The organism is Claveliimonas monacensis (genome assembly GCF_014982975.1).
Classification (GTDB): Bacteria; Bacillota; Clostridia; order Lachnospirales; family Lachnospiraceae; genus Claveliimonas; species Claveliimonas monacensis.
The window spans coordinates 1-57671 of record NZ_JADCKL010000003.1; the positions used below are offsets into that span (position 1 = coordinate 1).

General features: G+C 48.0%; 50 protein-coding genes (1 of these 50 running past the window's edge). 38 read left to right on the forward strand and 12 right to left on the reverse strand.

Annotated features, from left to right (window positions below; translation table 11 throughout):
- Positions 1–355: 355 nt before the first annotated feature.
- The 12 genes from INF30_RS05660 (at position 356) to INF30_RS05715 (ending at position 14544) form a co-directional block, all read left to right on the forward strand.
- Positions 356–1387, forward strand: coding sequence for a nucleoid-associated protein (locus INF30_RS05660; protein WP_226394502.1), 1032 nt, complete (start codon positions 356–358; stop codon positions 1385–1387).
- 21 nt (positions 1388–1408) lie between these two features.
- Positions 1409–2884, forward strand: coding sequence for a hypothetical protein (locus INF30_RS05665; RefSeq protein ID WP_226394503.1), 1476 nt, complete (start codon positions 1409–1411; stop codon positions 2882–2884).
- 141 nt (positions 2885–3025) lie between these two features.
- On the forward strand, positions 3026–3670 hold the full coding sequence (locus INF30_RS05670) for a hypothetical protein (protein ID WP_226394504.1): 645 nt from the start codon (positions 3026–3028) through the stop codon (positions 3668–3670).
- A gap of 377 nt (positions 3671–4047) precedes the next feature.
- Positions 4048–4746: a hypothetical protein gene (locus tag INF30_RS05675; RefSeq protein WP_226394505.1), complete on the forward strand. Its 699-nt coding sequence runs from the start codon at positions 4048–4050 to the stop codon at positions 4744–4746.
- 290 nt (positions 4747–5036) lie between these two features.
- Positions 5037–8030, forward strand: coding sequence for an SNF2-related protein (locus INF30_RS05680; RefSeq protein ID WP_226394506.1), 2994 nt, complete (start codon positions 5037–5039; stop codon positions 8028–8030).
- A gap of 157 nt (positions 8031–8187) precedes the next feature.
- Positions 8188–8421: a hypothetical protein gene (locus INF30_RS05685; RefSeq protein WP_226394507.1), complete on the forward strand. Its 234-nt coding sequence runs from the start codon at positions 8188–8190 to the stop codon at positions 8419–8421.
- A 521-nt stretch (positions 8422–8942) separates the two neighbouring features.
- Complete coding sequence (locus INF30_RS05690) at positions 8943–9230, forward strand: hypothetical protein (RefSeq protein WP_226394508.1); 288 nt, start codon at positions 8943–8945, stop codon at positions 9228–9230.
- A 211-nt stretch (positions 9231–9441) separates the two neighbouring features.
- Positions 9442–10362 carry a tyrosine-type recombinase/integrase gene (locus INF30_RS05695; protein WP_226394509.1) on the forward strand — a complete coding sequence of 307 codons (921 nt, stop codon included), beginning with the start codon at positions 9442–9444 and terminating at the stop codon, positions 10360–10362.
- 15 nt (positions 10363–10377) lie between these two features.
- A complete protein-coding gene (locus tag INF30_RS05700; protein WP_226394510.1) occupies positions 10378–12348 on the forward strand; it encodes a tyrosine-type recombinase/integrase in 1971 nt (656 codons plus the stop codon).
- The gene (locus tag INF30_RS05705; RefSeq protein WP_226394511.1) at positions 12329–13852 is read left to right on the forward strand and encodes a tyrosine-type recombinase/integrase; all 1524 of its coding nucleotides are present in this window, start codon (positions 12329–12331) and stop codon (positions 13850–13852) included. Before INF30_RS05700 ends, INF30_RS05705 begins: the two co-directional genes overlap by 20 nt.
- Entirely contained in the window at positions 13827–14216 is a 390-nt protein-coding gene (locus INF30_RS05710) for a DUF6262 family protein (RefSeq protein ID WP_226394512.1), read from the forward strand. Before INF30_RS05705 ends, INF30_RS05710 begins: the two co-directional genes overlap by 26 nt.
- Before the next feature lie 154 nt (positions 14217–14370).
- Complete coding sequence (locus INF30_RS05715; RefSeq protein ID WP_226394513.1) at positions 14371–14544, forward strand: hypothetical protein; 174 nt, start codon at positions 14371–14373, stop codon at positions 14542–14544.
- On the opposite strand, the gene INF30_RS05720 is transcribed toward INF30_RS05715, so the two are convergent.
- Genes INF30_RS05720 through INF30_RS05730 form a run of 3 tightly spaced genes read right to left on the reverse strand, consistent with a single transcriptional unit; the run spans position 14541 to position 15800 of the window.
- Positions 14541–15026, reverse strand: coding sequence for a hypothetical protein (locus INF30_RS05720; protein ID WP_226394514.1), 486 nt, complete (start codon positions 15024–15026; stop codon positions 14541–14543). The two genes, INF30_RS05715 and INF30_RS05720, sit on opposite strands and share 4 nt — an antisense overlap.
- The gene (locus tag INF30_RS05725) at positions 15023–15421 is read right to left on the reverse strand and encodes a DUF6120 family protein (protein ID WP_226394515.1); all 399 of its coding nucleotides are present in this window, start codon (positions 15419–15421) and stop codon (positions 15023–15025) included. Before INF30_RS05725 ends, INF30_RS05720 begins: the two co-directional genes overlap by 4 nt.
- Complete coding sequence (locus INF30_RS05730) at positions 15411–15800, reverse strand: PadR family transcriptional regulator (RefSeq protein ID WP_226394516.1); 390 nt, start codon at positions 15798–15800, stop codon at positions 15411–15413. Before INF30_RS05730 ends, INF30_RS05725 begins: the two co-directional genes overlap by 11 nt.
- Positions 15801–16343: 543 nt before the next feature.
- On the opposite strand from INF30_RS05730, the gene INF30_RS05735 reads away from it, so the two are divergent.
- From INF30_RS05735 to hemW, 8 genes are all read left to right on the forward strand, one after another.
- A complete protein-coding gene (locus tag INF30_RS05735; protein ID WP_226394517.1) occupies positions 16344–16991 on the forward strand; it encodes a YiiX/YebB-like N1pC/P60 family cysteine hydrolase in 648 nt (215 codons plus the stop codon).
- 133 nt (positions 16992–17124) lie between these two features.
- Entirely contained in the window at positions 17125–18207 is a 1083-nt protein-coding gene (locus INF30_RS05740; RefSeq protein WP_226394518.1) for an LVIVD repeat-containing protein, read from the forward strand.
- 426 nt (positions 18208–18633) lie between these two features.
- Entirely contained in the window at positions 18634–19125 is a 492-nt protein-coding gene (locus INF30_RS05745) for a hypothetical protein (RefSeq protein ID WP_226394519.1), read from the forward strand.
- Positions 19126–19140: 15 nt separating this feature from the next.
- Positions 19141–19272 carry a hypothetical protein gene (locus INF30_RS14625; RefSeq protein WP_264176865.1) on the forward strand — a complete coding sequence of 44 codons (132 nt, stop codon included), beginning with the start codon at positions 19141–19143 and terminating at the stop codon, positions 19270–19272.
- Between the two features lie 517 nt (positions 19273–19789).
- The gene (locus tag INF30_RS05750; protein WP_226394520.1) at positions 19790–21388 is read left to right on the forward strand and encodes a DNA internalization-related competence protein ComEC/Rec2; all 1599 of its coding nucleotides are present in this window, start codon (positions 19790–19792) and stop codon (positions 21386–21388) included.
- A 64-nt stretch (positions 21389–21452) separates the two neighbouring features.
- The gene (gene holA, locus INF30_RS05755; protein ID WP_076776578.1) at positions 21453–22442 is read left to right on the forward strand and encodes a DNA polymerase III subunit delta; all 990 of its coding nucleotides are present in this window, start codon (positions 21453–21455) and stop codon (positions 22440–22442) included.
- A gap of 79 nt (positions 22443–22521) precedes the next feature.
- On the forward strand, positions 22522–24336 hold the full coding sequence (gene lepA, locus INF30_RS05760) for a translation elongation factor 4 (protein ID WP_157888481.1): 1815 nt from the start codon (positions 22522–22524) through the stop codon (positions 24334–24336).
- 12 nt (positions 24337–24348) lie between these two features.
- Positions 24349–25479, forward strand: coding sequence for a radical SAM family heme chaperone HemW (gene hemW, locus INF30_RS05765; protein WP_226394521.1), 1131 nt, complete (start codon positions 24349–24351; stop codon positions 25477–25479).
- Between the two features lie 59 nt (positions 25480–25538).
- On the opposite strand, the gene INF30_RS05770 is transcribed toward hemW, so the two are convergent.
- Positions 25539–27149 (reverse strand): CTP synthase, encoded by a 1611-nt coding sequence (locus INF30_RS05770; RefSeq protein ID WP_226394522.1) that lies wholly within the window; start codon positions 27147–27149, stop codon positions 25539–25541.
- Between the two features lie 56 nt (positions 27150–27205).
- The gene (locus INF30_RS05775) at positions 27206–28699 is read right to left on the reverse strand and encodes a DUF1846 domain-containing protein (protein ID WP_226394523.1); all 1494 of its coding nucleotides are present in this window, start codon (positions 28697–28699) and stop codon (positions 27206–27208) included.
- Between the two features lie 194 nt (positions 28700–28893).
- On the opposite strand from INF30_RS05775, the gene ftsH reads away from it, so the two are divergent.
- The 4 genes from ftsH (at position 28894) to INF30_RS05795 (ending at position 34784) form a co-directional block, all read left to right on the forward strand.
- Positions 28894–30909 carry an ATP-dependent zinc metalloprotease FtsH gene (gene ftsH, locus INF30_RS05780; RefSeq protein ID WP_226394524.1) on the forward strand — a complete coding sequence of 672 codons (2016 nt, stop codon included), beginning with the start codon at positions 28894–28896 and terminating at the stop codon, positions 30907–30909.
- 95 nt (positions 30910–31004) lie between these two features.
- Positions 31005–32855, forward strand: a complete 1851-nt coding sequence (uvrC, locus tag INF30_RS05785) for an excinuclease ABC subunit UvrC (protein ID WP_226394525.1) — start codon at positions 31005–31007, stop codon at positions 32853–32855.
- Between the two features lie 47 nt (positions 32856–32902).
- Positions 32903–33826, forward strand: a complete 924-nt coding sequence (gene hprK / locus INF30_RS05790; protein ID WP_076776589.1) for an HPr(Ser) kinase/phosphatase — start codon at positions 32903–32905, stop codon at positions 33824–33826.
- A gap of 25 nt (positions 33827–33851) precedes the next feature.
- The gene (locus INF30_RS05795; RefSeq protein WP_226394526.1) at positions 33852–34784 is read left to right on the forward strand and encodes an ROK family glucokinase; all 933 of its coding nucleotides are present in this window, start codon (positions 33852–33854) and stop codon (positions 34782–34784) included.
- A gap of 86 nt (positions 34785–34870) precedes the next feature.
- On the opposite strand, the gene INF30_RS05800 is transcribed toward INF30_RS05795, so the two are convergent.
- Entirely contained in the window at positions 34871–37429 is a 2559-nt protein-coding gene (locus INF30_RS05800; protein ID WP_226394527.1) for a transglycosylase domain-containing protein, read from the reverse strand.
- Between the two features lie 161 nt (positions 37430–37590).
- On the opposite strand from INF30_RS05800, the gene INF30_RS05805 reads away from it, so the two are divergent.
- Positions 37591–38226 carry a YigZ family protein gene (locus INF30_RS05805; protein ID WP_076776595.1) on the forward strand — a complete coding sequence of 212 codons (636 nt, stop codon included), beginning with the start codon at positions 37591–37593 and terminating at the stop codon, positions 38224–38226.
- Positions 38227–38262: 36 nt separating this feature from the next.
- Here INF30_RS05805 and hpf read toward each other — a convergent pair whose 3' ends face one another.
- From hpf to typA, 4 genes are all read right to left on the reverse strand, one after another.
- Positions 38263–38799, reverse strand: coding sequence for a ribosome hibernation-promoting factor, HPF/YfiA family (hpf, locus tag INF30_RS05810; RefSeq protein ID WP_076776598.1), 537 nt, complete (start codon positions 38797–38799; stop codon positions 38263–38265).
- A 104-nt stretch (positions 38800–38903) separates the two neighbouring features.
- Positions 38904–39518: a transporter gene (locus INF30_RS05815; RefSeq protein WP_226394528.1), complete on the reverse strand. Its 615-nt coding sequence runs from the start codon at positions 39516–39518 to the stop codon at positions 38904–38906.
- Between the two features lie 18 nt (positions 39519–39536).
- Positions 39537–40436: a phosphatase PAP2 family protein gene (locus tag INF30_RS05820; protein ID WP_226394529.1), complete on the reverse strand. Its 900-nt coding sequence runs from the start codon at positions 40434–40436 to the stop codon at positions 39537–39539.
- 24 nt (positions 40437–40460) lie between these two features.
- Positions 40461–42287 carry a translational GTPase TypA gene (gene typA, locus INF30_RS05825; protein ID WP_076776603.1) on the reverse strand — a complete coding sequence of 609 codons (1827 nt, stop codon included), beginning with the start codon at positions 42285–42287 and terminating at the stop codon, positions 40461–40463.
- A gap of 177 nt (positions 42288–42464) precedes the next feature.
- Here typA and INF30_RS05830 point away from each other — a divergent pair, with 177 nt between their 5' ends.
- The 11 genes from INF30_RS05830 (at position 42465) to INF30_RS05880 (ending at position 55732) form a co-directional block, all read left to right on the forward strand.
- Positions 42465–43094: a single-stranded DNA-binding protein gene (locus tag INF30_RS05830; RefSeq protein WP_076776607.1), complete on the forward strand. Its 630-nt coding sequence runs from the start codon at positions 42465–42467 to the stop codon at positions 43092–43094.
- Positions 43095–43170: 76 nt separating this feature from the next.
- Positions 43171–44061: a 4-hydroxy-tetrahydrodipicolinate synthase gene (gene dapA / locus INF30_RS05835; protein WP_076776609.1), complete on the forward strand. Its 891-nt coding sequence runs from the start codon at positions 43171–43173 to the stop codon at positions 44059–44061.
- 122 nt (positions 44062–44183) lie between these two features.
- The gene (gene dapB, locus INF30_RS05840; RefSeq protein WP_076776611.1) at positions 44184–44942 is read left to right on the forward strand and encodes a 4-hydroxy-tetrahydrodipicolinate reductase; all 759 of its coding nucleotides are present in this window, start codon (positions 44184–44186) and stop codon (positions 44940–44942) included.
- Between the two features lie 40 nt (positions 44943–44982).
- Positions 44983–46935: a fructose-1,6-bisphosphatase gene (locus tag INF30_RS05845; RefSeq protein ID WP_226394530.1), complete on the forward strand. Its 1953-nt coding sequence runs from the start codon at positions 44983–44985 to the stop codon at positions 46933–46935.
- A 90-nt stretch (positions 46936–47025) separates the two neighbouring features.
- The gene (locus tag INF30_RS05850; protein WP_076776616.1) at positions 47026–47310 is read left to right on the forward strand and encodes a hypothetical protein; all 285 of its coding nucleotides are present in this window, start codon (positions 47026–47028) and stop codon (positions 47308–47310) included.
- A gap of 88 nt (positions 47311–47398) precedes the next feature.
- Positions 47399–48184: a phosphoribosylformimino-5-aminoimidazole carboxamide ribotide isomerase gene (gene hisA, locus INF30_RS05855; RefSeq protein WP_226394531.1), complete on the forward strand. Its 786-nt coding sequence runs from the start codon at positions 47399–47401 to the stop codon at positions 48182–48184.
- Positions 48185–48300: 116 nt separating this feature from the next.
- The gene (gene secA, locus INF30_RS05860) at positions 48301–50877 is read left to right on the forward strand and encodes a preprotein translocase subunit SecA (protein ID WP_226394532.1); all 2577 of its coding nucleotides are present in this window, start codon (positions 48301–48303) and stop codon (positions 50875–50877) included.
- Positions 50878–50918: 41 nt separating this feature from the next.
- A protein-coding gene (prfB, locus tag INF30_RS05865; protein WP_157888387.1) for a peptide chain release factor 2 occupies positions 50919–52023 on the forward strand; the annotation gives its coding sequence in 2 pieces (ribosomal slippage) (positions 50919–50993 and positions 50995–52023; 1104 coding nt in all).
- Positions 52024–52035: 12 nt separating this feature from the next.
- Positions 52036–53256 (forward strand): homoserine dehydrogenase, encoded by a 1221-nt coding sequence (locus INF30_RS05870; RefSeq protein WP_226394533.1) that lies wholly within the window; start codon positions 52036–52038, stop codon positions 53254–53256.
- A 27-nt stretch (positions 53257–53283) separates the two neighbouring features.
- Positions 53284–54498: a cofactor-independent phosphoglycerate mutase gene (locus INF30_RS05875; protein ID WP_076776626.1), complete on the forward strand. Its 1215-nt coding sequence runs from the start codon at positions 53284–53286 to the stop codon at positions 54496–54498.
- Positions 54499–54517: 19 nt separating this feature from the next.
- The gene (locus INF30_RS05880; protein ID WP_226394534.1) at positions 54518–55732 is read left to right on the forward strand and encodes an aspartate kinase; all 1215 of its coding nucleotides are present in this window, start codon (positions 54518–54520) and stop codon (positions 55730–55732) included.
- A gap of 18 nt (positions 55733–55750) precedes the next feature.
- Here the strand turns inward: INF30_RS05880 and INF30_RS05885 are convergent, their stop codons facing one another.
- Positions 55751–56164, reverse strand: a complete 414-nt coding sequence (locus INF30_RS05885; RefSeq protein WP_076776628.1) for a helix-turn-helix transcriptional regulator — start codon at positions 56162–56164, stop codon at positions 55751–55753.
- A gap of 119 nt (positions 56165–56283) precedes the next feature.
- Positions 56284–56727, reverse strand: a complete 444-nt coding sequence (locus INF30_RS05890) for a CYTH domain-containing protein (protein WP_226394535.1) — start codon at positions 56725–56727, stop codon at positions 56284–56286.
- A gap of 140 nt (positions 56728–56867) precedes the next feature.
- Between INF30_RS05890 and INF30_RS05895 the strand changes: the two genes are divergently transcribed.
- Entirely contained in the window at positions 56868–57419 is a 552-nt protein-coding gene (locus INF30_RS05895; RefSeq protein ID WP_076776632.1) for a DJ-1 family glyoxalase III, read from the forward strand.
- 131 nt (positions 57420–57550) lie between these two features.
- Positions 57551–57671, forward strand: the 5' end (the start) of a protein-coding gene (gene tig, locus INF30_RS05900; RefSeq protein WP_226394536.1) for a trigger factor. Its footprint extends 1166 nt past the window's final position; only the first 121 of its 1287 coding nucleotides appear in the window; the start codon lies at positions 57551–57553; its stop codon lies off the right edge, out of view.

Genomic DNA, 57671 nt, shown 5'->3' on the forward strand with positions numbered 1-57671 from the left:
TCCCAATTATTAGTTTTCTTATTATTTCTTTTTTTATTGTTCATAATAATATCCTTTAAATATCTGAAAATTCCTTGATGAAAAAATACTGCAAATACGATTTAATATAATGGATAACTGCTAATTATCCGTAATTTCTGCAGATGAATGTAGGAGGACAGAAGAGGAGAACGAGAAGATAGAACTAAACTTGACTGTATATGCAGGTAAGAAAGTTTAAATTTTTTATGCTGTATGATATACTTGAATAAAAAGTTTTAAAACCGGCACACAGATATACTGAGGATGAGGCCTGATAAAAATGCAGCTGTAGCTATGTGTTCAGGAAAAGGATTAAACACAAAGGAGAAGTCAGATGAGAGTAATTACGCAGGCTATAAGGGTGATTGATTATGAGAATAATGAGGTTTTGACAAGGGATATCATGCCGAATTTCAGCGAATATATTGAACAATTGATAGCCTATATCAATAATAATACATCAGTCCGTGAATACAGGACACAGTCTGCAAATACAGAGGTTATAACTGCCATATTAGAGATCGTGAGACAACAGGAAGATTTGGATTTGATTACACGAAATGTAGATATGATAGCTGATCGCCTGCTTCGAAAAGAGAAAGAAGCAAATGAGAGGATTGCGCAGCTGGATACTAATGTACAGAAGGGTAGTCTAATATTAGCATTGATTGAGAATGAAGAAAATATTTCATTTCTTCTTGCGAAAGTTGAACATACGGATTTCTTTGATGATACAGATTATAGTATAAAATCGGGATTTTCCAAGGATACAAAGAAAATTTGGAAAACTTGTCTGTTTGATATTGATGATACCGAGGCGTCAACGTTTAGCGCAAGAATCTATTCTAATACGGTGGCAAAATATTGGTGGCATGACTTTTTAGAGTTAGTAGAACTTCAAAGCGATGAGTATAATACGAAAAGGGCATTTCAGTCAGTAGATTCAGCATTGACTCGGACTCTAAAAAAAGTGGCGCCGCATGACCATATGATAATTAGAAATGCAATGTATCTTTATTTTAACAGTGTGGAACACTTTGATTATAGTGAGATGCTTGATCAAACGATTAGAAATTATGTCCCAAATGACATGACGGAAGAGACAAAAGGAATTTTATTGGAGAAATTAGAAACTTTGCCACAGGAGAAAGGATTTGACCGTCAGTTCAGTACGGTTCCTACCGTTATTAAATCCTCCATGAGGAAAACCTATGAGGTGTATAATGGCATTCAAATTCGGATACCAGGTGGAATAGAGGAATTGAAAGATATTATATGGTCGCAGCAGGATAGTGACGGAAAACAATATCTTAAGATTCGAGTGAATGATGAAAATACATATCGGATATTTAAGCGGCAAGAGTGATCTGTGTAGGAGGAATAGAGTGTGTTTGAAGAAATTAAAAATAAAATTTCAGACTTAGTTGAAAAAGAGAGCAGAAAGATTTACGAAGTTTCTTTTTCATTTCCGGCAGCAGTACCACTGGAATTCCAAGAATTATTCGATATGATACAAAGTGTTCCATCAAGAGACGATATAAGGATATATCTTTTTACAGAAAACGACGAGAGATTTACGTTTAATAAGAGTACTGCGGAAGCGGAATACAACAGTTTCATAGGCGAGCTGTTGGAAGATGAACAAATATTTGTAAAACTTGAAATAAATAAAGAAATCCAGAACAGGCATTTCTCGGTGTATTGTTTTGAACAATTTGCAGAAGATTTGATTCGGCTGCCGATTGAGCAGGCTTTGAATGCATTTTCCTTAATTCTAAATGAGTCAGAAGGTTATATTGTTTTCGATCTATTTGATAATAGAAATATTTTTTTTACGAAAACGATGTTTTTTATTGGGGCGAATAATCAGGAAGTCAATATAGACTTTGACAGAGAGCAACGACTGCAGGAGTGCCGTGAAACATCATATTTCTATAACCAAGACCACTATGAGTTGCTGCCGGACGATTTCAAGATAATTGTTGGATATGAAGGAAATCCTTTCGTTGAACTGTTTCAAAAATTCGAAACTATTTTATCCTTGTGTATGTTAGCATCTAATTCTTCAATTTTGAGAGGAAACCTAAAGCTACAGATTTTGGGGCAACGTTCTGTGGAATATACATATGATTTAAAAGATATAGAGGGGAATCCTATTTTATATAAAGTTTATGATTGGATTTATTCTGGTGGAAGTTCTATTGATAAGGCTCTTATTGCCAGAAATATTATTTGTTTACATTGTAAGTATGAGCCTTTACTGCGTCTGGATTCGAAGGTCTTAGCAGCGATTCTATCGAATTATAATTTATATTTGAAGGAAAATGTGACGCAATATCTGGAATTGAAAAATAAAGTGGCAGAATTTATCAGTGGCATTGTTTCAAAGACGGGTGAATATGCAACAGAACTTTTGGATAAATTCAAGACAAATTTAATCGCTATTTTTGGTTTTCTGTTTACTGTTATAATTGCAAACATTGTTTCAGATCAACCTCTGGATAATATATTTACGAGGGATATAACTGCAATCCTTGAACTGGTTTTAGCAGGTTCAGTTGTCTATTTGATTATTAGCTTTAAACAATCACAGTACCAGATGAAAAAAGTATACGATAGTTATGAGGAACTAAAACAATCATATGATCAGATATTAACTGATGATGATATAAAAGAAAGTTTTCAGGATGACAAAATAATTATGGACATGAAGAAAACAGTCAGTAAGTCACAGAAGATGTATTTATCGATATGGATATGCTTTCTTGTCATACTTCTAGTTTGTCTTGAGCGTATTAGTGACAACCCGATTATTTTTCCTTTTATAGGAAAAGTTGTTAATGGTGTGAAGTCTGTTCTTTGAAAGGGGCGGAAATATGCACAGTGATCTTTGGGGCAGGTGCTTTAATGATGAACATACAATATTGCTTACAGGACTGGAGCCTTTTTCTTTGAACAATCAGCAATAGAGCCAGTATATTCATAGTGATTTTTAAGGAGTTTTATGTTTCAGTACATACAGAAAAAAGACAGGATAGTGGTTAACCCAGGTACGGAATCAAAGGTGATCATTCCGTCTAGAATGTATCCTTTGGAGACAAAGCCATGCCAGATTTTTACTTCAGATAATACATTGCCGTTAGAAAGGGATGATGTGACTCGAATTTTTGATTCGATTGTTCCTCAGGTGGGGAGGTGCTTTACAAATTCGGAAAAGTTGGTAAATGCACTCAGAAAAGCAGGATACCCGGCAAAACAGTATGTGGGATGGCTTTTTATTCGAGGTGTTACTTATCCAGTACATCATAGTTTTGTTGTGTTAGAAAAGCATATTATGGATCTTTCTATTGAGATATTATCCAAGGATATTGACACTTATAAAGAGAGTGTTCTTATAAAGCGTATGAACAGGTATGAAGCACGTAAACAGATTGTACAGATGTATCATGAAAAAAAGGATCTGACCAATCATGAAAAGTGTATTTTTGGTAAATGTGATCCGTATTATATGTACATAGCAGCTGAAGGAAATGCCATGCAGGGAAAAGAGCGGAATGCTCTTTTGCAGAGAGAATATCCTCAACATCCGGCTTTTAAAAATCTTGATCTTAATGGCATGACAGAAATTCAGCGTATGTTGTATAGGTAGCGTGAGTATAAGAGGCTGACGATAGCTGACTATGCGTAGCAGTCAAGAAAAGATGTACTTTATGATTGCGAAGAGGAGAGGGGGATATATGCCTCTGAATTGTTGACAGTTTTAAACCAACATGCTATCCTATAAATGGTTTTGATTTTTGTGCTGAGAAGTCCTCAGCCATCAAGGTTTTATTTCAGAGCTAATCTGAAATGGCGCGTTTTAGGCGCAGATTTTGTGAGTTTAATAAAAATATCAAAAGAATGACATCAGAAACTTTGACGGTTTTTGGTGTCTTTTTTGTGCTTATCGGACTTTTTAGAATGAGCATGGAGATTAAAGACCAGAGAGAATAAACACTCAAGATTAAGAGGGAAAGGAGTGGATAAATGAATCAGTTGTTAAAAAAATTTGAGAAAATAGAAATTGATAATACCAGTTGTCTTGATAGGGAGGATCAAAGGTTTTGCCAAACACAACAGCATATGTATGAAAGTGTACTTCGACATTATAGAGCGATGTTTCGTGGAATGAAGATGCTACATGATAAGGAAACAGAGTTTCATAGCAAATTGGATGAAAAGAATGTATCTTCGCATAATATTTACCACAAGAATCTAATCATTGCAGATACAAATACACAGATGGATCTTATTACATCTATACACCAGGAACTGGTAGAGCGTATTTTTACTTATTTCCGTTCCCGATACGGATTGGATCTGAGTGCAGGTACATATGAAAAGTATATTTCGATTCAGGAACCGGAAAAGCCTGTCTTTTCTTTTGAAAGCTCTGCTTCTTACTTTTCGGAAGCAGGACGCAGGGGACGTAAAGAAAAGAGCGAACAATATGAAGCAGAATATCAGGCATATCAAGAGGAAATGCTATTACGCTCAAAACTTGATTATCATGTGATTATAGACGACATTTTTCAGTATTTGGATGGATTTGATTTTAAAGAAAAATTACAACAGGAAATCAGGCAGGAGGTTAAAAATGCGATGGAGCATAGAGATTATAACCTTACAAATGCCAAAATTTCTTTTACAGGCTTAACATATGCCAGACGGGACTATAAAAAATAGTATGAAATTCTCTTGGGCTTAGATCAATATAGGACCATATTGCGGGTATTAACCTATTATGATTCGGAACAACAGGAAAAGAATATCTACCCGGACTGGGAAAAGCGTTTCTTTACAAACAACGACCTGTATACATCAGAAAAAACGGGAATCTTTGACGAACATGAAGTGGGAGGCAGCAAGGTTATAAAATTTAAATACTTTAAAAACGGACGCTGGGATGTAATCTTTAAGAGCGGTACATATGCCAGGGAATTTGCTGCAGAATATCTGCAGAACAGAAAGGCGGCATGATGCAGAAATACATAGTAAATCGTGATGTCCATATACCGCATGAAATGCGCAGGGAGATCAATGAAAAGATCCTTTATCTGATCAATACCCACACAGTAGAAGAAAGTGGAATCACAAAAGAGGATATCTTTAACTGCTATACGGGAAACGGCGGGCTGCATGGCCTGGATCGGAAAGACTATGCTTCTTTTCATGAGTATACACAAGCTAAAAAGGAAAAAGAATCCGGTCAGTTTTTTACCCCACCGAAGGTTTGTCAATTCCTTGTGGAATGTATCCGGCCGGAGGAACACGATATAATATATGATCTGACATACGGGAAAGGCGATTTTTATAATTATCTGCCAGTAGAAGAGAATATCTATGGAACAGAACTGGATATCAATGCGGTGAAATTTGCACGGTATCTTTACCCAAAAGCAAACTTAGAATATGGCGATATCCGAGAATATACTCCTTACGTTCCGGCGGATGTAGTCTTTGGAAATCCGCCATTTCATCTGGAATGGGGGACCAGTGAAAATCCCATATCCTCGCAAATGTACTACTGTAAGAAAGCTTATCAGATATTGAAGCCTGCCGGTCTTTTGGCTGTGATCGTGCCGGCAAGCTTTCTGGCTGATCCATTTACCTGCGGGACGGATATATCTATGATTAACCAATGGTTCAATTTGATCCTGCAGTTTGATCTGCCGGCAGATACCTTTCGTACTAGCGGAGTTGAAACTTTCCGTACAAAGGTCATGATCCTCCAGAAAAGGAGCTGTTATGTTACGACACGTCCCTATCAGACAGGTAAGACAGTATGTGGATCTTCGGAAGAATTATATGAAAAGTATATTAAACCGCTGCTGTGCGAGAAAAGGGGAAATGCGCCAAAGATTTATTTAGAAGGGAAAAGCCTGAATCTCAATTCCTGTGAGGATAGAAAATTTCTGGAAAGAACGACAAAACTGCTTTTCGATATCAAGCGCAATAAAAATTTAAGGCACCGGGCAGGAAGATGTGAAGCATTGCTTCAGAAATACTATACCCAGAAGCAACCACCGGATATGTCCTGGACAGAATGGCAGAAAACAAAAATAAAAGAAAGCGATGTCCTACGCTATCTAAAAGGAACATTATCCAGTGCAAACCGGCGATATGAGAACCGGATTTGCCTGGTTAAGACAAATTACGGGTTTAAGAGAAAAGATTATAGGGAAGATGGCGAAGAATGGCTGATTTCTTCCATTAATGACTGTATTCTGCAGCAAAAAAAGATTCCTGGATATGAAAAACTGCTGCGACGGAAACGCCGGGAATATGAGAATCAGAATCGCCCCTTTATGGAGATGGAAATGGATCCGGAAATTGAGGTTTACCTGGAAAATTGGACAGTGACCAGTGAGATGAGCGGAGAACAGATCTACTTAAATCCGGTTCAAAAAAGAGAGGTAAACCGGTTTTTGCAAAAGCGCTATGGAGCAATACAGTTTGCCATGGGAACCGGGAAAACACTTTGCATGTTGGCAATGGCCCAGTACCGGCTAAAATATTCGAATATACGCAATGTCCTCGTGGTCGGCACAGCCCTAGCAATCAACAATACATGGGAAGAGGTCCTGCAGGATTATCACGTGAAGTATCTGAGGGTCACCAATAGAAAAGATATCGGAAAAATAGGAAGAGGACAGATTATCCTGCTGACAATCAATCAGCTTACTGCACTGAAAAGAGAAATGAAACACTATATACGAACACAGAGCCAGAAAGTGATGCTGGTGTTTGATGAAAGTGATACGATCAGCAATCCATATTCAAGGCGTACAAAAGCGATGCTTGCAGTATTTCGAAAATGCAGATATAAAATATTGGCGACAGGTACTTTGACCAGGAACCATGTATCAGAAGCTGCGCCTCAGCTAGAATTGCTCTATAATAATTCTATCAATTACCTCTCCTTGAATCCGGAAATATACCGGATAAAAAACGAAGTGCTGAAAAAGGAGCCTAATTTTTTCTATATGCGTCCATTCCCTGCATACCGCAGGGGATATCAATTGTTTTCCCGATCTCATCTGCCCAAAAGGATTACGGTATTCGGCGTTAAAAAAGAGAACCAAGATATTTATAATGCCTCCTATTTAAGCGACTTGCTAGATAAAACGGTGATCACCAGAAGCTTTGAAGAGGTGGCCGGCCGGAAAATATACCGTATTCATCAGATTACCTGCTCGTTTAGTGAGACAGAGAAACAAATATACCAGAAGGCGCTTGATAAATTTGAGGACATACGCAGGAATTATTTTGCCCAATTGGATAACCCAAGAAAGGATGCCGTGTTCCGTATCCTTCAGCAATTGCTTCTGCTCCTGAGAGTGTGTGCAGATCCTTCGTTGATGTTTGAGTATACATCAGATGATGCACCGATAAAGCTCCTGCGGCTGATTCAAATGATACAGATGTGGGAGAAAGAGCGTGTAGCGGTAGGGGTCCGGCATATTGAGGTGGTCCAATCCTATCAAAAGTATTTACGTGAAGCGTTTCCCGACCGTCCGCTGTTTATCCTTACGGGGAAAGTATCTTGTAAAAAAAGAAAAAAGGTGATTGATATACTGGAAAAGACGGAGAACGGAATCCTTTTATCTACACAGCAGAGCTTGTCAGAATCCATGAATATTGATTTTGTTGACAAGATTGTTCTTCCAGAATTGTATTACAATAATGCGGCTATGGCTCAATATTATTTTCGGTTTATCCGATATACTTCTAAGCATTTTAAAAATGTATATTTCTTGACATACGAAAAATCTATTGAGATGAACCTTTTAAAGATGGTTTTATCAAAAGAAAAGATTAATCGATTTATGAAAAAACAGGAGGCGGATGAGGAAGAACTATATGAATATTTTGGCGTAGATCCAGAGATGTTCCGGCTTATGATGGTTATGGGAGAGGATGAAAAGGGACAACTCCGCGTGCGCTGGGGTGAGCAGAAGATTAGCTGATGACGGAGATGTCATATTAAGGTAAAGGTGAAGACATCAACTGCCCCTGAGTGTATTAAACAGGATATTAGTTTTACATATGCGCTTGATGCCAAAGAGGCTTCAGAGAGAAAAGATAAAGAGTTATGAATATAAAACAATTTATAAAGAAATATGGATGGCAGATGGAATGTATTTCAAAACCGGGCAGGCTATGTGTGTTGATGTTGGTTTTGCAGATAATGAAGGGAGAGAAGACGAAACTCAGATGGATATAAATGCGTTTGACGAGCAGGAATTAAGTAGGCTGTTTGCTGATTTATGTAAGGAGAATAAGTTTCCTATAAATACGGTGACATATGTTACGATTGTCCAAATAGCAGATGTGAAGGAGGAATTGTTATATGGTTAAGTTTCAGGATAAATACTCTTGAATGTATTGAGTTGGATCTTTAATGCATATATACGTTCGATGCCAAGAATGCAAAATAAATTGCAAGTGAAAATCAAAGTCTGAAAAATTTCAGGATTACAGGAACGGAGCTGTCAGAGGCTTATAAAATCACCCTGAAGCATTTTGCAATAGGAAATAGGAATACGAAGATATTGCGAAAAAATGCTTGCTTTGTAAGAAGTTACATGATAAATTTAAGATGATAGTTGATTTTAATGTGGTTAGACCTCATAAGCGTATTTGGTTCTGGTATTTGCCGGAAGTTATTTTTTAGCAGATATTGTGAAGGTGAAGAAGGTACAAAGAAAGGCATTCTTTTGTATCTTTTTTTATTTTGGTAAAAGGACAGTTGGCTGAAAGAAGCATAAAAAGAAAGGCACTGAAAATCTCCCGGGTTTTTGGTGTCTTTTGCTATTTTCAGGAGAAAAACTACAGATTTAACCTATTTTTAGGCGAAAGAAACAGGAGGTATGATCAGAATGCGTGATATGACTTTTCAGTATGGAGGGAAGCATTTTATGCCGGTAAGAAAATTTGAACAAAAGGATGGAGATTTCTATCAGATCACTCGCAGGCTCCGTCTGGACATTGAATTAGGGATTTTTAGAGAAGGCTATTGCCTTACAGAGGACGAGGGAATTGTCCCTTACAGTCCTGAAGCGTTTTATCAGAAATCCACGGATAAAACCTGCGATATTTTCCGATGTATGGAAAATGGAAAGCTGTATGTTCCATGCGAATATGGGCTACAGGAGTATGTAATATAAAAGGAGGAGTGCTATGAAGCATTACGAGGTGGGAAGTGTGCAGTTTGACGGCAAGACATATTTCCTGGTTCGGAGAACAGAAGATGCAAGTATCTGTTTGATCCCGACAAAATATTTAAAGCATAAAACGAAAGCAAACTGCTCTCCTAATACAGTAGAGCGGAGTGCCAGGACGCTATCCTATTTTATGGAATATATGCGGGAGCGGAATATGCAGTTTGAAGATGTCTACGACTTAGCATACAGCAGGCAGATGGAACTATTCCAGCAGTTTTTGTTCTGGATCAAGAGCGGAAAACATCTGGAGACACCTTCAGCAAAAACCTGCTTAAATGCAACTTGTAACAGCTATTTGCGTGAAGTATTCGGGCTTTATCAGTTCATGGAGCTGGAGTATGAACAGTTCGGCAGCCTGAAGGTATTGTCGGATCGGACGATTACTTATACTACATCCGTAGGTATTAGAAAAACAATGGTTTGCAAATCGTTTACAGGCTACCTTAAAGAGACTAAGACGAAAGGACGCAGCATCGAACGGGAAAAAATTATACAGCTTTTGGAAGCATGTACCAATTGCCGGGATCAGCTTTTGCTCCTGCTGTTAGCGGAAACAGGATTTCGGATCGGAGAACTTCTGGGAGTGCGCTATATAGAAGATATCGACTATCAAGGCTACCGGATTCGGGTACAGCCAAGAGAAGACAATGAGAATGAGGCAAGAGCAAAATATGCAGAGGACCGCTGGGCGAAGGTCAGTAAAGAAACTTTCGATATCCTGCTGTTTTACTATGCTACATATCATGATCTTATGAAGGAATCCCAATATCTGTTTATTGTGATCAAAGGGGAGACGGCCGGCAGCGCACTGACAGCAAATGCGGTCAGCGCACTTCTACGCAGGCTTACAAGGAAAACAGGGATTAAGGTAACGCCTCATATGCTTCGGCACTATTTCGCAAACGAAAGAAGGAAAAATGGCTGGGCATTGGAAGTAATCAGTAAGGCACTGGGGCATAAAAAATTGGAAACGACAATGGACTATATCAATATTGGAAATGAGGAACTGGCCGATGCGACAGATGAGCTGTTCCGGAAAAATAAGGCTTTATATATGGCAGACAAATTGCTGTAAGGGATGGTGAAATGCATGGCAGTAGTAAAGCAATACTTCGAAGAAAAAGAGAATGCGAAGGAAGCATATCTGAGAAAGCAAATAGAAGATTGCAAACCAAGGAATAGAAGTTATTTAAACCACGGATTTGAATATCTTTGTTTCTGCGGGATCTACGAGCTTAAGGAAATAACAGATCAGGCCGTGGATCAATACCCTTTATGGCTCAGACAGCACGGCGTTACATATGAACCGTTGTTGACGGCCTATCAGGGATCGTTAAAAAAGTGGAAACGGCACTATCAGCTCCTTGATTATGCAGATCTTCTGGAAGAACTGAAGGAATGTAAGGAAGTAAAACCTACTCTATTAAACAAAGTAAAGTATTTTTTGATACAGGAAGGAGTCCATCACTTAAAGGAGATGGATTATGAATTGCGGGAAAAATATGCGGAATTTCTTTCAGAGGAAATAAACGGGAAAGTGAATCAGTCTGCATACTTAAAAGAATTTGACCGTATCAAATTACATCAGATCAGAGAAGCCGCTTATGGGCCGTTTGTGGGAAAAGTCAGGCTACGTCTGGAAGAAAAGAAAATTTATTTAGCCTATCACCCAGATTATATGATAGCAAAAAAAATGTTCAATGTGCAGAACAAAGAAAAGTTGGTCTGGGACTTTTCCCTGCCGGCTGAGAAAAAACTGAAGCAACAGACTTTAGATGTGATTAATTATGCACTGGAGCATACGGATACACTGAAGGAATTGGATGTATATATCCGTCCTTTAAAAGAACTGTACTTATTTTGCGTCCGGGAAAAGATACCGGCGCTTGATCTTTTGGAGTTAGAGCAGAAAGAGAAATTTCTTACACAGATGCATGTCAATAAAAAACTTATGGTGCAATGCCGACAGATTCCTGAGAGGGTATTTAAGGTATTATTCCTCATGGCACCGGAAATAAACTGGGAGGCAAATGTTTGGTATCTGGAACGATTCCGTGCAGACGAAACGCGGTACAATCCTTCAAGAATTGTCAACCGCATTTCTTTTCTGGAAATAAAAAAGGGAAGGAATCGGGATATTGCAAAGGAGTATCTGAAATATCAGTTAGGGGTCAGTAGCTGTTCCATTCAGAACATTTTTCAGGGATCTTATATTATCAAGGCGTTTCTGATTTATTTGGATGGGAAAGGAAAGAATGTGGATGCATTAAGCGGGACAGATATTGATGCGTATTTCCGACTTTTAGGAGAAGAAAAAAATAAAGTGGGAACTTTTAACGATAAGGTGGAACGGATTTATGCGTTTTTCCGCTTCCTGACAGCACGAGGATATTATAAGAAGATTCCTTTTTACCAAGAGTATTATAGGAAAAAGGCCGTCTATGAGCACCATAACCGGACGGTACCAGAAAACACGGTGACACAGATTCTACATTCCTTAGTGGTCTGCTCGGAAGATTTAAGATTGATGTATCTACATTTATGGTGTTTGGGATTGAGAATCAATGAGGTTTGTATGATCCGTAAAAATGGGTACTATATCCGGGAAGATACGGCTTGGCTGCGAATATATCAAAGCAAGCTGCGAATGGAGAAGGTCATCCCAATTCCGATGATGCTTTATAAGTTGATGATGTTTTACATACAGAAAAAGGGAATTGAAGGTAATCAGTATGTGTTTCAAAATAAACAGGGAGGCCCATACTCAGCTAATGGGTACTGGCATCAGATGGTGGACTTCTGTAACGCACATCAGATTCGTTGCAAAGATCATGTATTCCAAACCCATGACTACCGGCACAGCATAGCAACGATGTTGTACAAGTATGGGGCATCGATCCAGGTGATTCGGGACTTTTTAGGACACAAACATGAGAATATGACAAAACAATATATAGATTGCATACAGGAATGTATTGATCAATCTAGCCAGGAATATTATGAATCGAGAGAAAGCCTGGCAGGAGAATGGAAAAGGAGGTATGGCGCATCTGAAGAATAGACTCTATGTAAAAGAACTTCCATGCTGTGAAAGAGTGGGAAAGGTATCAGAACATAAACAGGAGATTATGAAGCAGCACTATTTTGATTTTGACCTTCTGCCGACACAAGGACAAAGGGAAGAGATGCGTACATTCATTGTAGATTGTGCAGAGCGGTTAAGTCTGTCGTCAATAGATGGAGCTACGCTCCAATATAAAATTGTGGCACGCTTTATGAAAGAAAGGTTTCCCCATACAGAAAGCTTTCTCCAGGTGCAGGAGACAGAATTACTGATACGATTAAAAGCATGGATGATAAAAAACGGTTATAAAATCACCTGCCATCATCGAACAAAAGAGCGGGAAAATGGGTCAATAGAAGAGGCTCAGCCAATTAAATTTTTGAAACATCTGCTCCGTTTTCTTTATCCGGAAGTGGATCTGCCAGAGGAAGAAAAGGATATATGGGTTCTGGATCATTTTGATTTCCCAATCCGTCAAAATCCGATAGGTCCAATTCGAACATTGAAGTTTGGAGAAATTCGCCAGGAAGGAATTAGGAAAGAAGTGAAGCAAGCTTGTTATATTTTCCTAAAATATCAGTCTGCAGGAACCATTGTATCTGACATCCGTGCAGCTAGGCGTTTTGCTGATTATCTGTTGGATAAGTATCCAAAGGTGCAAAGTTTTGGTGAAGTAGGGCGTAAGGTAATAGAAGGCTATCTGATCCATATGAAAACAGAACCTTCAAATCGTAAGAATAAAAAAACAGAGCTGGCCCATTTAAAGAGGATATTAACACAGGTAGGAAAGAACATTGAAAAGCCTTATTTGGGAAAACTGTTTATAAAGAATGATATGCCGAAAATGCCGGAAACAGTCTTTAGGTATTATTCAGATGCAGAGATTGAAAGGCTGAACCGCCACATCGTGAATTTGGATGAACAGGTAGCAAGGGCACTGATTCTGCACCAGATGCTTGGCGGGAGAATATCGGATACCTTAACATTAAGAACAGACTGTTTATATAAGGAACATGGGCAGTACATTTTGAGAATGTATCAGGTGAAGACTTCCTATTATGAAAAGCCAATTCCGGATTATGCTGCGGCTCTTATAAAAAAGAGCATGGAATATACTTTTGAAAAATATGGAGAAACAGAGTATATTTTTGTAAATGAACAGAATCCTAAAATGCCATTTCAGTATTCCATGTTAAAACATCAAGTATATGTGATGATCTATGAAAATGATATCCGAAATGATGAAGGTGGATTAATGGGGTTTGGAACGCATCTGTTCCGGCATACCTATGGTGTGAAATTGACAGAACTTCATTTGGACGATGCTGCCATAGCGCATTTACTAGGGCATAGAGGAGTTTCTACGGTATATCGTTATCGTAGGACAAGCGGTCAGCTTTTGAAAAATGAGACAAAGGAGTTAAGAAAGACGTTAGATGAGATTCTCAAAGATATTGTGAAGGAGTGGGACGGATATGAGCAAATATTCGAAAATGGTTGAGAAGAATAAGCAGGAGAGCAAGGAGAGAGTCGCGCGTGCAATCCGTGTGATCCGGGAAATGTCAGAGAATGGAGAGCAATTAGTTGTATGTGATTTGGTTAAGAAAACAGGCTATTCCCGAACTTTTTTCTATAAGAATCAGGAAGTAAGGGATTTCTTGGAAGAAGCAAGAAAACAGCAGGATGGGATGGTCTTTTACCATAAAAAGAAAATGGTGCTTGATCATGCAATTTTGCGTCAGAACGAAATCTTGAAAATTCAGATTGCAAAGATGAAAAAGGAAAATGAAGATCTGAAGAAGGAAAACGAAAGATTGAAGAAGGCATTAAATCGTAAGGATGTAAATTTTATAAAAGGACTGTAACAGTATTTAGAGAAAAGAGGGGGCTCGGCTAGGAAGCTGGGTTCCCTTTTTCCAGTTTAAGTGCTAAAACTAAAGATGAAAGTGAGGAAAGGGATGGGCTTATTGAAGAGTCAAATTATATTCGGCGACACAGAAGCAACGGGGGGCGACAGATTTGAAACAGAGAAGATACTGCGCTGTTAGATATGAGAATGTGGAGCCGCTGTTGCAAACAATTGGGAAGAAGGGCGTATTGGAAATCAAAAAACAACCTATCTCCATACTCGTTATAAACAATGGAAAATGGAGACAGGTTGTTTTTGGGGCTAAAGATAAAAATATTTTTTAGGACAAGTTACCATTTGAGTCACAATGGAGCACTACTGATTCATTAACAGTTGCGGCAGGCAAGGGGCCATAATATAATTTAGCGGTAGCCTTACCTGTGGCAGTATTTCCGCTGTAACTGCTGCTCTTATTACTGATTTTCCAGTATTGATTGTATGATTCGGCTTTTACCTTTGCGGAAGTACATTTGCTGGAACTACCTGTGTATGAAAAAGTACCGGTAACGGAAACATACCATAAATCTTTACCATCAGCACTGTAAGTGGTCTTTTTTGTTCCAGTTTTAGTTTTGCTGGCTCTCGTGCTTGGCCCGTCATTTTCATAGATGATTGTCTCGAAGTAAGTTCCATCATCAAGATAAGTCACTTCTTTAGACAGTACCTGCATTTGAGTAGAGGCATGTGTAATGGTGGGAGAAGAAAAACTACAAAATAGAACTGCGCTTACGATCCACAAAACAGTCTTCTTTAGATTCGTTTTCAATCGTATTCCTCCTTATCATCTATTATTGTCGTGTTAACTTTGTCAGGAATAGCCTTTTCAACTTTTTGGTTCAGTCCGTATAGAAAAGTAGTATAAATTAATAATCCCAAAAACAAAAATAATGCACAGGATAGAAGAATATATTTTCTTGTATTCTGTTTTTTGATTGCAGCTGAAGTTTCGGTAGAATCTTGTGCATCCATATATTCAAGTAGCACTTCTTGTGGAGAACCAAATTCTGCCACTAAATCATCAAAAGTACAGTGATTTTTATGGTTGGAAAATTCAATGAGGCTATTTTTATATTCCTTTAAGAACTTTGCTTCATAGTACGATTTCAGTGGGAAAATGGCTTTTAAAATACGATAATACTCTTTTACACAATCACTTTGCATATGTTAGACCATCCTCTAAGCACTTATAGTTTAATATAGCTGTGATTCCTTCATGCACTTGGGTATAAGATGAAATTAATTTCTCAAGTTCTTTGCGACCTTCTGTTTCGATGTGATAATATACACGTTCCATCCGACCATTTCCGTTTTGCTTGTAAGAAGAAATGAGATTCCTTTCTTGTAACCTGTATAAAATCGGATACATAGAAGGCTCCCTTACAATGATGTTTCCGTGGGAGATTTCTTTAATAATCTGAGTAATTTGATATCCATAACAGTCTTCTTCAGAAAGAACTTTAAGCAGAAGCATTTCAACGGAACCCTTTTTAAATCTGTCTTTATAATCCATAATCTTCCGGGCAAACATTGCCAGGATCATCAACCACCTTTCAATAATATTTTCTGGGAAGTTGGGTAAGTAAGTTCTATTGGCTATGTAGTCAATGATTATTCTCAGATACTTCCTATAAATACTATAACATAAAATACAATAATTTAAAATGCATTTTATAGAAATATATAGTAGACAAATATATTTTAATATGATATTTTAAAGTTAAGAAAATTGAACGGAGAATATCAGGGATCAGCAAAAGGCTGGTTAAAAAGGAGGGATTCCGATGGACAGTACAAGATATTAATAAATTTGTAGCAAGTATAGTTTATGTCTTTGGTACAAATGGTCATAACCTTGTTTCGCTATAGCTACCGAAAGTAGGATGCTATAATCTTTCTTTCTGTAATATTTTTGCAGTAAACTGATTTGTAGCTGTTCAGGGAACAGTAAGGGAAATAGGATCAAAGTGAAAGAAAAGATTCGTATATATAGCGATTCCGCTAGTAATTCTTTGGTGTCCGAAAATGATTATGATAACCTATGAATTACAGTTTTGCGGATAGCTAGTATGGAGAGGAGAAGTTTATGATGAGAAAAATCAAAATGTTAATTTCCTTATGTTTGGTTTTTTCGTTTTGTTTACTTGGGAGTTTGTCAGTGTATGCGGCAGATGTTACTCCTTCTGTAGATGAGGTTTTTCCGGAGGAACAGGTTGAAGCTCTCCAGGAGAAAGTCTCCAATCTTCCCGTATATAGTGATAAAGACGAAAATGGAGAATTTCATAATATTGTGACTAGAGCAACAGGGCGCTATCCCACTAGAAAAGGTGTAATTTTAGTTACAGATGATAAATATAAAGGAGTTGTTCCTACTGGGCATGCTGCTATTGTTTACTCAAGCAATAGAGTTGTAGAGTCTTTAGAAAATGGGGTCGTTACTGGGGCAAATAATTGGAATACGTCAAAAAGCACATGCTATGGCGTAACCGTAAAAGGCACCACAACCTCTGAAGATGCGGCTGCGGCTGACTGGTGCTATAACCAGTTGAATAAGCCATATAATTGGATCTGGATGGATAAGGAGAGGCGTGATGCATTTTATTGCTCTCACTTAGTATATGCGGCATTTATTGACAAGTATGGTATTAACATAGATACGGATGCATTTTTTTCAGCTATTCATCCATCCGAGATTGTGGATTCATCCAATACGACGATTATTTATAAGAAATAAAGAATGTATGGACGTATAGTTATCATTTGATATAATTAAACAGATATGCCCCAAAGGTATTTGTTATTACCGGAACAAGAATTACCTTTGGGGCGGTTTTCTATTGGGTAAGTATTATGGAGGAGTGATGGCAATGAAGAAATGCAGAAATGTCTTATTGATTATTATATCATTATATTGCATGACTGTAATCGGGTGCGATAAAGAGCAAGAAATAAAAGTATCAACTGACGATATTGAAGTGGGTGTAATTGAAACAAAAGGTAACAAAGAAGAAAGTCGGATTATATTTTATGATAATAAGTTGAATGAAATAGGTGTACTTCCTTTAGAATTTGCTACTGTCGGAGATATTTTTTATACACCACTGGTATTGAGAGATGAGTTGTATATTATACCGCAGGGGTATGCCAATAAAAAGGACGAAGAAAAAGTATTAGAGATAAATTTAACGGATTTAGATATAGAGGAATATTCCATTGAGCAAATAGCGATGAATAGTATTGCAGTGGCTGATAATTATATTTTTACTTGTAATAATCTAAATGGGGTATCGTATATTAATAGATGTAATATGAATAATGAGTCTACAAAAACAGTAGAAATTCCCGATGTTTACGTTAGTAATTTGATATGTGAAAACGATACGCTCTATGCCTTTGTAACTAAAACTCCAGAAAACGGTATTACCCCGGCCTTTTTATATCAATATGATGAGGAGTTAAAATTACTTGGTTCCATTGATATTAGTGAGTGCGGAACAAATCAATATAAAGCGGTAGGGTATAAGGATTATATTTTTTTTACAAGCCTAAGCGATTCTACGGACAATCCCACCAATACAGTTGGTAAATTTAATACTGTTACGAACTCTTTGGAGATTATATATTTAGAACAAAAACATGCACTGGATTTGGCTATATATGATGGGTGTTTGTATGTGTCCCATTATGATCTTGTCCAAAAGGTAGGGGGCGGGATGAGTGTTTATGATTTGGAAACAAAGAAAATAGAAAATTACCATTTCGAACATGGTATGGAACAGATGGCAATAATGAATGAGAAAATTTATATATTATCTGATTGGAAAATATATGTATATGATATAAATAATATAAGCGATATGACTCCCATACGTAGCATAGAAGTGAGCAGTATGGATAAAGAGTTTAGTTATTTGTCAGGGATGTTTACGGTTGATAACCGATTAGATTAATGGATATCATGGGGGAGACAGCAGTAGATGAGTGATTAGCTATAAAGCGATGGCCTTTTTGTCTTTTGACGTATAGAAGAATGGCAATATTCAATGAAAAGTGGAAATAGGTCATAAGTGACAGAATGTATATTATAAAAATATATTGTTGACATTTATAAATGGTTGATTTATACTAAAATCATAGAAATAAATGTAATAAAATACACATAATGCATAAAAGGGTTGATATCCTGTAAGGTGATAGGACATTCGCAATAAGTGCATTATGAAAGGAGTGCATACCATTGGATAGAGTTAATAAATACTGCATAAGTAAAAAATAGATAGCAGGCAAATAAGCACTGTATTTCCAAGGGGTTAGAAAAAATTATAAATATGAAGATGGTTAATAATTGAGTTCAATTTAAATATGGAGAAGAAATTATGAGAAAAAAATTTAAAAGATTATTTTCGACATTATTAATTGGTATCCTCACGATTAGCTCATCAACAATAGCTTTTGCCGCTGATCATGATGGCGCAACGGAAAGTAAAATTGAAGCGGCAATGGAAAACGAGAAAAATTTACCCACTAATTTTTCTTCTGAACTTTCAGTTCAGGAAATTTCAAATATTCTTATCGAAGCTTACAGTACAAGTGAAGCATGGGGAGAATCCGAACGAGTGTATGACGGCACTGGGGGATACTATATAACTCATAGGACCTGGGTAGACGGAGATGACATTGACGGACTTGTATTAAATATTATCCTTCGGGCTCAGAAAAAGGCTGTAGAGACAAAATATGGATCTGTAAGTAAAAATTATGAATATAAGCTTAAAACTACCCAGCATATTGTAATGTCAGGAATTCAGACTCAGGGGTATATAACAGCTTCAGCTGAAAGTACTTGCTATGGTCGACGCGCAAAATAGGCAGAAGGTGATTGGATGGAAGAGATAATTGTTGGTGTGCTTGTTATTGGGTGCTTGGCTGTAATTATAGTCGCTATAAGCTTGAAAGGAAAAGCATGGCAGGATTTTGTTGATAGAGTGACAAAAGATAATGAAAGCGACGAATAAATTTGTACGATTCTCTTATGAAAAAGTTGTAATTTTATTAAATGAAACGGTGTTGTATATTAATAATCAATATCGTTTCATTTAATTATTTAACACTAAAAACACCGCTACTTTATATATGGGAAGGACAGATCTTTAGGTTTAAGTGAGAACTCCTCATCTAGAATAAATGTGGGGCTGTAAACCACAAATAAAATAGCACAGATCCTAAAAGGGACATTGACAGTTTAACCCATAGTACGAAAAGAAAAATTAAAGAAAGCATTAAATCGTAAGAAGGCACATTTCATAAGAGGACTGTATTAATTTACAGATAAAGAAGGGGCTCAGAAAACGAGCTCCCTTTTTATGGGGAAATTGACGGGAGAAAATATACAGTTTAGAATCTGCGACTCAAATGCAATAAGAGTGAGACAGAATAGAAACAGTTAAGATACAGCGCTCCTAACAGCTTCAATTTTGTTCACTCTGTAACTATATTGTAGAAAACCCCAATACGTAAATTAAGGTACGAATTATGGCCATTTCTGGGCTCCATCTGTCTTTTATCGGCATTGGCTCCTACCAGTTTTTGAGACGCCGGACAGGCTCCTATCTTGCGGGGGGTCTCCTTGGCATCGGTTTTTTGCTTCTCTATATTCTTATGATCGGGACGGGCGTGGCGGTGCTGCGCTCCCTTGTCATGTTCCTGATACGGGTGGGAGCGGACATGACGGGCAGGGTCTATGACATGGTCACAGCCCTGGCCGCGGCCGCGGTGGTGGTCATCCTGTGGCAGCCTCTGTCCTTTTATGACGGAGGATTTCAGATGTCTTTTGGTGCTCTTCTGGGTATGTGGATCCTGGGAGAGCTTGCCGGTATGTCAGAGAAAGGCCCTTGCCGGATACAGACGAAAACGAGTCTAAGGCAGGCGCTGAGGGCAAGTGTGGGCGTGCAGATGATCCTTTTCCCAGTCACTTTATACCATTATTTTGAATTTCCAGTGTATTCTTTTTTGCTGAATCTTCTGGTGATCCCGCTTATGTCTGTCCTGCTCTTTGCCGGGATGGCAGGCAGCCTTCTCTACATGGCGGCAGAACCTGCCGGACAGGCGGTGATCTGGCTGTGCGGGCGGGTGCTGGATATTTATGAGAGCAGCTGCCGCGTTGCTTTGTCCCTGCCGGGAAGCCGTCTCGTGACAGGACGCCCGGATATGGCCGTGATCTGCTTTTATTACGGCGCTCTCGGGCTCACCATAGTCCTGTGGATCTTATATAAAAAGCGAAAGGCCTTTGTCCCGGTGCTGGCTGGTATCGCTGCCCTGATCCTGGCAAAGCCCGTGTCCGGAATGGGCCGGGTGGAGATCACTGTGCTGGACGTGGGCCAGGGGGACAGCATATTTATCCGGGCCGCTGATGGGACCTGCATCCTGGTGGACGGTGGAAGCAGTGATGTGAGCCAGGCTGGCAGATACAGAATTGAGTCTTTCCTGAAAGCCCGGGGCGTGAAAAAACTGGATTATGTGTTTGTGACCCACGGGGACGGCGATCATATGAACGGTGTGGAGGAACTGCTGGACAGGCAGAAGACGGGGGTGCAGATGGAGTGTCTTGTGCTTCCAGCCACCGGATTCTGGGACGAGGAGCTCAGGGCGCTGGCCGGGAAGGCAGAAAGCCAGGGCGTTTCCCTTGCGGTCATGGAGAGGGGGCAGGCCCTGTTCCGGGGCGGTATGACCGTGACCTGCCTCCAGCCCGGGGAAGGAGATGAGCTGGAACCGGGAAACGGCGCTTCCCTTGTGCTGGATCTATCCTGCGGGGATTTTGACATGCTACTTGCAGGGGATGTGGAAGGAGAGGGAGAGAGTCTTCTTATGGAGAGGCTGGAAAAAACATATGATGTGCTGAAGGCAGCCCATCATGGATCTAGGAATTCCACTTGCGAGGATTTCCTTGAGAGGGCAGGGCCGCAGGCTGCGCTGATCTCGGCCGGGAGGGACAACCGTTACGGGCATCCCCACCAGGAGACCCTGGACCGGCTTGACAGGGCCGGCTGCTCGGTCTGGCAGACAGCCCAAAGAGGGGCTGTGACTATTGTGACAGATGGAAGGACGGTGAGCATCCGCGGATTTCTGCCATGATTTCGTCATGGCAGCAGTCATCTTCCCTTGTCAAGAGCGGCTCCCATCGCTTATAATAGTCTTCATGAAGAATTTGAATGAAGATATCAAGACAGGACAATTTAAACAGGTCTATCTCCTTTACGGGGAGGAGGCCTATCTGAAGAAGCAGTATAAAACCCGTCTCACAAAGGCCATCATCCCCGAGGGGGACACCATGAACTATTCTTATTATGAAGGGAAAAATATCAGTGTCCCGGAGATCATAGATCTGGCGGAGACCATGCCCTTTTTTGCAGCTCACAGGCTGATCGTGGTGGAGAACTCGGGATTTTTCAAGACAGCGTCCCCGGAGCTGGCAGATTATATCAAGGCCATGCCGGACACAGTGATCTTCCTTTTTGTCGAGACTGAGGTGGACAAGCGGGGGAAACTGTACAAAGCAGTCAAGGAAAAAGGGCGCATCGTGGAGATGGGCATGCAGGACGAAAAGACTCTCCTTTTGTGGATCGCCTCGGCTGTGAAGAGGGAGAACAAGAAGATCCAGGAGTCCACCGTGCGCTATCTGATCTCAAAAGCGGGAACCGATATGGAGAACCTGGAAAAGGAGCTGGAAAAGCTGTTTTCCTACACTGTTTTTAAGGATGAGATCACCATACAGGATGTGGAGGATATCTGTACCACACAGATCACCAACCGGATCTTTGACATGGTGGATGCTGTGGCCAAGAAGCAGCAGAAAAAAGCGCTGGATTACTACTATGACCTGGTGGCGCTGAAGGAGCCGCCTCTTCGTATACTGGCTCTTCTGACCAGGCAGTTCCGCATCCTGCTGGAGGTGAAGGAGCTCATGCGAAAGGGGCTTGGCAGACAGCAGATCGCCCAGAGCGCGGGGCTTCACCCCTATGTGGCCGGAAAATGCATGGACCAGAGCAAAGGATTTTCCGGGTGGCAGATCCGGAACATACTGGAGGATGCCGCGGACATGGAAGAGGCTGCCAAGACAGGAAGGCTGGACAGCACCATGTGCGTGGAGATCTTTATTGTAAAATACAGCACAGACGGGAGTTCTTAGCGCTTGCAAAAGAGTGCCCGGACATGCTATGATATTGTGCTGAACAGGAACATTACTTACTATGGAAGGAACGATAGAAGTGGGAGCAATAGAACAGAGCAGAATTCGTAATTTTTGTATTATCGCCCATATTGACCACGGTAAATCCACCCTGGCGGACCGGATCATCGAGATGACCGGACTGCTCACCAGCCGTGAGATGCAGTCCCAGGTGCTGGACAATATGGATCTGGAAAGGGAGAGAGGGATCACCATCAAATCCCAGGCTGTCCGTACCGTCTACAAAGCAAAGGATGGCCACGAATACATTTTTAACCTTATCGATACCCCGGGGCATGTGGATTTTAACTACGAGGTATCCCGGAGTCTGGCTGCCTGTGACGGAGCCATCCTTGTAGTGGATGCGGCCCAGGGCGTGGAGGCCCAGACGCTGGCCAATGTGTACCTGGCCCTGGATCACGATCTGGACGTGATGCCTGTCATCAACAAGGTGGACCTGCCAAGTGCAGAGCCGGAGAGAGTCATTGAGGAGATCGAGGACGTCATCGGCATAGAGGCACAGGATGCGCCTCTCATCTCTGCAAAAACAGGGCTGAATGTGGACCAGGTGCTGGAGCAGATCGTGGAGAAGATCCCGGCTCCGTCGGGGGATGCAAAAGCGCCCCTGCAGGCGCTGATCTTTGACTCCCTGTACGACTCCTACAAAGGCGTCATTGTCTTCTGCCGAATCATGGAAGGAACCATCCGCAAGGGAACACCTATCCTTATGATGGCGACAGGCGCCAAGGCAGAAGTGGTGGAAGTGGGCTATTTCGGAGCAGGGCAGTTCATCCCCTGCGAGGAACTGGAAGCCGGCATGGTGGGCTATTTTACAGCCAGCCTTAAGAATGTAAAGGATACCCGGGTGGGTGACACGGTGACAAATGCGGAACATCCCTGCAGCGAGCCTCTTCCCGGCTACAAAAAAGTGCAGCCCATGGTATATTGCGGCATGTACCCCGCTGACGGGGCGAAATACCCGGACCTTAGGGACGCGCTGGAAAAACTCCAGCTTAATGATGCATCTTTGCAGTTTGAGCCGGAGACGTCGATTGCCCTTGGCTTTGGTTTCCGCTGCGGTTTCCTTGGGCTTCTTCACCTGGAGATCATCCAGGAGAGACTGGAGAGAGAGTACAACCTGGACCTTGTGACCACAGCTCCGGGCGTTGTCTATAAAGTGCATAAGACAAGCGGCGAAGTCATTGAACTGACCAATCCGTCCAACCTGCCGGATCCCTCTGAGATCGAGTACATGGAGGAACCCATGGTGAAGGCGGAGATCATGGTCACGTCCGAGTATATCGGCTCCATCATGGAGCTCTGCCAGGAGAGAAGAGGCGAGTACCAGGGCATGGAGTACATTGAGGAGAAGCGTGCGGTGCTTCATTACCACCTGCCGCTGAACGAGATCATCTACGACTTTTTCGACGCCCTCAAATCCCGGTCAAGGGGATACGCCTCCTTTGACTATGAGATGCTGGGATACCAGCAGTCCGAGCTTGTGAAGCTGGATATCCTGATCAACAGGGAAGAGGTGGACGCCCTGTCCTTTATCGTCCATGCGGGAACTGCCTACGAGAGGGGACGGAGGATGTGCGAGAAGCTCAAAGAAGAGATTCCGCGACAGCTCTTTGAGATCCCTATCCAGGCTGCCATCGGAAGCAAGATCATTGCCAGGGAGACTGTCAAGGCTCTGCGCAAGGACGTGCTTGCCAAGTGCTACGGCGGAGATATCAGCCGTAAGAGAAAGCTGCTGGAGAAGCAGAAAGAAGGAAAGAAGCGGATGCGCCAGGTAGGCAATGTGGAGATCCCCCAGAAAGCCTTTATGAGCGTGCTGAAGCTGGATGACAAATAAAAGGAGAAACAGATGAAAGAACTGGAATTATATATCCATATTCCGTTCTGCGTCAGAAAATGTAAATACTGCGACTTCCTGTCCGCCCCTGCCTCGCAGCGGGAGCGGCAGGCGTATGTGGACAGCCTTTGCGGAAAGATCCGTTCCTATGCGGACTCTGCAAAGGCTTATCACGTTGTCAGCATTTTCCTTGGCGGCGGAACGCCATCGATCCTGGAGGGGGAGCAGATCCTACAGATTTTTGCAGCCATCCGTGAAGTCTTTCTGGTGGACGAAGATGCGGAGATCACCCTGGAGGCCAACCCGGGGACGGTGACAGGAGGAGGACCTGCCTCTGTCACGAAAGAAAAGCTGGCAGCCTGGAGGCAGGCGGGGATCAACCGCCTGAGCATAGGTCTTCAGTCGGCGGAGGACCGGGAGCTGAAAGCTCTGGGGCGGATCCACACCTTTGCAGAATTTAAAGAAACGTACCAGGCGGCTGTGGCGGCAGGGTTTTCCAATATGAATGTGGATCTCATGTCCGCCATCCCTTTCCAGACAGAGGAGAGCTGGGAGAGGACCCTGCGCACGGTGGCCGGACTGACCCCGCCGCCAGCCCACATTTCTGCCTACAGCCTTATCATCGAGGAGGGGACGCCCTTCTATGAGAGATACGGGAGCGGGGAGCACGCGGAGGAGCTGCCGGATGAGGATACAGAGCGGCGCATGTATGAGAGGACGGAGGAAATCCTGTCAGAGTACGGCTACCACCGCTACGAGATCTCCAATTATGCCCTGCCCGGATATGAGTGCAGGCACAATCTGGGTTACTGGGACCGCCGGGAGTATCTTGGCATCGGGGACGGCGCTGCCTCCTTCTTTGAAGGAAAACGCTGGTCCGGCAAAGAGGAGCCGGTGATCCTTACCAGAAAGGATGCCATGGAGGAATTCATGTTCCTGGGACTGCGGAAGATGGAGGGGGTATCCCGCTGCCGTTTCCGGGAAGAATTCCAGACAGAGATGGAGGAGATCTACGGGACGGTCATAGAGGAGCTGTGCCGCCAGGGGCTGCTGGAGACTGCCGGAGACAGGCTGCGCCTGACCAGGAAAGGTATTGATGTCAGCAACTATGTGATGAGTGAGTTTCTGCTGGATGGGGAGTGAAAGACAGAGAGATGTACTGGTAGAAGAAGAGGCCGGAATTTCCGGCCTCTTCTTCAGTATTAGTGTTCGTCCTGGTATTTCAGAGCAGCCTCCACGAAGCCCTTGAAAAGCGGGTGAGGCCTGTTGGGCCTTGATTTCAGCTCCGGGTGGGCCTGGGTGGCGATGAACCAGGGGTGGGAGGGAATCTCCACCATCTCCACGATGCGCCCGTCCGGCGACAGGCCGGAGAGCAGCATGCCGTGTGAGGTAAGGTCATCCCGGTAGTCATTGTTCACCTCGTAGCGATGGCGGTGGCGCTCGTGTATCTCCTCCTTGCCGTAGAGGGCGTAGGCCTTGGAGCTCTTATCCAGCACGCACGGATAGGAGCCAAGCCGCAGGGTACCGCCGATATCCTCGATGCCGATCTGGTCCGGCATGATGTGGATTACCGGGTGAGTGGTGTCCGGGTTGAGCTCAGCGCTGTGGGCGTCCCGGAAGCCCACCACATCTCTTGCAAACTCCACAATGGCAAGCTGCATGCCAAGACAAAGGCCCAGGAAAGGAACGCCGTGCTCACGGGCGTAGCGGATGGCCAGTATTTTGCCGTCGATACCCCGGCTTCCAAAGCCGCCGGGCACGAGAACGCCGCTGACATCTCCCAGGAGATCCTCCACATTGTCGGCAGTGACAGTCTCTGAGTCGATCCATTTTATATTGACTGTGGCGCGGGAGAAGATGCCTCCGTGTTTCAGAGCCTCCACCACGCTGATGTAGGCGTCGTGGAGCTGGATATATTTTCCTACAAGAGCCACAGTGACATCCGTGTTGGGGCTCTTTAAGTAATCCACCATCTCTGTCCAGTCCTTCAGGTCGGGGGCGGGACAGTCCAGATGGAGGGACTCGCAGACAACCTCCGCAAGATGCTCTTTTTCCATGGCCAGGGGAGCCTCGTAGAGGTATTCCACGTCCAGATTCTGGAGTACATGGTCTGCAGGCACGTTGCAGAAGAGGGCGATCTTATCCTTGATGCCCTGATCCAGAGGATGCTCGGACCGGCACACAATGATGTCCGGCTGGATTCCCATACCCTGCAGGTCTTTTACGCTGGCCTGGGTGGGTTTTGTCTTCATCTCCTGTGAAGCACGCAGATAGGGGATGAGGGTGACGTGGATGAGGATGACATTTTCCCGGCCCTTCTCGTGCTGGAACTGCCGGATGGCCTCCAGGAAAGGCTGGCTCTCAATGTCGCCCACTGTGCCGCCGACTTCGATAATGGCAATTTCCGTATTCTTTGCCACAGGGTTCCGGTAGAAACGGCTTTTGATCTCGTTTGTGATGTGGGGGATCACCTGCACGGTGCCTCCGCCGAAATCGCCCCGCCTTTCCTTCTGAAGGACAGACCAGTAAATCTTGCCTGTGGTCACATTGGAATTCTTTGTGAGGCTCTCATCGATAAAGCGCTCATAGTGACCCAGATCCAGGTCTGTCTCCGCCCCGTCGTCTGTGACAAAGACTTCTCCGTGCTGCACCGGATTCATGGTGCCCGGGTCAATGTTGATATAAGGATCAAACTTCTGCATGGTCACTGTATATCCTCTGGCTTTCAGAAGCCTTCCAAGGGATGCCGCCGTGATACCTTTTCCCAGTCCTGATACTACACCGCCTGTTACAAATACATACTTTACTGCCATAGTCTCCTCCTTTTGTCGTCATATGTTTTTTGTTCCATTACTTTTTAAAAAACATATTATATACCCTTTTCCTCCTGAAAAACAGTCTTTTTTTCATATTTTGGCTCAAAAGTTGCCTGTATAAACAGTTTTTTGAAGACGTTGATGTCTACGGAGCTGAGCATGACAGAGGTGTGGAGCTGGCAGCCGTTCAGTTTCGGAAGCTGTTCCAGGGCGAGCTGGGCGTTCTTGTCCGTAGCTGCGCTGACAGACAGGGCGATCAGCACCTCGTCCGTGTGAAGGCGGGGATTGCGGCTTCCCAGGTAGTTCACCTTCAGCTTCTGGATAGGCTCGATGGCTTCCGGGGAGATGACATGGCAGGCGTGGTCGATGCCGGCCAGCTCCTTCAGGGCGTTCAGAAGAAGAGCAGCGGAGGCGCCCAGAAGATCACTTGTCTTTCCGGTGACGATCTTTCCGTCCGGAAGCTCCAGGGCAGCGGCGGGAGCGCCGGTCTGTTCCGCGCGGCTGAGGGCTGCATCCACTACAGGGCGGTCGTGGACCGTGATGCCGGCCTGGTTCATGAGCATCTCGATCTTGAACACTTCCTCCTCGGAGCATGAGCCGGATATGAAGCGGTCCATGGTGTCGTAGTAGCGGCGGATGATCTCCTGGAGGGAGGCCTGGCGGCACACTTCATCATCGCATATACAGTTTCCGGCCATATTGACGCCCATGTCTGTGGGAGACTTGTACGGATTTTCCCCGTAAATGCGTTCAAAGGTGGCGCGAAGGACAGGGAAGATCTCGATATCACGGTTATAGTTTACGGTTGTCTCCCCGTAGGCCTCCAGATGGAACGGGTCGATCATATTCACATCGTTGAGGTCCGCTGTGGCGGCCTCGTAAGCCAGATTCACCGGATGCTTCAGAGGAATGTTCCAGATGGGGAAGGTCTCAAACTTGGCGTAGCCTGCCTGCACGCCCCGCTTGTGCTCGTGGTAGAGCTGGGAGAGGCAGGTTGCCATCTTTCCGCTTCCCGGCCCGGGTGCTGTGATGACCACAAGGGGACGGGTTGTCTCGATATAATCATTTTTTCCATAACCTTCATCGCTGACAATAAGCGGCACATTTCCAGGATAGCCGGGGATAATATAATGAAGATAGACCCGGATGCCCAGACGTTCCAGCCTTGCCTTGAAAAGATCTGCGCTGTTCTGGCCGCTGTACTGGGTGATGACTACACTGCCTACATAGAGGCCTGCATGAATAAATTCCTCCCGGAGGCGGAGCACATCGGAGTCGTAGGTGATGCCCAGATCCCCGCGGACTTTATTTTTCTCAATGTCCCCGGCGCTGATGACGATGACGATCTCCGCCTGGTCTGCAAGCTGCTTGAGGAGGCGCAGTTTGCTGTCGGGCTGGAAACCGGGCAGGACCCGGGAGGCATGATAGTCGTCAAAAAGCTTTCCGCCGAATTCCAGGTAAAGTTTCCCCCCGAATTTGTCAATCCTCTCACGGATGTGGGAGGACTGCATGTGAAGGTATTTGTCGTTGTCAAATCCAATTTTCATCTGTAAGTTCCTTTCATTTCTGTTAGCTGTTATATATGTAAATATAAATACACATTTCCTTCACAAGTATACTACAAGAAAGCCCGAGTTTACAATCTTTTCATAATGTTTTTATTGATTTTGAAACAGGGGATACTTATAATAATATGGTAACGTCGGTGTTGCCGGCGCTGCACATATACAGGAGGAGAACTATGGACAACCAGAATAATCAGAACAGAAATAATAACCAGGATCCGAACCGGAACAACCGGCAGGGTGTTTCTTTCGTCCTGATCGTGACGCTGATCACTACCATACTTGTACTGGTCCTGTTTCAGTTCCAGGGGGTAAACAGTGCTGAGGAGATCTCCTACAACAGGTTTATCAAAATGGTAGAGGACGGAGAGGTCGAGAAGGTTGATATAGGAGCCAGCCAGATCAATATCACAGCCAAGCAGGGCAAGGACGATACTGTGCAGAGAGAATACTACACAGGTATCGTCAATGACGACCAGCTTGTGGACCGCCTGCTTGACGCGGGAGTGGAAGTGAATCAGGAGATACCTGATACCACATCCTCCATGCTGCTGAGCATTATCCTGACATTTCTTCCCATCGCCTGCATCGTGGGACTCTTTGTGTGGTTTACAAAGAAAATGTCCAAGGGCGGCGGCATGATGGGCATTGGCAAGAGCAATGCCAAGATGTATGTGGAGAAGCAGACAGGCGTCACATTCAAGGATGTGGCAGGCCAGGACGAGGCCAAGGAGTCTCTCCAGGAAGTAGTGGACTTTCTGCACAACCCGGGAAAATATACGGGTGTGGGAGCCAAGCTCCCCAAGGGAGCTCTTCTTGTAGGTCCGCCGGGAACAGGTAAGACGCTGCTTGCAAAGGCAGTGGCGGGAGAGGCGAAAGTGCCTTTCTTCTCCCTTTCCGGTTCCGCCTTTGTGGAAATGTACGTAGGTGTGGGTGCCTCCAGGGTCCGTGACCTTTTCAAACAGGCCCAGCAGATGGCCCCCTGTATCATTTTTATCGATGAGATCGACGCCATCGGAAAGAGCCGTGACACACAGCTTGGAGGCAACGATGAGCGTGAGCAGACACTGAACCAGCTTCTTGCGGAGATGGACGGTTTTGACACAAACAAAGGGCTGCTTCTTCTGGCGGCCACCAACCGCCCGGAGATCCTGGATCCGGCCCTTCTGCGTCCGGGACGTTTTGACAGGCGGATCATCGTGGAGCGCCCGGATCTGAAAGGCCGTATCGACGTGCTGAAGGTACACGCGAAAGATGTGCGCATGGACGAGACAGTGGATCTGGAAGCTGTCGCTCTGGCTACATCCGGAGCCGTGGGATCTGACCTTGCCAACATGATCAACGAGGCAGCCATCAACGCTGTCAAGCATGGAAGAAACGCAGTCTCCCAGAGCGACCTGTTTGAGGCGGTGGAAGTGGTGCTGGTAGGTAAGGAGAAGAAAGACCGTATCATGAGCCAGGAGGAGAGAAAGATCGTCTCCTACCATGAAGTGGGACACGCCCTTGTCAGCGCCCTGCAGAAAGATGCGGAGCCGGTGCAGAAGATCACCATTGTTCCAAGAACCATGGGAGCTCTCGGCTATGTCATGCAGACGCCTGAGGAGGAGAAGTTCCTCAATACAAAGAAAGAGCTGGAAGCTATGCTTGTCGGTATGCTGGCTGGCCGTGCGGCTGAGGAAATCGTCTTCGATACAGTCACCACAGGGGCGTCCAACGATATTGAAAAAGCGACCAGCATAGCAAGAGCCATGATCACCCAGTACGGTATGAGTGAGAAATTCGGTCTGATCGGTCTTGAGTCCATCCAGAACCGTTACCTGGACGGACGTCCGGTTATGAACTGCGGTCAGGAGACAGCTTCTGAGATCGATCAGGAAGTCATGACTATGCTGAAAGGCGCGTACGAGGAGGCCAAGCGTCTGCTGAGCGAGCACAGACCGGCTCTTGACAAGATCGCAGCTTTCCTTATTGAGAAAGAGACCATCACCGGAAAAGAGTTCATGAAGATCTTCCACGAAGTGGAAGGTATTCCGGAGAAGGAGGAAGACGGGGATACAGAACCTCAGAAGAAGGAGGCGCGGATCTCCATGAAACCGGCCGGAGAATCGGCTGAAGAAGTGCCGGAAGAGGCGGTTGAGGTCGATGTGCCAGCGGCAGATCCGAAACAGGAAGCGCCTTCAGTCAGCGAGTAAATATGGAGTCACGCGGACAGTCCCGCGGATAAAACAGATGGACAGGGGAAGATTTTCCCTTGTCCTTTTCTGTGTGTGACAGTATAATGTTAACCATGGAAAATAATAATTTTGATATACAGGAAGAATTGAAAAAGCTGCCGGGGAAGCCCGGCGTGTATCTGATGCACGATGAGAAGGACGAGATCATCTATGTAGGGAAAGCCATCAGCCTGAAGAATCGGGTGCGGCAGTATTTCCAGAGCAGCCGCAACAAAGGGGTGAAGATCGAGCAGATGGTGACTCACATCACCCGCTTTGAGTACATTGTGACTGACTCAGAATTGGAGGCCCTTGTCCTGGAGTGCAACCTGATCAAGGAACACAGACCCAAGTACAATACCATGCTCATGGACGACAAGGCCTACCCGTTTATCAAAGTGACGGTGGATGAGGCCTTCCCGCGGATCATGATGGCCCGTCGGATGGTGAAGGACAAGGCAAAATATTTTGGCCCCTACACAAGCGCAGGAGCGGTCAAGGACACCATCGAGCTGATCCGCAAGCTCTACAAAGTCAGGAGCTGCAACAGGCGCCTGCCCCGGGATACGGGGAAAGAGAGACCCTGCCTGAATTACCACATCCACCAGTGTGACGCCCCCTGTCAGGGCTATGTGTCCCAGGAGGCCTACAGGAAATCCATAGATGAAGTGCTCCGGTTCCTGGGCGGAAATTACGACCATATCCTGAAAGAGCTGGAGGAGAAGATGCTGCAGACATCAGAGGATATGGAATTTGAGAAAGCCATCGAGTACAGGGAGCTGCTGGGAAGCGTGAAGAAGATCGCCCAGAAGCAGAAGATCACGGACACGGCCGGCAATGACAGGGATATCCTGGCCGCTGCCACGGACAAGGAAGATGCGGTGGTGCAGGTCTTCTTCATCCGGGGCGGCAGGCTGATCGGCAGAGACCATTTCTACCTGAAACTGAACGGGGACGAGACCAAAGGGGAGATCATCTCCAGCTTTATCAAACAGTTTTATGCCGGAACTCCCTATATACCGTCGGAGCTGATGACCCAGACGGAGATTGAGGACGGGGAGATCCTGGAGCAGTGGCTGAGCCAGAAGAGAGGGCACAGAGTTCATATCCGGGTGCCCAAGAAGGGGACGAAAGAGAAACTGGTGGAGCTGGCAGAAAAGAACGCGTCCCTTGTTCTCTCCAAGGACCGCGAGAGACTGAAGCGGGAGGAGGGGCGCACCATCGGGGCTGTGAAGGAGATCGCCCGCCTTCTGGGGCTGGAGGATCTCAACCGCATGGAAGCCTACGATATCTCCAACATCAGCGGATTTGCCTCTGTGGGCTCCATGGTGGTCTATGAGAAAGGGAAACCAAAGAGAAACGACTACCGCAAATTCCGGATCAAGAGTGTCCAGGGGCCGGATGACTACGCCAGCATGAAAGAGGTGCTGACAAGAAGGTTCCGCCACGGACTGGAGGAGAGGGAAGAGGGAAAAGGGGCCGGAAGCTTTACGGCTTTCCCGGATCTGATCCTGATGGACGGAGGAAAAGGACAGGTTGGGATCGCGCTGCAGGTATTGGATGAACTGCACCTTCACATACCTGTGTGCGGCATGGTAAAAGATGACAATCACCGCACAAGGGGGCTGTACTACAATAATGAAGAGATTCCTATTGACCGGAATTCCGAGGGCTTTAAGCTGATCACAAGGATACAGGATGAAGCCCACCGTTTTGCCATAGAGTTCCACAGAAAACTGCGCAGCAAAGAGCAGGTCCACTCGGTTCTGGACGACATTCCGGGCGTGGGCCCGGCGAGGCGGAAAGATTTGATGAAGCATTTTGCCAGCCTGGATGAGATACGGAAGGCGGATGTGGAGGATCTGAAAAAACTGCCCAGCATGAATGAAAAATCCGCACAGGAAGTGTATAAGTTTTTTCACTGATGTGTTATACTTGTCGTAGTATTGAAAAGTAGAAAAGGAGATAAGACATGTCAAAAATAGAGATTCAGAAGATTGTCGAGAAGATGGACCTGAAAAATCTGACTCCCGATGTGGGACTGGCTGACAAATATGTGGAAGTGCCGGATATCAACAGGCCGGCTCTGCAGCTGACGGGCTTTTTTGACCACTTTGACGCAGAGAGAGTACAGATCATCGGATATGTGGAATATACGTTTTTAGAGCAGATGGATGCGGCTACAAAGAGCCATGTCTATGAGACGCTGCTCGCCTACAAGATTCCCTGCATCATTTTCTGCCGGGCGCTGCGGCCGGACCAGGAGCTGCTGGAGAAAGCCAAGGAGCTGGACGTGCCTATCTTCTCCACAGAGATGAAGACGTCCGCGTTTACCGCAGAGCTGATCCGCTGGCTGAATGTGCAGCTTGCACCGTGTATTTCCATCCACGGCGTGCTTGTGGATGTGTACGGCGTGGGAGTTTTGATCATGGGCGAGAGCGGCATCGGCAAGAGCGAGGCAGCTCTGGAGCTGGTAAAAAGAGGGCATCGTCTTGTCAGCGATGACGTGGTGGAGATCCGCAAGGTCAGCGACGACACCCTGGTAGGGAATGCGCCTGACGTGACGAAGCATTTTATTGAGCTGCGAGGCATCGGCATCGTGGACGTGAAGATGCTCTACGGTGTGCAGAGTGTCAGGGAGACCCAGAACATCGAGCTTGTCATCACGCTGGAGGACTGGGACAGGGAGAAAAAATACGACAGGCTGGGCATGGAAGAGCAGTATACAGAATTTCTCGGCAACAAGGTGGTCTGCCACCAGCTGCCTATCCGCCCGGGCCGTAATCTTGCCATTATCGTGGAGACGGCGGCCATCAACTACAGGCAGAAGAAGATGGGCTACAATGCAGCGGAAGAGCTGTACAAGCGTGTGCAGAGAAATCTGACTAAGAAATAAAACAGAAGGAATAGGGAGTTACAAGATGAAGTATTGTTTTGGAGTAGATATTGGCGGAACAACAGTGAAAATGGGGCTGTTTTCAACAGAGGGAGAGCTTTTTGAGAAGTGGGAGATCAAGACCCGCACGGAAAATGAGGGAAAAGAAGTCCTCCCGGATATTGCAGCTTCCGTTCGCAGTAAGATGGAGGAAAAAGGGATCTCCATTGAAGATATGGCAGGTGTCGGGATCGGTGTTCCGGCTCCGGTCAGCGAGGAAGGCATTGTAAAGAACAGCGCCAACATTGGCTGGGGATACAAGAATGTCAAAAAAGAGATGGAGGAGCTGCTGCCGGGCGTCTGCGCCAGGATCGGAAATGACGCCAATGTGGCGGCCCTTGGCGAGATGTGGCTGGGAGCAGGTAAAGGCTGCAGTAATATGATCATGGTGACGCTGGGGACCGGCGTGGGCGGCGGTGTCATCTGCCACGGACAGATCATTGCGGGGGCCAATGGAGCAGGCGGAGAGATCGGACATATCTGCGTGAATTATAATGAGACAGAAAAGTGCGGCTGCGGCAAGACCGGGTGTCTGGAGCAGTACGCGTCCGCCACAGGCATAGCCCGGCTTGCGAAACTGCGTCTTGCCAAGCCCCATGAGAAAACCATTTTGGAGGGCAAGAACCTGAGCGCAAAATCTGTTTTTGACGCAGTAAAAAAAGGAGACAGGATAGCAACAGAGATCGCAGAAGAATTTGGTGCCTATCTGGGACATGCCCTTGCCAATATGGCGGTCATCACAGACCCGGAGAGGATCGTTATCGGCGGAGGAGTCTCCAATGCAGGCCCCGCCCTTCTGCCCTTTATAGAGAAACCTTTCCAGGAGAAGACCTTCTTTGCCAACAAGGACACGAAGATCGTGCTGGCTACGCTGGGGAACGACGCAGGCATTTGCGGAGCTGCCAGGATGATCCTCTGATCACGTTTTTATATATCAGATCTGCAATAAAAAATCAGGTATGAACGAAACATTCATACCTGATTTTTTCGATTCGCTTTTGGTTTTTAACCGGTAGTTTGACCGCCGCTTTCGCCGCCGGTACCCGGATCAGTGCTGCCGCCCTCGCCGCCGGTACCCGGATCAGTGCTGCCGCCCTCGCCGCCGGTACCCGGATCGGTGGTAGAACCGCCGTTACCGGTACCTGGATCGGTAGTGGTGCTGCCGTCACCAGGTGTCGTGGGATCAGTAGTAGTGCCGGTATCTGTGCTTCCATCTGTTCCGGAAGTGTCTGCCGGCTGTTCTGAAGAAGCGTGCCCTGTACAGGTCTCTGTGGGCGCGTTGTCCGTTGCAAAGTACTCTGTTCTTGAAGGGCATCCCGGCCGTGCCAGCATTCCGGATTCAGTACAGATAGTTTTTTGCTCCACAGAAGTGGGCATCTCAAACTGTTTGGTCTCCAGACCCGCATGGATGCGGCTCATGATGGATTTCCAGATGCGGAAACGGAAGGTAGTGTCAATGTTGGTCATGGATTTCGGATCATCGTAGCCGCCCCACACCGCGCAGGTGTAGTAGGGGGTGTAACCGCAGAACCAGATATCTTTGTCGTTGTCAGCGGTTCCTGTCTTGCCGGCCACCGGAATGTTGCCCAGGGCTGCGGCGCTTCCGCTTCCCTCCTCCACAACACTCTCCATAGCGCTTGTGAGGAGAGCTGCTGTGCTGTCCTTGACAGACTGGTGGGATTCGGTGGGGTTCTCGATCAGCACGTTGCCGTCGTGATCCAGGATCTTTGTATATAAGGTAGGTGTGTTGTACACGCCGCCGTTTGCGATGGAAGCGAACGCGGCACACAGCTCATAGTTGTACACACCGTGGGTCAGGCCGCCCAGAGCGATGGGCTCGTATATATCATCTTCCACCAGTGAAGACATGGAGAAGTTGTTCTTCGCATATTCATAGCCAAGCTGCGGCCCGATCTGCTGTATAGTCTGCACGGCCACAGAGTTCATGGACTGTGCGATGGCCTCCCTGACGGTCACATTGCCGTAGTATCTGTTCCCTACGTTTTTGAATTCCGTACCGTTGGAATAATGCCAGGGCTTGTCGTCGAAGACGCTGGCCAGCGTGATCTGGTTTGTGTCCAGGGCGGGAGCGTAGGTGGCAAGGATCTTAAAGCAGGATCCGGGCTGTCTGCGTGAGCCCTGGTAGGCCCTGTTCAGGCTCTGGCTTGTCTCCTTGGCGCCCCGGCCGCCCACCATGGCTTTGATCTGTCCGGTGGCCTGGTCTATGATGGTGACAGAGGCCTGGGGCTGTGGGGTGATGGTGATGCGCTCATCGTAGGTATCTCCCTCCCGGGCGATGGTGGCTTTCCATTCCTCCACCATGGCCCGGGCCTGATCCTCAGATGAGAAGGTCAGAGCGGACTCTACGCCGTAGGTGCTGGCGCGGTAATTCTGTACAGCCTCTGAGCCATAGTTCTCGATGGTACCGTCTGCCCTTGTGACAGTCAAAGCGTAGGAGAGACCGTACTCCTTCAGCCACGGGAAATTGGCGTCATTGTTCATCTCCTCATCGCAGATCTGCTGCATGGTAGTGTTCTGGGTAGAGATGATAGTCAGTCCGCCGCTGTAGAGGGCGTTGTATGCCTGGCTCTCTGTGTAGCCCAGGCGGGACATGAGGTCATCGATGACCTGCTCGGAGAGGGCGTCAATAAAATAGGAATAAGGTGAGTCCTCTCCGATGGCTGCATTGACAGCCTGGATTCTGGTGTACACATCATCTGCTGCGGCCTCATCGTAAGCTGCCTGGTCGATGTACCCCTGGTCCAGCATCCTGTTCAGGACTTCCGTGCGCCTTCTGGCATTGTCCTCCGGGTTTGTGATGGGATTGTAGAGGGACGGGTTCTGGGTGATCGCAGCCAGAACGGTACACTCGGAGAGGGTCAGCTCCGATACATCTTTGTTGAAATAACGCTTGGAGGCGGACTGCACGCCCAGGGTATTCTGTCCCAGGTTGATGGTGTTCAGATATGCCTCCATAATTTCGTCTTTTGACATCTGTTTTTCAATGTCCAGTGCCAGGAACTGCTCCTGGATCTTTCTCTCCAGACGGTCGTAAAAGGTCTCCTCATTTACGAAGTCGGGAAAGACATTGTTCTTTATGAGCTGCTGCGTCAGTGTGCTGGCACCCTGGGAGAAATCTCCGGAAGTAATACCTATAATGCCGGCACGCAGGATACCCTGGGGGTCGATGCCGTTGTGCTCATAAAAACGCTCGTCCTCAATGGCGACGAAAGCATGCTGCAGATCCACGGGGATCTGGTCGATGGATTTGTATTCACGGTTGGACCCGGCCTCCACGAACCGCTCCAGCTCTGTGGCGCCGTCGTCAGCGTAGACGATGGTGGTGTAGCCCTTGGGCCGGACGTCGTCCGGGGTGACTTCCGGGGAATTGTCAAGGATCCTCTTCACAAAAATCAGACCGCCGATCATTCCGATGATACATATGGCAAGAACACACAGGATAAAAGCTTTCAGCAGCCGGACGGTTACCCGCTTTCCCTGCATGGTGGATTTCGACGTTATCTGCTTTTGTTTTTTAGAAGCCTTTTTCTTTCCATAATTCATGTATTCAGCCTCCTTCATACTTTAGACATTATAGCAAATATGCATATTGAAATAAAGAAAAAAATGAAAACTTCATATTTAGGTAGGAAAAACTTAAGAAATCCGTTATAGTAATAGGTAACAGTGCGCAGGAAAGGGGAGAAGGTAAAGTGGATCACAAAATGGTATTCCGCGGAGGCGAGGGGGAGATCACGGAGAAAAAATCCAGATTTATCGCCACAGTCCGCCCGGTAAAGAGCGAGGAGGAGGCTGTGGAATTTATCGAGTCGGTCAGAAAAAAATACTGGGATGCCAGACACAACTGCTATGCCTATGTCATAGGGGAGAGGCAGGATATACAGCGGTACAGCGACGACGGGGAACCCGGCGGTACGGCGGGCAGGCCCATGCTGGATGTGCTTCTTGGGGAAAATATCCACGACACGGCTGTGGTAGTGACCCGGTATTTTGGAGGGATCCTCCTTGGCACAGGCGGGCTGGTGCGGGCCTACCAGGGGGCGGCTAAGGAAGGGCTGTCCTCCTCTCTGATTATAACCAGGATACAGGGGATTAAACTGAAGATCACCACAGACTATACAGGACTGGGGAAGATCCAGTACATACTGGGGGAGAGAGGGATCCCTGTGCTTGACAGCGCTTACACAGAGAAGGTGGAGCTGACAGCTCTGGCGCCGGAGAAGATACGGTCTGCCCTTGAAGAGGAACTCACAGACGGAACCAACGGCAGGGCCGTGATAGAAGAGGCGGGCACATGCTTTTACGGCGAAATAGACGGAAAAATACAGGTCCTGGAATGAGATCATTCCAGGACCTGTCTGTGATAAGCTGAATTTTTATTGGAATTCCGGCTCGATCAGGCCAAAAGTTCCGTTCTTTCTTTTGTATACCACATTTACCTCGTCTGTCTCGGCGTTGCAGAATACGAAGAAGTCGTGCCCCAGAAGCTCCATCTGGATGCAGGCGTCCTCCGGGTACATGGGCTTGATGCCAAAACGCTTTGTGCGGACGATCCGGATTTCCTCGTCGCTCTCGGGAGCGTCTTCTTCATCGAAGAATTCCTGCTTGAAGTTTCCTCCGTCCTGATGCCTTGCGATGAGCTTGGTTTTATATTTGCGGAGCTGTCTCTCAATGACTTCCTCTACAAGATCAATAGATACATACATGTCGCTGCTGACCTGCTCGGAGCGGATAATGTTTCCCTTTACGGGGATGGTCACCTCAATCTTCTGGCGTTCCTTTTCCACACTCAGTGTGACGATGATCTCGGTGTCCGGAGTAAAGTACCTCTCCAGCTTGCCGAGCTTGCGTGTGACTGTGTCTTTTAAGCCGGGCGTGATTTCGATGTTTTTTCCACTAATGATAAATTTCATGCTGTCCAACTCCTTTACGATATGATTTCAGGAGAAATAATGTCTGACAAAAATGTAGGACAATTCATTTCTATCTGATATATCGAGTATAGCATGTTTTTCTGTCAATGTATAGCATGTATTACTTCAATTCTTGAAATTTTTCCGTCACGCATTTTGGCTACCCGAAGTCCTGTATCCTCAAAATAGACGCAGGCGCCCTCTCTGGGCTCTATGTCCTCGGCGGCGCACCTGGCGCGGAGGACCTCCTCCAGGGTCTCGGCGTCCGTCTCATGTGGGATCTGACACCCCATGAGCTTGTTTACCACCCGCACCCGGGACGACCCCCGGAACAGATTTTTGTCCGCCAGATCGAAGCCGAAGAAGAGGTACTTCCTTGTAGCGAACAGGACGGCGATGGCGCACACCCCGATCAGGCTGGAAAAGGCAGAAGAGTGGTCCATGATGATCTGCCTTGCGATGGCAAAGAGGAGCACTTCAAATACAGTGTCCGGCGTGTGGTAATACATCATTCGTATCAGCTCCACACCGATGATGAGCTCGAAGCAGGCTTCGAGCAGATCCTCGTAGTTCGGATATTTGTCCAGGTCCGGTATATACATCAGTGAGCTGGCCAGACGCAGGCACAGCAGGATGATGCCGACAGCAAGCATGATGGAAATGAAAAATTCCATGAACATGGCCAGGCGGGAGAGGAAGGCGGCAAAATACTTTTTCATAGGCTTCTCCTTTGGGTATTATTTTTTCGGACAGGGCGGAACCACCCGGCTGAACAGAGCAGGGTAGATGACCATGATCCATAATACCAGTATAAAGTATTTTATGATTTTTGCAATCACACATTCACCGGTAATGAGAGGAATCAGAGCATCCAGGACTAAAATTCCCAAAATTCCGGCCAGAAATTTGACTGCCTGCATCCAGAGCCGGGGCGCGGCGGTCTGAAACCGGAGCCTGGTGACCTCCAGATACCATCCCACGGTAAAACCAAGTCCGGCTCCTGCAGCCTTAAAGCAGTCCGCGGCGTAAGCCAGAGGAAGGAGGCCGCAGTTGAGGAGTACAAGAGCGCAGACCATAACGCCCAGACAGACAAGGAGAAGAAACCCGAATAAGATCCGGGCGCGGATTGGCCTGGCTATAAGGCGCGGGAGCAGCCGCTGTGTCAGCCAGATGAAAAGGGCGGAGATGGCCAGGGAGGCCAGCACGTCCCAGGGGGTATGGCATCCCAGGTACATGCGGGAAAATCCGACCAGGATGACAACAGCAAAGAAGAGGAATTTTATGCTTTTTCTGGAGGCATGGACACCGAGAGAGCCGTACAGACAGGCAGCGCTCTGGGTGTGGCCGCTTGGAAAGGAGTATCCCGTGGCGGCCGGAACGGCGCTCTCCACCGGCGGGAATGCAGGATCCAGCACCCAGGGGCGGGGGATGCGCAAAGTGACCTTCAGCGTCTGCACAGCAAGCCCTGCCAGGAAGTAGGAAAAGCTGATCTTAAGAGCCAGCTCTTTGCTGACACACCAGTAGAGGAGACAGAGCACCAGTATGACCGCTGTCTCCTCTCCAAGATATGTGATAAACTGCATGATCTGGTCTGCAGCGGGAGTGCGCAGATTTTCCAGAAACCATAAAAAATCCATAAATGCTCCTTGTGATCAGATTGATTATTTGTTGTTGCTCCGCTTGCGCAGCTTGGGATCCAGGATCTTCTTGCGGATCCGCAGGGATTTGGGCGTCACTTCCAGAAGTTCATCCGTGTCGATGAAATCCAGAGCCTGCTCCAGACTCAGGATTCGCGGAGGAGTCAGGCGCAGCGCCTCGTCCGCGCTGGAGGAGCGGGTGTTGGTGAGGTGCTTGGTTTTGCACACGTTGACCTCGATATCGTCCGTCTTGCCGTTTTCGCCGATGACCATTCCGGCGTACACCTTCTCGCCGGGGCCGATGAAGAGCGCGCCTCTCTCCTGGGCGCTGTACAGGCCGTAGGTGACAGACTCTCCTGTCTCGTAGGCAATGAGGGAGCCCTGTTTTCGGTACTGGATATCGCCTTTGTAGGGTGCATATCCGTCAAAAGCTGTGTTCATGATCCCATTTCCCTTTGTGTCGGTGAGAAAATCACCCCGGTATCCGATGAGTCCCCTGGAGGGGATGGAGAACTCCATCCTGGTGTAATTGCCGCCGATGGGGCCCATGCTGCGCAGCTCACCTTTTCTCTGGCCCAGCTTCTCAATGACCACGCCTGTGAATTCATCCGGCACGTCGATGTAGGCCATCTCCATAGGTTCCAGGACTTTGCCGTTCTCGTCCTTCTTGTAGAGGACTTCCGCCTTGCTGACGGCGAATTCATAGCCTTCCCGGCGCATGTTCTCAATGAGGACGGACAGATGAAGTTCGCCGCGGCCGGATACCTTGAACGTGTCCATGTCTTCTGTCTCCTCCACCCGGAGGCTGACATCTGTGTTCAGCTCCCGGAACAGGCGGTCGCGGATGTGCCGGGATGTCACGTACTTTCCTTCCTTGCCGGCAAATGGACTGTCATTGACCTTGAACTGCATGGCAATGGTAGGCTCGGAGATCTTCTGGAAGGGGATGGCCTGGGGGCTTTCCGGTGAACAGATGGTATCTCCGATGGACAGGTCCGAGATGCCGGATATGGCTACAATGGATCCGATGGAGGCCTCTTTTACCTCCACCCGGTTCAGCCCGTCAAACTCGTAGAGCCGGCTGATGCGCACTTTTGCCTGGCGCTCCGGGTCGTGGTGGTTGACAACCACCACATCCTGGTTTGTGCGGATAGTGCCGTTGTCTACCTTGCCGATGCCGATCCTTCCCACATACTCGTTGTAGTCGATAGTGCTGATAAGTACCTGGGTTCCGGCATCCGGGTCCCCCTCCGGGGCGGGGATGTAGTCCAGGATCGTCTCAAAAAGCGGGACCATATTTTCCGGCTTGTCCTCCATGTCCAGCATGGCGTATCCGTCTTTGGCGGAGGCGTAGACAAAGGGGCAGTCCAGCTGCTCTTCGGAGGCGTCCAGATCGATGAGGAGCTCCAGCACCTCGTCGATGACCTCCGCGGGCCGTGCTTCCGGCCGGTCGATCTTATTGATGCAGACGATGACGGGCAGATCCAGTTCCAGTGCCTTGCGCAGGACGAATTTTGTCTGGGGCATGGCGCCCTCAAAAGCGTCCACCACGAGGATGACACCGTTTACCATCTTCAGGACACGCTCCACCTCGCCTCCGAAGTCGGCATGACCCGGTGTGTCCACGATATTGATCTTCGTCCCCTTGTAGAAGACGGCTGTATTTTTTGAGAGAATGGTAATTCCACGTTCCCGCTCGATATCGTTGGAGTCCATGACCCTCTCGGCCACCTCCTGGTTCTCGCGGAACACGCCGCTCTGCTTTAAAAGTTCATCTACAAGTGTTGTCTTGCCATGGTCAACATGGGCGATGATCGCAATATTACGCACATCTTCGCGTTTTGTCTTCATATGAAATCTTCCTTTTCTCTTCTTATTTTAAAACTTTTTTTCTGTAACTTTATTAGTGTATCATATTTCGGAAAAAAAACAAGGAATATAGTTCTAATATGTGTGATTCCCGCATAGATTAGGTAGTGACTCTAAAAGCATCAAAATACGATCAAGAGGAAGGGAGATTTTAAGACCATGTCAGATAAGATCATTGAAAACAACCAGGTAACTATCATGGGACAGATCGCATCAGGATTCACATTCAGCCACACAGTGTTCGGGGAAGGATTTTACATGGTGGATGTGCTGGTGCGGCGTCTGAGCACCTCCAAGGACAGGATTCCGCTTATGATCTCGGAGCGTCTTCTGGACGTGACACAGGATTACACGGGCGAATTTATCATGGCCAGCGGGCAGTTCCGGTCCTACAACCGTCACGAGGAGCAGAAAAACCGGCTGATCCTGTCCGTCTTTGTGCGGGAAGTGTCTTTCATCGATGAGGAGCCGGACGGGGCCAAGACCAACACCATCCTGCTGGACGGCTACATCTGCAAGCTGCCTGTCTACAGGAAGACGCCCCTCGGGAGGGAGATTGCGGATCTTTTGCTGGCTGTCAACCGGCCCTACGGAAAGTCCGACTATATCCCCTGTATCTGCTGGGGAAGGAATGCCCGGTTTGCCGCCTCTTTTGAGGTGGGGGAGCACGTGCAGGTGCTGGGCAGGATCCAGAGCAGGGAGTATGTGAAGCGTCTGTCGGAGACTGAGTCGGAGAAGAGGACGGCCTACGAGGTGTCTGTGAGCAAGCTGGAGTGCATGGATGACTGAGGGGTCCATTGACATCGGAAATGAATAATGATACACTTTTTGAAAGATAAATTTTTTGAAGGGCAGGAGGAAGACAATGGCTATTTTTACAGGTGCAGGAGTAGCGCTGGTTACTCCGTTTCACGAAGACGGAAGCGTGAATTTTGATAAACTGGATGAGCTGATCGACTACCATTGCGAGAACGGAACGGACAGTCTGATCATCTGCGGGACGACGGGAGAGTCATCCACTTTATCAGAAGAGGAGCATATGGAGTGTATCAAATTTGCGGTAGAGCGCACAAAGCATCGTCTTCCCGTGATCGCGGGAACCGGTTCCAACGCTACATATACGACCATCGATATGTCAAAGGAAGCTGTGGAGGACGGGGTGGACGGACTGCTGATCGTGACGCCCTACTACAACAAGGCTACGCAGAATGGACTTATCGCCCACTACAAGGCTGTGGCCAGCGAGGCCAAGGCGCCCATCATCATGTACAGCGTAGCCAGCCGGACAGGGCTGAATATCGCGCCGGAGACAGTGGCTACCCTTGTGAAGGAAGTGCCCAACATTGTGGGCGTGAAGGAGGCCTCCGGCAATATCAGCCAGGTGGCAAGGATCATGAGCCTGACAGATGGGAATATCGATCTCTATTCCGGCAATGACGACCAGATCGTGCCCCTGCTGTCCTTGGGCGGAAAAGGCGTGATCTCAGTCCTGTCAAATGTGGCTCCCAAGGAGACGCATGATATCTGTGCGAAATTTTTTGCCGGGGATGTGCAGGGTGCCTGTGAGCTTCAGCTGAAGGCTATCCCACTCATTGAGCAGCTGTTCTGTGAAGTCAATCCCATCCCTGTGAAGAAGGCTGTCAATCTGATGGGAATGGAGTGCGGAGGCCTTCGCATGCCGCTGACGGAGCTGTCGCCGGAGCACGAGAAGAGTCTGGCGCAGGCTATGAGAGATTTCGGAATCAAACTTGCATAAAAGGCAGACAGAGGCAGAAAGGCTGTCTCCTGCGAAGAAGAGCAGGGGGCCTTTCTGCTTTTTGCATAATATTTGCATATATATCCGCAAATAATGACATATATACAATGGAGGAAAAACAAATGGTAAAAGTGATCATGCATGGATGCAACGGAAAGATGGGACAGGTCATCACAAGGCTTGCGGCCGCAGACCCGGAGATGGAGATCGTGGCGGGTGTGGATATGAGGGCCCAGGCTCTGAATGACTACCCGGTCTTTGGAGACATCGGAGAGTGTGGTGTGGAGGCGGACGTTGTCATCGATTTCTCCAACGCGGCGGCTGTGGACCGCCTGCTGGACTGGTGCGGGGAGAAACAGATGCCGGTTGTCCTTTGCACTACCGGGCTTTCAGAGGAGCAGCTGAGCAAGGTGGAGGAGACGGCTAAGAAGACGGCTCTTCTGAAATCTGCTAACATGTCCCTGGGCGTGAACCTTCTCATGAAGCTGCTGCAGGATGCGGCGAAAGTGCTGGCGCCGGAGGGATTTGACATGGAGATCGTGGAGAGGCATCACAATCAGAAAGTGGATGCTCCAAGCGGCACAGCCATTGCCCTTGCGGATTCCCTGAAGGAAGCCCTGGAGGAGGATTATGCATATGTCTATGACAGGAGCGGACAGAGAAAGAAGAGAGACAGCCATGAGATCGGCATATCAGCTGTCCGGGGCGGCACCATCGTGGGCGAGCACGAGGTGATCTTTGCCGGGGAGGACGAGGTGATCGAGTTCAAACATACAGCCTACTCCAAGGCGCTTTTTGCAAAGGGGGCCGTGGCCGCTGCCAAGTTCCTGGCAGGCAAAGGACCGGGCCGCTATGACATGTCTGATGTGATACAGCTGTAAGCTGCAGCAGGGATCATCCCCCTCAGGAGGAAATAGAATAATGGAAGAACTGAAGCTGAAATATCTGGAGAGACTCTCGGATCTGTATCCGTCGATCGCCAAGGCATCCACGGAGATCATCAACCTGCAGGCCATCCTGAATCTGCCCAAGGCTACGGAGCATTTTCTGACGGATATCCACGGGGAGTACGAGGCGTTTGCCCATGTCCTCAAAAACGGTTCCGGCTCCATCCGCCGCAAGATCAATGATGTGTTTGGGAACACTCTGAGTACCAGGGACAAGCAGTCCCTGGCAACGCTCATCTATTATCCGAGAGAGAAGATGGACCGGATCCGCCGGGAAGAGCCGTGTATGGAGGACTGGTATAAGATCACCCTCTACCGGCTCATTGAAGTGTGCAAGTGCACTATGAGCAAGTATACACGGTCCAAAGTGAGAAAGGCGCTGCCCCAGGATTTTGCCTATGTGATCGAGGAGCTGATCACGGAGAAGCCGGATCTTCGGGATAAAGAATTCTACTATAATGCTATCATAAACAGCATCATTGAGACCGAGAGGGCGGAGGAGTTCATTGTGGCCCTGAGCGGTGTTATCCAGCGGCTGACTGTGGATCACCTGCACATTGTGGGCGACATCTATGACAGGGGACCGGGCCCTCACATCATCATGGATCGGCTGATGCAGCACCACTCGGTGGATATCCAGTGGGGCAACCACGACGTGCTCTGGATGGGAGCAGCCGCGGGCCAGAGAGGCTGTATCGCCAATGTGATCCGGATCTGCGCCAGATACGGGAACCTGGATATACTGGAGGACGGTTACGGGATCAATCTGCTCCCCCTGGCCTCCTTTGCCATGGACACCTACGGGGAGGATCCATGTACCTGTTTTGCGCTGAAAGGCAGGGGCGGAGCCACTGTGCGGGAGCGGGAGATGGAGATGAAGATGCACAAGGCGATCTCCATTATACAGTTCAAGGCGGAGGGACAGATCATCCGGAAGAACCCCGGATTTAAGCTGGAGAAGAGGAATCTTCTGCACCATATTGACTTTGAGTCCGGCACCATCGAGATAGAGGGAAAACACTATGAGCTTCTGGACAAGAATTTCCCCACTGTAGATCCGGAGCATCCCTATGCCTTCTCCCCGGAGGAGGCGGACATCATGGACCGGCTGGAAAAGGCATTTCTGAACTGCGAGAAGCTCCAGGCCCACATGCGTTTCCTGCTGAACAAAGGCGGACTTTACAAAGTCTACAACCAGAACCTTCTCTATCACGGATGCGTGCCTTTAAACCAGGACGGCACCCTGAAATCCGTCCGCATTTACGGGAGGGCCTACAAGGGGAAAGCCCTGTACGAGGCGCTGGAGAGTTATGTGAGAAAAGGATATTTCGCTCTGGATAAGAAGGAAAGGGAGCGGGGAAAGGATATGATGTGGTACATCTGGCTCCACGAAAATTCGCCTCTCTTCGGCAAAGACAAGATGGCCACATTTGAGCGGTATTTCCTGGCTGAGAAGGAGACCCACAAGGAGAGGAAGAATCCTTATTATGAGCTGCTGGAGGATGAGTCCGTGGTCAATCGGATCCTGCAGGAGTTCGGGCTGCCAGCGGAGGGAACGCACATTATAAACGGCCATGTGCCGGTCAAGTCCAAGGCAGGAGAGAGCCCTATAAAATGCGGAGGCAAGGTGCTTGTCATTGACGGCGGATTTTCGAAGGCCTACCAGAAAGAGACGGGGATCGCCGGGTACACCCTGATCTACAATTCCTACGGTTTGATCCTGGCGGCCCACGAGCCCTTTGAGTCCACAGAGGCAGCCATAGAGAAGGAGAGCGACATCCACTCGGACAGTATCGTGGTTAAGAGGACTGTGGCCAGGAAGACGGTGGGTGACACGGATATCGGGCGCAGGCTGAGGGAGCAGATCCAGGATCTGAACGAGCTCCTTGGCGCTTACCGAAGCGGCCTGATCCCTGAAAAACTTTAAAAAAGGAAAAAATTTCCCGAAACAGGTGCGCATAAAGACAAATGGAACTGCGGATAGTAACTAAAGAAAACAATGAAAGGGAGAGTTGCTATGAAACAGTTAAAAAAAGGTCTTCTTATACTGGTATGCGCACTGTCATTCGCGTCCCTGACAGCCTGCGGAAATAATAACGCGGATAATGGGGCGGTGAAGCAGGAAGATGAGACTCCGAACAATGCGACCCAGGACAATACGGCCCAGGACAACACGATGAATGACGCCACAGACGGGACAAGAGATGAAGGTGTCCTGGACGAGGCGGGAGACGCAGTCCGTGATGGGGCGGATGACATGGCCGATGAGGTCAAAGAGGGAATGGAAGATATCAAGAAGTAAAAGAAGGAGCCACAGGTGGATTTCCCTTTCCGCCTGTGGTATTACAATTTGAAAGACTGAAGGAGTACAGTGCAGGCAGGAGGAGACCATGAGATTCAGACCATGCATCGATATACATAATGGGAAAGTAAAACAGATCGTAGGCGGAAGCCTGAAAGATGAGAGAGACCAGGCAGAGGAGAATTTTGTGTCTGAGAGATCTGCGGCATTCTATGCAGACATGTTTCGCAGGGACAACCTGAAGGGGGGACATATGATCCTCCTCAACCCGCCATCATCCCCCTACTTTGAGGCGGACAGGCAGCAGGCGGCAGAGGCCCTGGCGGTGTGGCCGGGAGGACTGCAGATCGGCGGCGGCGTGACCGCTGACAATGCCTCTTCCTATATAAAAGCGGGAGCCAGCCATGTGGTGGTCACATCCTACGTATTCAAGGATGGGCAGGTGCAGTGGGAAAATCTGGAGAAGCTGGCAGACGCCGTGGGGGCCGGCCATGTGGTGTTGGATGTGAGCTGCAGGAAAAAGGACGGAAAATATTACATTGTGACAGACCGCTGGCAGAAGTTTACAAAGGTGCAGCTTGGCGAGGAGATCCTATACTGGATGAAGGAGTACTGCGATGAGTTTCTGGTCCACGGCGTGGATGTGGAAGGCAAATCTGCAGGGATCGAGGAGGGGCTTGTGGAAATGCTGGCAGGGGTCCAGGGGATTCCCATTACATATGCAGGCGGCATCAGCAGCCTGGACGAGTTGGAGTGCTTCCGGCGGGTCAGCGGCGGGCGGCTGGATTTCACCATCGGCAGTGCCCTGGATCTCTACGGAGGAGATATCCCTTATGATGAAGTAAAAAATTACTCGGCAGGCACAGCCAGGTAAAAGGAAAATATGACGGGTCTGTGAACATTATGAACACTTTATAAATATGTTGAATTGACCGGATGATGGTGTTAAAATGTTGAATAGAGTAATTTTTTTGGATAAGGAGTAATACCATGGGTTTAATAGAAAAAATATTCGGTACACACAGCCAGAATGAGCTGAAGCGTATCTACCCCATTGTGGATCACATCGAGGCTCTGGAGCCGGAGATGAAGCAGCTCTCCGACAGTGAACTGAAGGATAAGACGAGGGAATTTAAAGAGCGTCTTTCAAAAGGTGAGACTCTGGATGACATACTTCCGGAGGCTTTTGCTGTTGTGAGAGAGGCGGCTGCCCGCGTGATGGGCATGCGCCATTACAGAGTACAGCTCATCGGCGGTATCATCCTCCACCAGGGACGTATCGCAGAGATGAAGACGGGTGAAGGAAAGACCCTTGTCTCCACCCTCCCGGCTTATCTGAACGCGCTGACAGGCGAGGGAGTCCACATCGTGACAGTCAACGACTATCTGGCAAAGCGTGACGCGGAGTGGATGGGCCAGGTGCATGAGTTCCTGGGGCTGACTGTGGGCGTGGTCCTCAACAGTATGGACAATGATGAGAGAAGGGCAGCCTACAACTGTGACATTACCTATGTGACCAACAACGAGCTGGGATTCGATTACCTCCGTGACAACATGGTGATCTACAAGGAGCAGCTTGTGCAGAGGGGGCTGAAATTTGCCATCATCGATGAGGTGGATTCTGTGCTCATCGACGAGGCCAGAACGCCTCTGATCATTTCCGGCCAGAGTGGCAAGTCCACAAAGCTCTACGAGGCCTGCGACATTCTGGCCCGCCAGCTGGAAAAGGGCGAGGCCAGCGGAGAGTTCTCCAAGATCAACGCCATTATGGGCGAGGAGATCGAGGAGACGGGAGACTTTATTGTCAATGAGAAGGAAAAGAGCGTCAACCTGACAGAGGACGGCGTGAAGAAGGTGGAGAAGTTCTTCCACATCGAGAACCTGGCAGACCCGGAGAACCTGGAGATCCAGCACAACATCATTCTGGCCCTGCGGGCGCACAACCTCATGTTCCGCGACCAGGACTATGTGGTAAAGGATGACGAGGTGCTCATCGTAGACGAATTCACCGGACGTATCATGCCTGGCCGGCGCTATTCTGACGGCCTGCACCAGGCTATCGAGGCCAAGGAGCATGTGAAGGTGAAGCGGGAGAGCAAGACCCTTGCCACCATCACCTTCCAGAACTTGTTCAATAAATATGCAAAGAAGAGCGGTATGACCGGTACCGCTCTGACAGAGGAGAAGGAGTTCCGTGAGATTTACGGCATGGACGTGGTGGAGATCCCCACCAATATGCCGGTGATCCGTGTGGATATGGAGGACGCTGTCTATAAGACCCAGAGGGAGAAGTTCCGGGCCGTGTGCGATGAGGTGGAGAGAGCCCATGCGAAAGGACAGCCTGTCCTTGTGGGTACAATTACCATCGAAGTGTCCGAGCACCTCAGCAGCATGCTGAAGAAGAGGGGCATCAAGCATAATGTGCTGAATGCCAAGTTCCATGAGATGGAGGCTGAGATCGTAGCCCAGGCCGGACAGCACGGAGCAGTTACCATCGCCACCAACATGGCGGGCCGTGGTACGGATATCAAGCTGGACGACGAGGCCAGGGCGGCCGGTGGTCTGAAGATCATCGGTACAGAGCGGCATGAGTCCCGCCGTATTGACAACCAGCTCCGCGGACGTTCCGGACGTCAGGGAGACCCGGGCGAGTCCAGGTTCTACATTTCTCTGGAAGATGACCTGATGCGTCTGTTCGGCTCCGAGCGTCTGATGAACGTATTCAACGCTCTGGGCGTGGAAGACGGGGAGCAGATCGAACACAAGATGCTCTCCAGCGCCATTGAGAAAGCCCAGGAGAAGATCGAGAGCAACAACTTCGGTATCCGTAAAAACCTGCTGGAGTATGACCAGGTTATGAACGAGCAGAGGGAGATCATCTACGAGGAGAGGCGCAAAGTCCTGGATGGCGAGAGCATGCGCGACTCCATCTACCATATGATCAACGAGTATGTGGAGAACATGGTGGATACAGAGATCTCCGCTGACCAGGATCCAGAGGACTGGGACCTGACAGCTCTGAATGTGACGCTGAAGAATACGATTCCTATGATCGAGGCAGTGACTCCGGAAGATGTGAAGAAGATGGATCAGAAGAAACTGAAACATTTCCTGAAGGAGAAAGCTGTCAAGGCTTACGAGATGAAGGAGACAGAGTTCCCGGAGCCGGAACATTTAAGAGAAGTAGAGAGGGTTGTCCTCCTGAAAGTAATCGACGCCAAGTGGATGGACCATATCGACGATATGGATCAGCTCCGCCAGGGAATCGGACTGCAGGCTTACGGGCAGCGTGATCCGAAGATCGAGTACAAGATGCTGGGATACCAGATGTTTGACGATATGACAAAGGCCATCACGGCCGACACCATCCGCACTCTGTTCCACATTAAAATCGAGCAGAAGGTGGAGAGGGAGCAGGTTGCCAAGGTGACAGGAACCAACAAGGACGACACTGCTGTGAGGGCTCCCAAAAAGAGGGCAGATAAGAAGATCTATCCAAATGATCCATGCCCCTGCGGAAGCGGAAAGAAATATAAACAGTGCTGCGGGCGCAAACAGAGCGCGTAGGGCAGCCGGATAAATATAGAAATGAAAGAGGTGAAGGATAAGTGGTCGTATTGGATCAGTATAAAAGCGAACTGAGTGCTTACGAGGAACCTCTTGCCGGAATGAGGGATTCACTTTGACGTCCCTGGCAAGGAAAAGCGGGTAGAAGAACTGGAGAGGAAGATCGAGGAGCCGGGATTCTGGGATGACACAGACAAGTCCCAGCATGTGATGAAGGAGCTCAAAGATCTGAAGGACCTGCTGGATACAGTGGAGGGACTGAAGAGAACCTATGAGGATATAGAAGTGCTCATTGAGATGGCAGAGGAGGAGAACGATGAGTCGGTGCTGCCGGAGATCGCATCAGAGCTGCAGCGGTTTACCGAGGAGTTCGAGGCGCTCCGCATTCAGACGCTGCTGTCGGGTGAGTATGACGGGTGCAACGCCATTGTCACTCTTCACGCGGGTGAGGGCGGCACTGAGTCCTGCGACTGGACAGGTATGCTCTACCGGATGTACACCCGTTGGGCGGAGAAGAAAGGGTTCAGCCTTCAGGTGCTGGACTACCTGGATGGAGATATTGCGGGCATCAAGAATGTTACCTTTGAAGTAAATGGGATGAATGCCTACGGATACCTGAAGTCGGAGAAGGGAGTCCACCGCCTTGTGCGGATATCCCCCTTCAATGCGGCGGGAAAGAGGCAGACTTCTTTTGCCTCCTGTGATGTCATACCGGATATGGAGGACAATGTGGGGGACATCGAGGTCCCGGATGATGAACTGAAGATCGACACCTACCGCGCCAGCGGCGCAGGGGGCCAGCATGTCAACAAGACATCGTCAGCAATCCGTATCACCCACCTGCCCACAGGGATCGTGGTGCAGTGCCAGAACGAGAGGTCCCAGCACCACAACAGGGAGAAGGCTATGCAGATGCTGAAGGCAAAGCTGAAGCTGCTGAAAGAGCAGGAACAGGCAGAAAAGGTGTCTGACATCCGGGGCGAGGTGAAAGAGATCGGGTTTGGAAACCAGATCCGCTCCTACGTCATGCAGCCCTACACACTGGTGAAAGACCGGCGGACAGGGGAGGAGAGCGCCAATGTCTCGGCCGTCCTGGACGGGGATCTGGATCCGTTTATGAACGCATACTTAAAGGCACAGCAGTAAAAGGGAGGAAATATGGTAAAGATAGCAGTACTTGGTTATGGAACAGTCGGGTCTGGTGTGGTGGAAGTACTCCGGACCAATCAGAAAGTCATCGATGAGAGGCTGGGCGAGGAGCTCCGCATCAAATATGTGCTGGATCTGCGTGATTTTCCGGATGATCCGGTGCAGGAGTTCATCACCCACGATTTTGAGGAGATCGTCAGCGATGAAGAAGTGAAGATCGTGGTGGAGGTTATGGGAGGGATCGAGCCTGCATATACATTTGTGAAGCGGTCCCTTGAGGCGGGCAAGAGCGTGGCTACCTCCAACAAGGCTCTGGTAGCCAAACACGGTGCGGATCTTCTGAAGATCGCAAAGGATAAGAATGTGAACTTCCTCTTCGAGGCCAGCGTGGGCGGCGGTATTCCCATCCTGCGCCCTCTGCACTCCTCCCTCACAGGGGATGTGATCGAGGAGATCACAGGAATTCTTAACGGGACGACGAACTATATGATGACAAAAATGTTCTATGAGGGTGCTGACTACGATGAAGTGCTGAAGGAAGCACAGGATAACGGCTTTGCGGAGCGCAATCCGGAGGCGGATGTGGAGGGTTATGACGCCTGCCGCAAGATCGCCATCCTCTCCTCTATCATTTCAGGAAAACAGGTGGATTTTGAGGACATCTACTGTGAAGGGATCACGAAGATCACGGTGGAGGATATGAAGTACGCCAAAGCCATGGGCATGACCATTAAACTCCTGGCCACATGCAAGAGAGACGGAGAGAAGCTGAACGCCATGGTGGCTCCCTGCCTTCTGCGGGCAGAGCATCCTCTCTTTGCCATCAACGGCGTCTTCAATTCTATCTTTGTCCACGGCAATATGCTCGGCGACGCCATGTTCTACGGAAGCGGCGCAGGCAAGCTGCCCACGGCCAGCGCCGTGGTGGGCGATATCGTGGAGGAGGCCCGCAATCTGGACCGGAATCTGGGTGTTATGTGGAGCAGCGAGAAGCTGGCTCTCGAGGACCGCAGGGATGTGGAACGCAGATTCTTTGTCCGTATGAAGGGCAGCCGGGAAGTGCTGCAGGATAGAGTGGCATCAGTCTTTGGCATGGTGCAGTTTGTCCAGGCAGAAGGAGTGTCCGGTGAGTTTGGATTTGTGACAGAGAAGATGCCGGAGGGCAGCTATGAAGAGAAGGCAGAGCAGTTCGGAGGGCAGATCCTCGGCATGATCCGCGTGGAAGAGTAGTTTCCCTGTATCAGAAAGGAAGACGCGATGAAATATATAGTTGTTCTAGGAGATGGAATGGCGGGATGGCCGCTGGAGGAACTGGGAGGAAAGACAACCCTGGAGGCAGCGGACACCCCGGTGATGGACCGCCTCGCCGAAAAGGCGGAGATCGGTATGGCCTCCATGGTGCCGGAGGATATGGCGCCAGGCAGCGACACGGCCAACCTGTCTGTCATGGGGTATGACCCGAAGATCTACTATACAGGACGGTCTCCCCTGGAGGCGCTGAGTATAGGCGTGGACATGGCGGACGACGATGTGTCCTTTCGGTGCAATCTGGTCACCCTGTCCGAGAAAGAAGACAAATATGAGGACAGACATATGATAGACCACAGCTCCAGCGAGATCTCCACGGAAGACGCAGAGATCCTGCTGGAAGCTCTGAAACAGGGGCTGGCCAGAGAAGGCTATGCATTTTATGCGGGAACAAGTTACCGGCACCTCCTTGTGTGGAGCCATGGGGAGGTATCTGAGCTGACTCCTCCCCACGATATACTGACAAAGCGGGTAGGCGACTACCTCCCGGAGGACAGGGTGCTCCGGGAGATGATGGAAAAGAGCTATGAGATCCTGTCCGCCCATCCGCTGAACAAGGAGCGGCGGGCGAAGGGACTCCACCCGGCGAACTCGGCCTGGTTCTGGGGAGCCGGCACCCGCCCTGCCCTGACTTCCTTTGAGGAGAGGACAGGGAAGAAGGGAGTCATGATCTCGGCTGTGGATCTTCTGAAAGGCCTGGCCGTAGGGGCGGATATGGAGCGCATTCTGGTGGAGGGAGCAAACGGCGGACTGCACACCAACTATGAGGGAAAGGCGGACGCGGCGGCGGATGCCCTTCTTACGGGAGGCTTTGATTTTGCCTACGTCCATGTGGAGGCGCCTGATGAGATGGGCCACCAGGGCAGCACAGAGGATAAGATCAAGGCCATCGAATATCTGGACGGCAGAGTGATCGGACGGATCACTGGCAGACTGGACCAGGCCGGGGAGGACTACCGGATCATGGTGCTTCCTGATCATCCCACACCCATCAAAGTCCGCACCCACACAAAGGATCCGGTTCCCTATATGATCTATGACAGCCGAAGAGCGGACAGTGGCCTTGTCCACACATACGGAGAGAGCGCTGCCAGGCAGAGCGGCCTTTCCTGGCCGGATGGGTACAGGCTGATAGACCATCTGCTGGAGCTGGATGAAAGATAAAGGAAAGAGAGAAGAGAAGATGCTGATTGTAAAAAAATTCGGCGGAACTTCCGTCGCTGACAAAGACAGGATCTACAATGTGGCCCAGCGCTGCATTGAGGATTACAGGGAAGGGCATGACGTGGTCGTCGTGCTGTCCGCTATGGGAGACACTACGGACGATCTGATCTCCCTTGCGAAAACTATCAACCCGGAGCCGAAAAAGAGAGAGCTGGATATGCTCATGACAACGGGAGAGCAGGTATCGGTGGCTCTGATGGCCATGGCCATGGATGCCATGCATGTTCCGGCGGTTTCCCTGAATGCGTTCCAGGTGAAGATGAATTCCACTTCCCGGTATGGAAATGCCAGATTCAAGTCCATCGATACAAAGCGGATCCGCCATGAGCTGGACTCCCGCAAGATTGTTATTGTCACAGGGTTCCAGGGTGTGAACAAATATGAGGATATCACCACCCTCGGAAGAGGAGGCTCCGACACCACGGCAGTGGCTCTGGCAGCTGTTCTCCATGCAGATAAATGTGAAATCTATACAGATGTGGACGGGGTCTACACGGCAGATCCGAGGGTAGTGAAAGATGCCAGAAAGCTGGATGCCATCACTTACGACGAGATGTTGGAGCTGGCCACTCTCGGAGCCAAGGTGCTGCACAACCGGTCTGTGGAGATGGCGAAGAAATACGGGGTAGAGCTGGTAGTGAGATCCAGTCTGAACCGCAGTGAAGGAACGATTATCAAGGAGAAAGTAAAGATGGAAAAAATGTTAATTACAGGCGTTGCAGCCGACAAAAATACAGCCAGGATCTCTGTTATAGGTGTGGAGGATAAGCCGGGCATCGCTTTCAGGATCTTTAATACACTTGCCGCAAACAATATCAATGTGGATATCATCCTCCAGTCTGTGGGAAGAGAGGGGACAAAAGATATCTCCTTTACAGTTGCGGAAGACGAGCTGAAGCGCGCGCTGGAAGTGCTGGAGGAGTACAAAGAGGCGCTGACTATTCAGGATATTACATACAATGCAAAGGTGGCAAAGATCTCCGTTGTGGGAGCAGGCATGATGAGCAACCCGGGAGTGGCTGCCAAGATGTTTGAGTCTCTGTACAATTCCCGCATCAATATCAACATGATCTCAACGTCAGAGATCCGCATCACTGTGCTGATCGATGAAAAGGATATAGAAGAGGCAATGAACGCAGTGCATGAGGGATTTGCCCTTGCTCTTGTAGAGTAGGACAGAGAAGAGACTTTATCAGGGATTATGAAAGAAAATATCGGAAAGACGGAAGAATTTTTCTCTTTCCGCAGGTGGAAGAAGGCGGAGTTTAGTAATAAATTCCGCTTCTTCTTTTGTGAGCTGGAGAAGACACAGGTCCTCTCCCAAAGCTTTTGTGCTGTATGAGGAGGAATCCTCCATGAACATGCCGCTCTCAGCGAATTTCGCGGAATAGGCAGTCAGGTCGATTCCCAGAAGTACATCAACGGAGACGTGATACAGAGAAGAAAGGCGCAGCAGAGTATCCGGATCAGGCGTCCGCTTGGATGTCTCATAGTGGGAGTACGCCTGTCTGGAAATATTGAGATAGGCAGCCAGGTCATCCTGGGTCCTGCCGGTTATGGTCCGCAGAAATTTTAGATTGTTTGCGAGCTGCTGGATGCTGGCCATTGCTGTACCTCCGTCTGTTTTTCGGTAACACATAGTATAGCAATTAACCAGATCCCTGGATGATTATGCAACGGAACGTAGCTAAATTCATATAAAAGCAACAGAATGTTGCGAAATAGTCAAAGCTGGCTCAACGTGCTGTTGTGATACTGGCTGGAGAAGGTCACATCTTCCCCGAACCACTCCGGCGGGCAGAAGCTCTCTGCCATCTCTTCGGTGGGGAACTCCACCTCTGCCAGAACAAGGGGTGCTAAGTCTCCCTGAAAGACATCCAGCTCGATGGACAGGCCGCCGCCAAGAGGAATGACATGGCGTACCTTCTGTATGAGACGTCCGTCGATCTTTTCTTTCAGATGCTCGTAGGCCTCCCGGGTCAGAGGAAGATTGTACTCCTCGCGCACCATCAGGCCCTTGGATTTGTAAGTCAGTATATAGTCGTCGTTGTCCCGGCGGATGCGCACCACAGGGGCTGTGCACAGATAGCCCTGCTCAATGATGCGGGTCTTCTGTATATCCAGGCCGGAGGGGATCTCCGGGATCAGATATTTACGTTCGATTTCCATAATTGATGTAATCTCCTTTCCGCAGGCACCGGCGGTCCTGCCCTTACAGGATAACATAAAAAGTGAAAAATGTAAATGAATTGCTTTTTGAGAAGCAGTCTGCTACTATAACAATATGGATAAAAAGAGGAGGAATTGCAATGAAAAAAGCAGCAGTGTTACTTGCAGATGGTTTTGAAGAAATCGAGGCGCTCACAGCAGTGGATCTGCTCAGGCGTGCAAGGATATATGTGGACACGATCTCCATATCGGACGACTATATGGTGGCCGGTTCCCACGGCATCAACGTGCAGACGGAGGATCTGTTCGATGAGGTGGAGTTTGCGGAGTTTGACATGCTGGTCCTGCCGGGAGGCATGCCGGGCACCACGAACCTGGAAGCACACCCGGGCGTGCGGAAAGTGGTGAAGGAATTCTGCGAGAGCGGGAAATATGTGGGCGCCATCTGTGCGGCTCCCAGCATACTGGGAAATATGGGACTTCTGAAAGGTAAGAGGGCCATATGCTACCCCTCCTTTGAAGATAAGCTGGCCGGAGCGGTACTGGTGAAGGCGCCTGTTGTCCAGGACGGCAATATCATCACAAGCAGGGGGATGGGAACAGCCATTGACTTCGGGCTGAAGCTGGTGGAAGTTCTCTCTGACAAGCTGAAGGCGGATGAGGTGGCTGAGTCCATTATTTATCTTAAATAAAGCTGGCTATTTTGAAGGGTTTGTGTTATACTCTTTAAATGAGTGTATGCAGAATGCCTGCCTTGCATACTTTTTTGGAAGAGGCGCTTTGTGAGGGCCCACGGCAGGTTAGAAACAGGAGGAATATTTTCATGAGTTTACAGGTAGAGAAATTAGAGAAAAACATGGCGAAGCTGACCATCGAGGTTTCTGCTGAAGAACTGGAAAAGGCACTTCAGACTGCTTACAACAAACAGAAATCCAAGATCAGCA

Excerpts from the sequence above, each read along its gene's own strand:
- INF30_RS05895 (WP_076776632.1), top strand. The coding sequence starts at position 56,868 with ATGAAAAAAGCAGCAGTGTTACTTGCAGATGGTTTTGAAGAAATCGAG.
- INF30_RS05885 (WP_076776628.1), bottom strand. The coding sequence starts at position 56,164 with ATGGCCAGCATCCAGCAGCTCGCAAACAATCTAAAATTTCTGCGGACC.
- INF30_RS05705 (WP_226394511.1), top strand. The coding sequence starts at position 12,329 with ATGGCGCATCTGAAGAATAGACTCTATGTAAAAGAACTTCCATGCTGT.
- uvrC (WP_226394525.1), top strand. The coding sequence starts at position 31,005 with ATGGAAAATAATAATTTTGATATACAGGAAGAATTGAAAAAGCTGCCG.
- INF30_RS05890 (WP_226394535.1), bottom strand. The coding sequence starts at position 56,727 with ATGGAAATCGAACGTAAATATCTGATCCCGGAGATCCCCTCCGGCCTG.
- INF30_RS05675 (WP_226394505.1), top strand. The coding sequence starts at position 4,048 with ATGAATCAGTTGTTAAAAAAATTTGAGAAAATAGAAATTGATAATACC.
- dapB (WP_076776611.1), top strand. The coding sequence starts at position 44,184 with ATGGTAAAAGTGATCATGCATGGATGCAACGGAAAGATGGGACAGGTC.
- hprK (WP_076776589.1), top strand. The coding sequence starts at position 32,903 with ATGTCAAAAATAGAGATTCAGAAGATTGTCGAGAAGATGGACCTGAAA.
- dapA (WP_076776609.1), top strand. The coding sequence starts at position 43,171 with ATGGCTATTTTTACAGGTGCAGGAGTAGCGCTGGTTACTCCGTTTCAC.
- INF30_RS05745 (WP_226394519.1), top strand. The coding sequence starts at position 18,634 with ATGAGAAAAAAATTTAAAAGATTATTTTCGACATTATTAATTGGTATC.
- hisA (WP_226394531.1), top strand. The coding sequence starts at position 47,399 with ATGAGATTCAGACCATGCATCGATATACATAATGGGAAAGTAAAACAG.
- INF30_RS05660 (WP_226394502.1), top strand. The coding sequence starts at position 356 with ATGAGAGTAATTACGCAGGCTATAAGGGTGATTGATTATGAGAATAAT.
- INF30_RS05800 (WP_226394527.1), bottom strand. The coding sequence starts at position 37,429 with ATGAATTATGGAAAGAAAAAGGCTTCTAAAAAACAAAAGCAGATAACG.
- INF30_RS05875 (WP_076776626.1), top strand. The coding sequence starts at position 53,284 with ATGAAATATATAGTTGTTCTAGGAGATGGAATGGCGGGATGGCCGCTG.
- INF30_RS14625 (WP_264176865.1), top strand. The coding sequence starts at position 19,141 with ATGGAAGAGATAATTGTTGGTGTGCTTGTTATTGGGTGCTTGGCTGTA.
- INF30_RS05670 (WP_226394504.1), top strand. The coding sequence starts at position 3,026 with ATGTTTCAGTACATACAGAAAAAAGACAGGATAGTGGTTAACCCAGGT.
- INF30_RS05685 (WP_226394507.1), top strand. The coding sequence starts at position 8,188 with ATGGCAGATGGAATGTATTTCAAAACCGGGCAGGCTATGTGTGTTGAT.
- INF30_RS05870 (WP_226394533.1), top strand. The coding sequence starts at position 52,036 with ATGGTAAAGATAGCAGTACTTGGTTATGGAACAGTCGGGTCTGGTGTG.
- INF30_RS05775 (WP_226394523.1), bottom strand. The coding sequence starts at position 28,699 with ATGAAAATTGGATTTGACAACGACAAATACCTTCACATGCAGTCCTCC.
- ftsH (WP_226394524.1), top strand. The coding sequence starts at position 28,894 with ATGGACAACCAGAATAATCAGAACAGAAATAATAACCAGGATCCGAAC.
- INF30_RS05795 (WP_226394526.1), top strand. The coding sequence starts at position 33,852 with ATGAAGTATTGTTTTGGAGTAGATATTGGCGGAACAACAGTGAAAATG.
- INF30_RS05750 (WP_226394520.1), top strand. The coding sequence starts at position 19,790 with ATGGCCATTTCTGGGCTCCATCTGTCTTTTATCGGCATTGGCTCCTAC.
- hpf (WP_076776598.1), bottom strand. The coding sequence starts at position 38,799 with ATGAAATTTATCATTAGTGGAAAAAACATCGAAATCACGCCCGGCTTA.
- INF30_RS05830 (WP_076776607.1), top strand. The coding sequence starts at position 42,465 with ATGTCAGATAAGATCATTGAAAACAACCAGGTAACTATCATGGGACAG.
- INF30_RS05680 (WP_226394506.1), top strand. The coding sequence starts at position 5,037 with ATGATGCAGAAATACATAGTAAATCGTGATGTCCATATACCGCATGAA.
- INF30_RS05695 (WP_226394509.1), top strand. The coding sequence starts at position 9,442 with ATGCAGTTTGAAGATGTCTACGACTTAGCATACAGCAGGCAGATGGAA.
- hemW (WP_226394521.1), top strand. The coding sequence starts at position 24,349 with ATGAAAGAACTGGAATTATATATCCATATTCCGTTCTGCGTCAGAAAA.
- secA (WP_226394532.1), top strand. The coding sequence starts at position 48,301 with ATGGGTTTAATAGAAAAAATATTCGGTACACACAGCCAGAATGAGCTG.
- INF30_RS05730 (WP_226394516.1), bottom strand. The coding sequence starts at position 15,800 with ATGATCCTGGCAATGTTTGCCCGGAAGATTATGGATTATAAAGACAGA.
- INF30_RS05850 (WP_076776616.1), top strand. The coding sequence starts at position 47,026 with ATGAAACAGTTAAAAAAAGGTCTTCTTATACTGGTATGCGCACTGTCA.
- INF30_RS05735 (WP_226394517.1), top strand. The coding sequence starts at position 16,344 with ATGATGAGAAAAATCAAAATGTTAATTTCCTTATGTTTGGTTTTTTCG.
- typA (WP_076776603.1), bottom strand. The coding sequence starts at position 42,287 with ATGAAGACAAAACGCGAAGATGTGCGTAATATTGCGATCATCGCCCAT.
- INF30_RS05740 (WP_226394518.1), top strand. The coding sequence starts at position 17,125 with ATGAAGAAATGCAGAAATGTCTTATTGATTATTATATCATTATATTGC.
- INF30_RS05710 (WP_226394512.1), top strand. The coding sequence starts at position 13,827 with ATGAGCAAATATTCGAAAATGGTTGAGAAGAATAAGCAGGAGAGCAAG.
- INF30_RS05725 (WP_226394515.1), bottom strand. The coding sequence starts at position 15,421 with ATGCAAAGTGATTGTGTAAAAGAGTATTATCGTATTTTAAAAGCCATT.
- INF30_RS05880 (WP_226394534.1), top strand. The coding sequence starts at position 54,518 with ATGCTGATTGTAAAAAAATTCGGCGGAACTTCCGTCGCTGACAAAGAC.
- holA (WP_076776578.1), top strand. The coding sequence starts at position 21,453 with ATGAAGAATTTGAATGAAGATATCAAGACAGGACAATTTAAACAGGTC.
- INF30_RS05815 (WP_226394528.1), bottom strand. The coding sequence starts at position 39,518 with ATGAAAAAGTATTTTGCCGCCTTCCTCTCCCGCCTGGCCATGTTCATG.
- INF30_RS05770 (WP_226394522.1), bottom strand. The coding sequence starts at position 27,149 with ATGGCAGTAAAGTATGTATTTGTAACAGGCGGTGTAGTATCAGGACTG.
- INF30_RS05690 (WP_226394508.1), top strand. The coding sequence starts at position 8,943 with ATGCGTGATATGACTTTTCAGTATGGAGGGAAGCATTTTATGCCGGTA.
- INF30_RS05700 (WP_226394510.1), top strand. The coding sequence starts at position 10,378 with ATGGCAGTAGTAAAGCAATACTTCGAAGAAAAAGAGAATGCGAAGGAA.
- INF30_RS05805 (WP_076776595.1), top strand. The coding sequence starts at position 37,591 with ATGGTATTCCGCGGAGGCGAGGGGGAGATCACGGAGAAAAAATCCAGA.
- INF30_RS05845 (WP_226394530.1), top strand. The coding sequence starts at position 44,983 with ATGGAAGAACTGAAGCTGAAATATCTGGAGAGACTCTCGGATCTGTAT.
- INF30_RS05820 (WP_226394529.1), bottom strand. The coding sequence starts at position 40,436 with ATGGATTTTTTATGGTTTCTGGAAAATCTGCGCACTCCCGCTGCAGAC.